This window comes from Enterobacter sp. YSU, assembly GCF_016082135.1.
GTDB lineage: Bacteria > Pseudomonadota > Gammaproteobacteria > Enterobacterales > Enterobacteriaceae > Enterobacter > Enterobacter hormaechei_C.
In genome coordinates, this window is record NZ_CP059487.1 from 2,937,964 (window position 1) to 2,993,760 (window position 55,797).

Here is a 55,797-nt window from a genome sequence, read left to right on the forward strand (position 1 = left end):
AACTTGACGATGCGTTTCGCTTCCAACAGCAAGCGTTAGGTCTGCTCTCGCGTCGGCAGGAAGTCCTGGCATCGAATATTGCGAATGCCGATACGCCAGGCTATCAGGCGCGAGATATTGATTTTTCTCAGCAACTTAAAAATGCGTTAGGGAATAAACCTGCATCAGGGCCTGTCACAATGGCTTTAACGTCCAGCAAGCATATGCAGGGTAAAAAAATGCCTTTTGATGATGCTCAGTTGCTATATCGCGTACCGGATCAACCAAGTGCTGATGGTAACACCGTGGATATGGACCGCGAGCGAGTTAATTTCGCGGATAACGCCATGAAATATCAATCGAGCCTGACATTCCTCGGTGCAGATATTAAGAAAATGATGACGGTAGTCAGTCAGGGGTAAATAAATGACGTTATTTAGCGTATTTGATATTTCAGGCTCGGCGATGGCCGCGCAGTCAAAACGTCTCAACGTGAGTGCCAGCAATATGGCGAACGCAGACAGCGTTGCCGGACCGGACGGACAGCCTTACCGCGCCCGTCAGGTCATGTTTGAAGCGGACACCTCTGCCGGCCAGGGCATCGGCGGCGTCAGAGTCAGCGACGTAGTGGAAAGTACAGCGCCCGATCGCCTGGTCTATGAGCCCGGTAATCCGCTGGCGGACGAACAGGGATATGTACGCATGCCTAACGTCAACGTGGTCAATGAGATGGTCAATACCATTTCCGCCTCACGCAGTTATCAGGCAAATGTGGAGGTGATGAACTCCGCCAGGGCCCTGATGCAGAAAACCTTAACCCTTGGTCAGTAAGGCAGGATATGACAGTTTCAACGGTAAACGACACCAGCGGCAATACCAGCACCTACGGCACGGGCAGCAGTGCAGCCGACCTCTCCGAGCAGTTTATGAAGCTGCTGGTTGCACAGATGCAAAACCAGGACCCGACTAACCCGATGGATAACAACCAGCTGACCTCCCAGCTGGCACAGTTCAATACCGCCGCGGGAGTGGAAAAACTCAACGCATCTGTCGGCAACGTTCAGGCGCTTATGGCGCAGTTGGGCAGTATGAGCGCCGCCTCCTGGGTTGGCCGTGGGGTACTGATCGAGGGCGATCCGAAAGTCGCCTTTGGTGACGCCACGCAGCCACTGGACGGGGAGGAGAAGCCATCAGACAGCTTTAGTTTCCTGTTATCGGGGGATGCAGAAACGGTCACCGTCACGCTGACGGATGATGAAGGCAATGCCTATACGGCGCAGCTGAAGGACGTGAAATCCGGTGTGAAGACTTACACCCTCGACGATCTGGAAAACTTCCAGCCGGAGCCGGGGCCGCCTCAGGACAGGGAATATACGCTCTCCTTTGAGGCGAAAAATCCGGAAGGCGATAACCCGGAAATATCCGGCCTGATTCAGGAGCAGGTGTCTGGCGTCACGATGACGGCCAACGGCGCGGTACTGCACCTGCTCAATCATGACCCCATCACCATGGGCGACGTGGTTGTTATCCAAAAATAGCGAATAATTTACTCTCTGGAACTTCAATATGAGCTTTTCACAAGGTCTTAGCGGCCTCAATGCAGCCGCCAAAGCGCTGGACGTGGTTGGAAACAATATCGCCAACTCCCAGACAGCAGGTTTTAAAGCAGGCTCCGTGGCCTTCGCCGACATCTTCGCCGGAACGACGGGTCTCGGGGTTCAGGTTGCGGGCGTGACCCAGAACTTCGGCGACGGTGGCCTCACGGCGGGCAATAGCTCGCTGGATATGGGCTTACAGGGAAAAGGATTTTTCCGCATGGTAAGCGAAGGTGGCGCCGTCTATTACGGACGTAACGGCCAGTTTAAGCAGGATCAGAACGGCAATATCATCAACAGCACCAATGGATTGTACCTGACCGGCTACCAGGCGACCGGTACGCCGCCGACAATCGCCCCTGGCGCACCGGTAGGACCCATTCGTATACCTACGGAAGACATGCCCCCCGCGGCGTCCACCGCCGGATCCCTTACGGGTAACCTGAAGTCAGATGACACCACCATCATCACCGACTCGTTCGATTATAGCGATCCGAAAACCTACAACTACCAGAGCCAGATTGAGGCGACCGACACGCTGGGCAATAAACACACCGTAAAGGTCTACTTCGTGCAGACCGCGGCAGGCGAGTGGAAAGCTTACGCGCGCGATGAAACCGCGCCTGGCACGCCTGATGTGACCTCCCTGGATTTAAAGTTCGATAGCAACGGCAATATGGACACGGCGGCGATGGCCAGTACCAAAATGACCATTAACGGGGCCGCGTTTAATGGCTCCGCGCCGCTGAGTATCGACATGGATCTTTCCAGCTTGACCCGCCGGGCCACCGATAGCCTCGTGAAAGTTGACACCATCGACGGTCAGGCCCCGGGTAAATATCAGAGCTTTGTTATTGGCGACAGCGGAGAAGTGGTCGCGACCTACAGTAACGGTCAGCGTCAGACCGTGGCACAAATCGTACTGGCTGATTTCGCCAACAGCGGTGGGCTGGCGGCTGAAGGTAATAACGTCTGGAGCGAAACGCCGCAGTCCGGCCAGCCTTTCCTTGGTACTTCCGGCTCCGGCAGCTTCGGTACGATTAACGGGAATATGCTTGAGCAGTCTAACGTCGATCTGGGTCAGGAGATGGTCAATATGATTGTCTACCAGCGTAACTACCAGTCGAATTCGCAAACCATCAAAACCCAGTCTGAGCTACTCCAGACGCTGGTTAACCTGCGATAAGGGCGGCGGATGGATCGCGCAATATATACCGCATTGAGTGCTGCCAACGCGGCGCTCAACCGCCAGGCCGTGACGTCGAACAATATGGCTAACAGCGCCACGGCGGGCTTTCGTGCTCAACTGGCCGCGTTTCGCGCTGTGCCGGTTGAGGGGCAGACCCTGAAAACTCGCGCGCTGGTAGCGGAATCGACGCCGTATAACGACGACACCATGGGACCGATTACCCACACCGGACGCAGTCTCGATGTTGCACTTCCGCAGAACGGCTGGCTGGCGGTAGCCTTGCCAGACGGTAGTGAAGGGTACACCCGTAACGGCGGCATTGAGATCGATCGGGATGGCGCATTGCAGGTTGGCGGGAAGCCGCTGATGGGCGATGGCGCACCGCTGGTGGTTCCTCCCCATTCGCAGATCACCATTGCGGAGGACGGTACCGTCTCTGCACTTGGCGCGGGTAATGAGCCAACGGCCGTCGTGCCGGTCGGAAGACTGAAAATGGTTAATGCTCCCATGAGCACCCTGATCCACGGCGACGATGGGCTGTTTCGCCCGGCGGCGGGCAATGCGTTGCCCCAGGATGACGCCATGCGTCTGAGTCCTGAATCCCTTGAGGGAAGTAACGTGAGCCCGGTGAAGGCCATGACGGAGATGATCGCCACCGCACGCAGCTTCGAGATGAACATGAAGGTGATCCGCACCGCGGATGAAAACGCGCAAAAGGCCAACCAGCTATTAAGCGTGGGCTAACCCGCGCAAGGAGTACAGATGATTCGGTCATTATGGATCGCAAAAACCGGTCTGGAAGCACAGCAGACCAATATGGACGTGATTTCAAACAACCTGGCGAACGTCAATACCAACGGCTTTAAGCGCCAGCGAGCGGTGTTCCAGGATTTGCTTTATCAAACCATGCGCCAGCCCGGTGCACAGGCTTCCGAACAGACAACGCTGCCAAGCGGCCTCCAGCTGGGTACCGGCGTGCGTCCGGTCTCTACCCAGCGCGTGCATACTCAGGGCGGCCTGAACATGACCGGCAACGATACCGATGTCGCTATCGAAGGCAAAGGCTTCTTCCAGGTGCAGTTGCCTGACGGCAGCACCGCGTACACCCGTGACGGACATTTCGATAAAAATGAAAACGGTCAGTTGGTAAACGCAGAAGGCCATCCCATTCTGCCGGGCGTCGTAGTACCGCAGGACGCCAAAGAGATGCAGATAAGCCCTGATGGTATCGTCAGCGTGACGCTCCCGGGTCAGGCTCAGCCGCAGCAGGTGGGGCAGTTGACCCTGGCGACCTTTGTCAACGATGCCGGTCTCGAAAGCATTGGCGGCAACCTCTATCGTGAAACGCAATCCTCCGGCGCACCGAATGAACTGAATCCGGGCCTTGAAGATGCGGGTACGCTCAAGCAGAAGTACATTGAGACGTCTAACGTCAACGTGGCTGAGGAGCTGGTCAATATGATCCAGGTCCAGCGCGCCTACGAGATCAACAGTAAGGCCGTTTCTGCATCCGATCAGATGTTGCAGAGGCTTACCCAGCTTTAATTTCCTCTCTCTTACCGCTCCGGGCGCAGGCTCGGGCGGATAGATGGTTTATCGACACGTAAATGAAAACACTTTTTACATACAGTCCAACAGGGCTATCGCGTCCTGCACTGCTGGCGGGCGTGCTGCTGCTAAGCGGCTGCGCGCATATTTTGCAAAAACCGCTCGTGGACGGACCAACGTCGGCAGAACCATTACCGATGGCACCGGTCACAACCGGCGGCTCGCTGTTCCAGGCAGGACAGGCCATGAACTATGGCTATCAGCCGATGTTTGAAGACCGCAGGCCGCGCAGCGTGGGCGACACGTTGACGATCCTGCTTCAGGAAAACGTTAGCGCCAGCAAGAGCTCCTCCGCCAGTGCCAACCGTAATGGATCGGCCGGAATGGGATTACTGGCCATGCCGGGCAGCTCGAACAGCTGGCTGGGTAACGGCAAAGCTGACTTTAACGCGGAGGGAAAAAGCGACTTCTCCGGCAAGGGCGGGGCGGCAGCGCGCAACACCTTTACCGGCACCATCACGGTGACGGTAAATAAACTCCTGCCGAACGGCAATTTACAGGTGGTCGGTGAGAAGCAGATAGCCATAAACCAGGGGACCGAGTTTATACGCTTCTCGGGTGTGGTGAACCCTCGCACCATCAGCGGGGCCAACACCGTGCCCTCAACTCAGGTGGCGGATGCGCGCATTGAGTATGTCGGCAACGGCTACATCAACGAAGCGCAGACGATGGGCTGGCTGCAACGCCTGTTCCTGAACCTTTCTCCTTTTTGATACGACGATGAATACAAAATCCATTCTGTTATTTCTCGGCCTGCTGCTCAGCATTCCGATGCTGTACACGCCGGCGCAGGCCGAGCGAATTCGCGATCTGGCCACGGTGCAGGGGGTACGCTCCAACTCGCTAATGGGCTACGGGCTGGTGGTGGGGCTTGATGGCACGGGCGACCAGACGATGCAGGCGCCGTTTACGGGCCAGAGCCTCAATAATATGTTGTCCCAGCTTGGGATCACCGTACCGGCGGGCACCAACATGCAGCTGAAAAATATTGCCGCGGTGATGGTGACGGCCGAACTGCCGCCGTTCGCCCGCTCAGGGGATAAGATCGACATCGTGGTCTCTTCTCTGGGGAATGCGAAGAGCCTGCGTGGCGGTACGCTGCTGATGACGCCACTTAAAGGGGCGGACAACCAGATCTACGCGATGGCGCAGGGCAATGTGCTGATCTCCGGGGCTGGCGCGCAGGCTGGCGGCAGTCGCGTGCAGGTTAACCAGCTTAACGGCGGTCGCATTAGCGGTGGGGCGACGGTTGAACGCGAAGTCCCAAATGACTTCGCCACGCAAAACACGCTGCGCCTACAGCTTAACGAGTCAGATTTCTCGCTGGCGCAGCAGATCAGCGACGAGATTAATCGTCGCTATAGCGGTGGGGCGGCAATCCCTGAAGATGCCCGTACTGTACGTTTGTTTGCACCGCCGGATGGTCCTTCCCGGGTGCGTTTCCTCGCCAATATCCAGGATATTCCGCTGCGGGTGGGGATACAGGATGCGAAGGTCATTGTTAACTCTCGTACCGGCGCCGTGGTGATGAACCGCCATGTTTCCCTCGATGCCTGTGCCGTAGCTTATGGATCGCTGACGGTAGAGGTTACACAGAATAATGTTGTGAGCCAGCCGGATACTCCCCTCGGGGGAGGGCAGACCGTCGTGGTGCCACAAACCGATATCTCAGTACGCGACCGCGGCGGCTCGCTGCAAAGCGTGCGCAGCAGCACGGATCTGAACGCGGTGATCAGGGCACTCAATACGCTTGGCGCGACGCCAAATGAGCTGATGTCCATTTTGCAGTCAATGAAAAATGCAGGCTGCCTGCGTGCGAAGCTGGAGGTGGAGTGATGAATGCTTTCGATCGTCTGGATAAGCCAGCCTTTGACGTTCGCTCTCTCGACGCGCTAAAGCGCGATGCACGCCGCGCTGAACCCGGGGCGCTCAGGGCGGCGGCGCAGCAGATGGAGGGGATCTTCGTGCAGATGATGATGAAGAGCATGCGCGATGCCACCATCAAAGATGACCTCATGCACAGCCAGTCCACCGATATGTTTACCGCGATGCACGACCAGCAGGTGGCGCAAAATATTGCCGGGAGCGGACAGCTTAGGTTTGCGGATATGATTGTGCGCCAGTCAGGCGGGGAGATCGATAGCCCATCGGTGTCGACGCCCGGCAGCGGTCCGCTTAATTTGCCGGGACTTTCCTCCTCCGTCAGATCCGCCACCGGTCCGCTGGCGCCGTCTGCGTCGGTCTCCTTCAGCAAAGTAGCGCAGGGGGCTCAATCCTTTATTTCTCGTCTGCTGCGTCCAGCACAGATCGCCGCCAGGCAGAGCGGGGTTCATCCGCAACTGATCCTCGCGCAGGCGGCGCTGGAGTCAGGATGGGGGCAGCGTGAAATCCCCACCGCTGACGGCCGCCCCAGCCATAACCTGTTCGGTATTAAGGCCGGAGGTGACTGGCAAGGCAAGACCACAGAGGTGATGACCACCGAATACATCAACGGCGTGAAGCAAAAGATAAAGGCCTCGTTTCGCGTTTACGATTCCTATGAACATGCGCTCGCCGATTATACGAAGCTACTCACTAAGAACCCGCGCTATGCGGGCGTTGCGCATTCCCGTTCGCCGGAGCAGGCGGCCAAAGCGCTTCAGGCGGGGGGATACGCAACCGATCCTGCCTATGCGAAAAAACTGATCACCATTATTCAGAAAGTAAAAGGTGATATTAAGCAGGGTGTAGAAGCCTATAAAAACGACCTCGCGAAAATATTTTAAAAAAGTTTTTAGATAAATTCGCAATCACCGATGAATAAAGCAGAGCAATAATTTTGACCCTGCCCGAATATCGGGCTGGAAATAACGGAATATCCAGGTGCCTTATGAACAACCTCTTTAGTCTCGCGAAAAGTGGCCTTAGCGTAGCGCAATCCGCTCTTAGTGTGGTAGGCAGCAACCTGACCAATGGCATGAGCGATACCTATAGCCGCCGCAGCCTTGTGATTGGTGAGCTCGGTGGCATGACCACGGGAAACGGATTTTATGGCTACGGTGCGACGGTAACTGGCGTCGATCGCGCTTACGATGCTTTTGCCAACAAGCAGCTACGCGGCTCCGTCTCAAACTGGGCCTCGCTTAACGGCCGCATGGAGCAATTGAGCGACATTGATAATATGTTGGGCGATGAATCCGACAACGTCTCTGTCTCCATCAATAACCTGTTCAAGTCGATGGCGACGCTGAGCGCAACCCCAGATGACGGCCCGGCCCGTTCCGCAGTATTCAGCTCACTCGGCGTATTGACCCAGCGCTTCAATGACAGCGGCAAGCGCCTCACCGCGCTGGAAAAGAGCACCAACACCAATATCGAAACCAGCGTTAAAGAAATTAATAGCATCAGCGACCAGCTGGCAGAAGTGAATAAACAGCTGGAACGCGTACAGGCGCAGAACGGTACGCCGCCTGCGGACCTGCTGGATCAACGTGATGCATTACTGGAAAAACTGAGTGAGCAGATCGGTATAGATGTAACCGAGAATAGCGTATCTGGCCGCGTCGACGTAACGCTTCAGGATGGTCGCCCCCTTGTCTTTGGCGAAAACGCCAGCAAGCTACAGGCCACAGCGTCTGAAAGCGATCCTGACAGAATCGTTGTCTCTTACGTTGATAGCAACGGCACTACCACGCCAGTTAACGAAGCGAGCATTACCAAAGGCCGCCTGGCCGGGTTGTTTAAGTTCCGCAGCGAAGATCTTGAGATCGCTAAAAACGAGCTAAACCAGATCGCCTTTATGATGGCGAGCCGCATGAACGAGCAGCACCGTTTGGGTGAGACGCCAGCGGGTGTGCCGGGGGGCGATCTTTTCTCTCTGCCACCTATGAAGGCGGTGGCAAATGCAGGCAATGCCGGTGGGGGAACGCTCGATGCTATCAGCGTGACGGACTACACCAACGTAAAATCTGAAAATTACAGCATCGACTTTGATGGAACAAACTGGAACGTAATGGGGGAGGACGGACGCCTGGTGAAGCAGGTGCCGGCCGGTTCCGCCACGCTTGAGTTTGACGGCATTGAGATTGATCTCTCCGGTGTGACCGCAAGCGCCGGGGACAGTTTTTCCTTTAATCCTATGGCTGGGGCTGCGGAGGGTATTGGCCGCGCGATCAACAGCGCACAGGATTTTGCCGCAGCGGATGCCTCCGGGGGCGGGGTGGGAAATAATCTTAATCTGGAAGAGATGCTTAAGATCCAGAATGAGAAACTGATTGGCGGCAGCACGCTGACGGAGGCTTATTCAAGCCTGGTGGGGACCATTGGTTCTAACGCGCGGGCGGTAAAATCGGGCATTTCCTCGGCTGAGATCGACCTGCAAACTAAATATGATGCGAAGCAGGCGCTTTCAGGTGTGGATATGAACGAAGAAACCGTCAATATGCAGATGTTTATTCAATATTACCAGGCCAATGCGCAAATTCTACAGACCGCAACCACCATGTTTGATTCGCTGCTTTCGATTAAATAAGGAGCTATCCGATGCGATTAAGTACGCTGTATATGTTTAAACAGAGCGCCGAGAGCATGTCAAAGCGCGTGAGTGATAATAATAATATTTATCTTCAACTCTCTGCTGGAAAATCGTTGCTGCGAGCCTCGGATGATCCAAAGTCCGCTACCGATGCGGTAAATTATCAGGACGCACTGGCGAAGCTTGAGCTTTACAGCAACGTACGTTCAACGGTGCGGAGTTCACTTGAGCATGAAGATAATATCCTGAACGGTGTGGGCAATTTGCTGACCACCACCCTCACCGAAAAAATCGTAGCGGCGAAAACGGAAAGCTACTCTGATGAAGATCGTCGGGCGCTGGGTGCAGAGATTAAAGGTATTCGCGGCAATCTGATGGATCTCGCGAATAATCGCGACGGGAGCGGGCGCTATATTTTTGGCGGATTTAAAAGCGATACGGCGCCGTTTGACGATGCGGGTAACTATGTCGGCGGTGATACCGCTCGTCGACAAACCGTTGCCGATGGTACGGATATGCAGACGGGCCACCTGGGCAGCGATGTTTTCGGGGATATATTCTCTGTTCTTGATAAAGCGGTAGAAGAACTTTCTCGCGATCCCATCGACCGTGATGCGCTGAATGCTGCGTTGAGCGCCGCCAGCGAAGCGGTTTCCGGCGGCATCGATCGTCTGGGTAAGGCGCAGGCGGAACTGGGGACCAACCTTCAGCAACTGGACGCGCTTGATATGAGTGGCGACGTCATGATCAACGACACCATAACCAAGGTTCAGACGGCCATTGGCGCTGACTATAGCACGATGACCTCGCTCATTATGGATTCTAAAATGTCAGAATTTGCGCTGAACGCATCCATGATGGTATTTCAGTCAATGCAAAAAATGAATTTATTTAATAAATAACATTATCTTTCCATCTTATTTATGAAAGTTTTAGCCGTATATTTATGTGCGGCTTATGAGGACCTATGTTAAATAAACTAAAAATCTATACCGTAATCAGCCTGATTATCGGCATGATCTCTTGCATGCTGTTTGGCGTTACGGCTTTTTCCGTTTATAACTCGGTGACGATTAATAAAAATTTTAAACGCGTTGTGGACGTTAATGACAGCAACGCCTATATGACTAACGCCGCATATAACATTAACTCGGTGGTGGCGAATACGAACGGGATGATGCTTCAGACGTCGCTGCATAAACCACTGTCGCCAGAGATGATCAAACACACCCACAACCTGCTGAAAGAGGCGCGCAAGGAGATGGATGCTTTCGCGCAGGTGAAATTCAACAGCCTGGCAGAGACAAGGGCTGCTGAGGAGCTTCGCGCCAAATTTGACCTGGTTTATAACACCGTCCAAACCAAGCTCGGCTATCTTGAGCGACCGGAAGGATACCCGGGCTCGATGAACGGTGATATGGAACTGCGTACCGAGCTGCGTCAAAAAATTGAGAAGTATTCAGAAATCTCATCTGACCGGGGGTACGAATATGTATCAGTAGCTGAAAGCAGCTACAAGATGATGATTTGGGTAAGCGTGGTGATGATGGCCATCGCGATTTGCGTATTGTTAGCCGTTCGCTACTGGTTGCGTATTGCGCTGGTGCGCCGGATGGAAACTACCGTTGAGATGCTTCAGCGCGTAGCGGCAGGCGATCTGAGTCATGCCATAGAGACTGGCGCTGATAACGAAATTGGCAAAATGCTCAGGGAGCTTGAGAAGATGCGTGTCTCCCTGACCAACACCATTACCGGTATCCGTGAAGGGGTAGTGAATATCCATTCTAACGCCCAGGAGATTGCTCAGGGCAACAGCGACCTTTCCTCCCGTACCGAAGAACAGGCTGCGGCCCTTCAGGAGACGGCTGCCAGCATGGAGCAAATTAAAACTACCGTACGCCAGAATGCGGATAACGCACATGCGGCGCGCAGTCTGGCAGAAGGGGCAAGCATGAATGCCCAAAATGGCGGCGAGGTGATGGTAAACCTGGAAGCTATCATGGCGCAGATTACCGAAAGCTCCCGTCAGATTGCTGATATTAACGGCGTCATCGACAGTATCGCCAATCAGACCAACATTCTGGCCTTGAACGCAGCGGTTGAAGCCGCTCGAGCGGGAGAGCAGGGGCGTGGCTTTGCGGTAGTTGCGGAAGAAGTGCGTAACCTCGCCAAGCGCAGCGCCGATGCAGCGAAAGAGATTAATCAGCTGATTAATACCAGCGTTAACAATATTGATACAGGTTCGCGCCAGGTAAGCCAGGCGAGCGGCGTCATGCAGGACATCGTGACTTCGGTTGCTGAGGTGACGCAGATTATGGGCGAAATCAGTTCGGCCTCTGACGAGCAAAGTGCGGGTATCAATCAGATTTCGCAGGCCGTGAACGAGATGGATCTGGTGACTCAGCAGAACGCGGCGATGGTGGAAGAAGCGGCCATGGCGGCAGGCAAACTGGAATCTCAGTCGGACGAGCTTGAGCAACTTGTTGCCCAGTTTACCCTGCGAGATGAAAAAGTTGAAAAACGCCATACGCCCGCGCCGGAAAAAATGACGTTGCGTCACGTTGAAAATGATAATGCGCAGTGGGAAACGTTCTGACATCTGCGGAAAGAGAATAATTGGCGTCAATAGTGCCGCCAATTATTCCTGTCAGGCAGCGCGATGATTAAATTAACAGAATGCGCATTTTTATAAAAGCTTATCGCACTTTTTGATTATGTGGTTTCAACTGATAATTGAGAATGTTAAGATTAGGTGGAAGAAATGCGTGGACGGTATATACACAGCTGAAGGGCTGGAGAATAAAACGGCATTGTGGTCAAAATACCATTTTATCGTCAGGCAAGAAGCGCTGCGTTTGCATAAGAGACTGCCTGCCAATGTCGAATTAGACGATCTCATTCAGGCGGGCTCCATGGGTTTTTTGAGTGCCATTGATAGCTTTGACCCTAAAAAAGGGGTGGCCCTTAATGCCTGGATCTCACAGCGTGTGAAATGGGCATTAATGGATGAGCTTCGGGAAAGTGATTGGGTTCCACGGCGCGTGCGATCGCATTCGCGGGAAATTGTGTCACTTATTCAGCAGATCGAACAGGAAAAGGGGGGGGAAGCGACCGAAGCTGATATTGCTGAACGGATGGGCGTTTCGCTAAAGGAATTTCAGCAAATGCTGGCTGATAATAATAGCAGCCAGATGTACTCTATTGATGAGCTTCAGGAAAACTATTCTGACAGTTGGGAGAGTAATGACGGCGAAAATGCACAGCTTAATCCGTTAAATGAGGCCATTCAGGAAAACTTGATAGCCAACATTGCTGAGCATATCCGAATGATCCCCAAGCGTGAACAGCAGATATTGCAGTTTTATTATCAGCAGGATCTGAACATGAAAGAGATTGGATTAATTTTGGGCGTTACCGAAACGCGCGTTAGCCAGTTGCACAGTTTAGCGATAAAACGCTTACGAAGCAGAATGGATCGGTTAAGGAAAGAATAACATAGCGATAACATTAACAAGATTAACAATATTTCCTAAGTAAAGTTAATTACGTTGCGTGATAATTAAGAATGTTTAACAATGTGTATTTTTATAGGTAAATCATTTAGTTATGATAGTTTTCTGGTGCGCGTTGTTTTCTTAAAGCTTGCTAGGAAAATTCTTAATGAATATGATTTCGTCAGATTTGTGATGTAGCCATCCTTTGGCATTGAAAAGTTTTTCGATAATTTATTGAATCAGCTTGACTGAATTCAGCGATTATCAATGCCAAAAGACTCTCTGCATCGACCGGGTAAACATTTTGCCTTAACTATTTAGCCTTGTTTGTGGTTGAAAAACAGTGGGAGCTTTTTGTGTCCAATTTTGACGAGTATCTGCAAAACATTCACGATATTAATCTTTCTTATTTATTACTGGCGCAGCAGCTGATCAGACAGGACAAGTTTGCTGCCAGTTTTCGTCTCGGCTTATCCGAAGGCACGATTGATAATTTAAAAGAGTTGTCTTTACCACAGTTGATGAAACTGGCTGCGACCAATCAGTTGATTTGTCGTTTACGCGTCGATGACGAAGTGGTCATCGAAAATTTGACGAAAGATTCGCGTATTGAAGCTCTTCAGCAAATTCATACCGGCATCATTTTATCGACAAACTTACTTAATTCATTAAGCGAGTCCGATGCTGCTGTGACGGGAGAAGCATAAAATGTGCGAGAAAAGTTTATTGCAAGAAATTGAAGAGGTAAATATTGCCATGGGGTTAATTAACCTTGGGGCAAGAATGCAGGTTCTGGAATCTGAAACTTCTTTAAGTCGTCGGCGTTTACTGCGCTTGTATAAAGAGTTACGCGGCTGTCCGCCTCCAAAAGGGATGCTCCCTTTTTCTGAAGACTGGTTCATGTCATGGGAGCAGAATATTCACTCTTCCATGTTCTATAACATTTACCTTTATCTTCAGAAAACTGGGGGCGGGCGTCCTATTGAAATATTGATGAAAACCTACCGTCTTTATCTGGAGCAGTGTGGTTCTTGCTGCGACGATAAACCTGTCCTGGGGCTAACGCGTGCCTGGACATTATTACGCTTTATCGACTGCGGTATTATTTCCCGTAAGGCCTGTAGCGTTTGTTCCGGTGGTTTTGTGGTCACGACGGAATTCATCAAAAACCCGTTCACCTGTAGTTTGTGTAGCCCTCCTTCGCGGGCATTTAAGAAATCGCAGGTCAACCTCAGCGGAATCGCAGGCAATTATGCCACGCCGGAAATTATGACAGCCTGACGGATGTTCGATGGCAATGCACAGGATGGCGTTTTATTCGATGCCACGGCACTCGACATCGGTCAGCGAGTAAAAAGGAGAGAGTGTGTTAGTTATCTTTGGCTATCTTGTTGTTATTGCTACCGTATTTGGTGGGTTCGTACTGTCTGGTGGTAATCTGCTCGCGCTGTTCCAGCCTTTGGAATTGTTAATTATCGGCGGTGCCGGGGTCGGCGCTTTTATTGTTGGTAATAACATGAAATCCCTTAAGGCGACGGGTAAAGCTATCGTGAAGCTGTTCGTGGGGAAACGCTACAACAAAACGGTTTATATGGACCTGATGGCGCTTATGTTTTTGCTGCTGTCAAAAAGTCGTGTTCAGGGACTCATGTCACTTGAGAAAGACATTGAAGATCCGGCGGGCAGCGAAATTTTCAGCGCTTATCCTCGTCTGATGAGCGATCCGATGTTAAGCAACTTTATCCTCGATTACTTCCGCCTGATGATTGGCGGAAGTATGAACTCGCATGAAATCGAAGCGTTAATGGATGAGGAAATTGAAACCTGCGAAGAGGAGCTTGAGGTTCCGGCCCACAGTCTGAATACCGTCGGCGATGCCTTTCCGGCCTTTGGTATTGTGGCTGCCGTCATGGGGGTAGTGAACGCGCTCGGTGCCGCGGACCGACCCGCAGCCGAGCTCGGAATGTTGATTGGCCACGCGCTGGTGGGCACGTTCCTCGGAATTTTGATTGCCTACGGGTTTGTATTACCGCTCGCAACCCTGCTGCGTCAGATGAGTTCCGATCAGGTCAAAATCCTTCAGTGTATAAAAGTCACGCTGCTCTCCAGTCTAAACGGCTATGCGCCACAAATTGCCGTGGAGTTTGGCCGAAAAACCATTTTTACCAGCGAACGGCCTTCCTTTGAGGAGCTTGAAGAGCATGTGCGGGAAGTGAAATCCAGCGCCAGCCTTAAGTCTAAGTCTGCGGATGCCACGGCATGAAAAACGATTCCCCGATAATCATTTCGCGCAAGCGAAAGAAGAAAAAGCATGCTCATCACGGTGGTACGTGGAAAATCGCCTACGCCGATTTTATGACCGCGATGATGGCGTTCTTCCTGGTAATGTGGCTGATTTCTCAGTCCAGCACGGTGCAGCGGGAGATGATCGCCGATTACTTCCGCATGCCGCTTAAGCCATCTATGGCCAATGGCGACAAAACCAGCCTGAGCGACAGCATCATCCCCGGCGGCGGTGACGATCTGATGAAGCAGGACGGAGAAGTGGCGAATCATAAGCGGGTACAGAGCGAGCGGCAGCGCTGGATGGAGAGCCTGAAACAGGCCAGAGATAAATTGCAGCAGATGATCGAAACCGATCCCCGGCTCAATAACTTTAAATCCAACATTATGCTGCGTCTTACCAACGACGGTCTGCTCATTCAGATCACCGACAGCCAGGATCGCCCGATGTTTAGAGTAGGCAGCGAGCTGCCGGAATCCTATATGAACGGCATTTTGCAGGCGCTTGTGCCGCTGTTGCAGGAGTTGCCCAATAAAATCAGTCTCACCGGCCATACCGACTCGCTTCCCTATGCGGGCGGCACCTCCGGATACAGTAACTGGGAACTTTCTTCCGGACGCGCCAACGCCGCGCGCCGCGTGCTGGTTAAAGCAGGTCTTGACGATGAGCGTTTTCTTCGCGTGATCGGCACGGGAAGCCGTATGCCTTTAGAAAACAGTGATCCCTCAAGTCCGGCGAATCGCCGTATTAGCATTTTGGTATTAAGTAAAACCAAAGAACAGGATATCCGTCTGGAAGACACGCGCATGCATCGCCCAGAAAACGTCCTGAACAACACTACGCAGCAGGAGGTAAGGGGGTATAGCGATGGACATGAATGATTTCACCGAGATCTTTTTTACCGAAGCGGAAGAGCTGCTGGCCGAGATGGAGAAGCATTTGCTGGAGATTGATGCCGCATCGCCGAATCCTGAACAGGTAAATGCCATTTTTCGCGCAGCGCATTCTTTGAAAGGCGGGGCAGGGACTTTTGGCTTTAATGCCCTGCAAGAGACCACGCATCTACTTGAGAACCTGTTTGACCAGGTGCGAGCCGGAGAACGCTCGCTTAACCGAACGACCGTTAATCTATTTCTGGAATGTAAAGACATTATGCAAGCGCAACTGGAAGCCTATCAGTCTTCGCAGGAACCTGATGAAGCGAGTTATCGCTATATTTGTGAAGCCCTGCGCAAGATTGCTCTGGAAGACAAACATGCCCAGACGGCAGTCGAGTTGCAAGACAAAGCCGTGACGCAGCAGGGGGCAGCTGATGGTGAGCTTTTACTCTGCGTGACGTTGAAGAAAATTCCTGAAAGCGAGCGGGCAATGCTTCAGGAAGAGTTATCCCACATGGGAGAGATTGTCGCTACGGAGAAGGCTGATGATGGCATGGTGGTTCAGCTGCGCACGAGCGCCTCTGCCGACGATATCTCCGCGGTGCTGTGTTTTGTGCTTGAAGAGTCGCAAATCCTTATCGAGCATGTCGTTCAACCAGCGTCGGTTGAAGTGACTTCTCCTGTTACGGACAAGGCTTCTGTAGTCGCGGACCATCCAGAACCGCCTTCACGACCTGCCGCGCCGGTACCAGCCCGCGGTAATAGTCAGGAATCGGGCAGCATCCGCGTGGCGGTCAGTAAAGTCGATCAGATCATTAACCAGGTGGGTGAGCTCATCATCACCCAGGCGATGCTATCTCAGCTTTCCAAAAAACTTGATCCAGCGAGCTACGACATGCTCTCCAGCTGCGTGGCGCAAATGGAGCGTAATACACGCGAGCTTCAGTCATCAGTCATGTCGATTCGAATGATGCCAATGGATTATGTGTTTAGCCGCTTCCCGCGGCTGGTGCACGATCTGGGTTCACGTCTGAACAAAGAGGTAGAGCTAACTCTTCGTGGCGGCTCGGCCGAGCTGGATAAGAGCCTGATCGAACGCATTATCGACCCACTGACTCATCTGGTGCGTAACAGTCTCGATCACGGCATTGAGCAGAAAGAAGAACGTGCCCGTAAGGGGAAGTCGGTAGTGGGCAATCTTATCCTCTCGGCGGAACATCATGGCGGCAATATCATCATTGAGGTGACTGATGATGGTGCCGGACTGAACCGGGAGAAAATCCTCGCGAAAGCCCGCTCCCAGGGAATGAATATCAGCGACACCCTCAGCGATGAGGACGTATGGATGCTGATTTTCGCCGCGGGATTTTCCACCGCAGAAAGCGTGACGGATGTTTCCGGGCGCGGCGTGGGTATGGACGTGGTCCGTCGTAACATTATGGCCATGGGCGGCCATGTCGAAGTCCTTTCAAAGCCGGGAGAAGGCACGACGATACGCATTATTCTGCCGCTGACGCTGGCAATCCTTGATGGCATGCTGGTGAAAGTTGGACTGGAGATCTATGTTCTGCCGCTCGGCGCGGTAATGGAATCGCTGAGGCCCGGCGAGGATATGCTCTGCCGCTTCGTCGGGGAGGAACGTCTGCTGCAAATTCGTGGCGAATATCTTCCGCTGGTGATGCTGCGTCAGCGCCTATCGGTGCCCGGCGAGACCGCACCTGAAGATGGCATTGTGGTGATCGTCCAAAGCGCTGGATGCCGCTACGCCCTGTGGGTCGATCAGCTCATTGGTCAGCAACAGGTTGTGGTAAAAAACCTCGAACAGAACTATCGCAAAGTACCGGGCGTTTCAGCCGCGACCATTCTCGGTGATGGCAGCGTTGCGCTAATCCTCGACGTGGTTGAACTGTCGACGATGAACGGACAAAAGGAAAACCATGTCAGGCCGACGTTCGGCAAGCAAGGAGTAACAGCATGACCCAAACAACGACAAAGCCTGCGGGCGCGGACGCCATTGCGCAGGAGTATCTGGTTTTTCGTCTCGGTAACGAAGAATATGGGATCGACATTCTGAAGGTACAAGAGATACGTGGATGCGATAGCGTTACTCGTATCCCGAACGCGCCAGGTTTTATCACCGGCGTGACCAACCTGCGCGGTGTGATAGTGCCAATAGTTGACCTTCGCGTGCGCTTCAGTCTTCCTGACGTTCAGCAGGATGACAGTACGGTAGTGATCATCCTTAACCTCAATAATCGCGTTGTAGGAATCGTGGTAGACGGTGTGGTTGACGTGCTGTCGATGGACATGGATCAGATTAAACCGACGCCGGACTTCGCGTCCATGCTATCAAGCCGCTATCTTCTTGGGCTTGGCGTGATGGAAAACAGAATGATCATCCTGGTCAATATCGAAATGCTGCTCAGCCGTGAAGAGATGGATATGGTGGATTCAATGCTGGAAACTAGCCTGGCCTAGCCTGATATATACCCACCGCCATTATAAAATCCCCCTGCGATTGCAGGAGGGATTGATTAAGCATTCTATGACCGCAGGCGCTTACCGGTCTGGGCATCAAACAAGAACATTTTTTCCGCGTCTACGGTGAGGAAGACCTTCTGACCCACGTTGATATCCAGCTTTTCATGGGACACCACGATCAGCTCCTGATCGTTGATACGCACCCGGATCTCCTGTCCTTCCCCGGTCATTTCTATCAGCACGATTTCCGCTGGCATCCCTGACTCGCCGAGCCGGATATAGTGCGGTCGGGTGGCGCAGATGATCTCCATCCCTTCAATATGTGAGCGGAGGGGGCAGGGGAAGCGGTAGCCGTTGTTGAGCACAATCTCGCCGTGCTGAATCACGCCTTTAAGGGTGTTAATTTCCGGCGTGCCGATAAAGCCCGCGACAAACAGGTTATCCGGGTTACGGTACAGCTCTTCCGGGGTGCCGACCTGCTCAATATGTCCGGCATTCAGCACCACAATCCTGTCCGCCATGGTCATCGCTTCCGTCTGATCGTGCGTCACGTAGATGGTGGTGCGACCCATCCGCTGGTGGATCTTACGAATTTCTCCGCGCATTTTATGGCGCAGTTTGGCGTCCAGGTTGGAGAGCGGTTCATCAAACAAAAAGGCCTTCGGGTCACGCACCAGCGCGCGTCCCATCGCCACGCGCTGACGCTGGCCGCCGGAAAGATCCCGCGGGAGGCGATCGAGCAGATGCGTCAGGCCGAGGATTTCCGCTGCCTCTTCCACGCGCGCCATCCGTTCCGCTTTTGAGACGCTGGCAAGCTTCAGTGCAAAACTCATGTTGTCCCGCACCTTCATGTGTGGATAGAGCGCATAGCTCTGGAACACCATGGCGATATCGCGTTTTTTGGCGGGCAGAGTGTTGACCACCTCCCCGTGCATCAGCAGTTCACCGGAGGTGATGTCTTCCAGACCCGCAATCATGCGCAGCAGGGTGGATTTCCCACACCCGGACGGGCCGACCAGCACAATAAATTCGCCTTCGTGAATGCTCAGCGAGATCCCTTTAATGATGCTGACGTTGCCGTAGGATTTACCGAGATTATTTAAAACGATTTGGCTCATGTTACTCTCCTCGCCCGGCGGTGTGGCCTGGCTGCAATAATGGCATGACGTGCTGGCGGTAAAGCGCCGCCGCAGCGAGATCCTGCTGGATAATGCTTTGTGCTGATTTGCTGAAGCGCAGCGCGGCCGTACGCAGATCCAGGTGGTTGGCGCTATCAATACCCGCCAGCACCTCAGGTTCGACAATGGCTTCCCCGTGCAGCGCGCCTAAAATCGCGCCGCTCATCACCCCGATAGAGTCGGTATCACGGCCTGAATTGATGGCGTCTTCCACCGCCCCGCGAAACTCGCCTTCGCGCAGCAGGCAGAAGGCCAGCGCCATTGGCAGTTCCTCAATCGACATCAGGCGCGAGGGCTGGTAGGCCATGGTGGGGACGCCCGCTTTTTCCGGGCCGTGCATCAGGTCATCTCCCATCGGTGAGAAGGGCAAAAGCGCATCGTGCAGGGCGTCAACGACCTGTTGATAATCCCATGCGGTTCCACGGTAGCGACGCGCGACGTCAAGCGTTGCCGCGATGGCCTGGCGGGTGCCGTCTTTAGCCAGTTTCAATGCGATGTTGGTGATAGCCTCAATGGTGATGCCAGGAATAAATGCCGCTGCAACGCAGGCGGCGAAGACCCCGGCGGCCTCCAGCCCATAGCTCTGCTGATGCCCCTGGGTGAAATTAATGGCTTCCTGGTAAGCTGCCTCAGGGTTGCAGGCATTAATAGCTCCGATGGGGGCGGCATACATGGCTGCGCCGCAGTTCACCATATTGCCCACGCCGCCCTGGCGCGGATCGCAGGCGGCCAGTTGCAGACGATGGAAGATCCATTTTTCCGGATAAAACAGGCGCTCAATAACCAGCGCTTCCCGATCCAGTTCCGGCACCCAGCGCGGTTCCCAGGCAATCTTCCGCACAAAAGACTCCCCCATATCCCACGCATCAACGTGACGGCCCAGCTCGCTGTAAACCTCCATCAGGCAGAGTGTCATCAGCGTATCGTCGGTGATGATACCGTTGCCGCGTACGCGGTTGTTGCGCCGTGCGGACGGCTCGTCCATCCGGTGCCAGCGCTGGTGGATGGAGGTGACGCGGCCATATTTCTCCGCGATTTGCCGGGCGGAGAGTTTCTCAACCGGTCCGCCTAAGGCATCACCGAACGCCACGCCATACAGCATGCCCAGAATGCGGGACGTGAACGATAAATCAGCGGCTTGAGTAACGGTCATTTTAATTTTTCCTCTGCATATTCGGTCATGGCGTTTCCACCTGCGGCTTTCCAGGCGCTGACATACTGATCCCACTGATCAAATGACGCTTTGCCAGAGACAAACTGGTACGCCCACTGGTTATAAATACTGCTGGTTGAGTCGATGGCGGCGGCAAACGACGCCGGGAAGATAAAGGCGTTATCCGCCGTAAAATAACGTTGTGAATTGTCGATATAGCGCAGCATCGCAGGCGTCCGCCACTCCACCGGCGGCTTCCAGTTGGCGGCCTGGATAAACCGCGGATACCAGGCATTAATTTTTGGCGTCACGTTTATCGTGTTGCCCTTACGAACGTAGTGCGTGTTCTCGAAGCCCATCTGCTCCATCATTTGCCCTTCCGGGCTTGCCAGAAAATCGAGCAGGATCATCACTTCCTTTTTATGTTTCGAGAGCGAGGACATGGCAAAGCCGCGCGTTTCCATGGAAACATCTGTCGCCGCCAGCCCTTTACCTGCCGGGCCTTCGGGTGGGTCGAGCAGGGTGAGGGTGGCGTCAGGATGGATCTGGCGCATCTTTTCCTGGTACACGCCGACGTTGCCCGGCGATGAGACGGATACCACGCCAACCTTGCCGGTATAAAACTCATCCTCTTTTAGCTCCCAGTTGGTGGTGATGTACTGGGAGGAGAGCAATCCTTTCTGATACAGCGAATGGTAGAACTCCAGCTTGCTCCGCTCCTGCGGGCTTATCTGGGCGTTGATCAGCTTGCCCTGATCGTCCTTGAGCCAGGTGGCGTGAATGCCAAACGCCGGGTTCATAAAACCGTCGAGATCGCGCAGGTCTTTCTCGGAGGTGATCCCCCAGCTATCCGTCTTACCGTCGCCGTTGTAGTCACCGGCGTGGATCGCATTGAACAGCGTGACGTACTCCGCCAGCGTTTTGGGTGATGCGCTGAATCCGCTCTTCTGTAACCAGTCCTCACGGATCACCGGCTGGCGCGCGCGCAGGGGAAAGACATACAGCAGGGTCGGATGGTTTTGCAGGCGAAGCCGGTTGTGCGGCCACAGCGCCTCTTTCAGATAGCGGGTTTGCGCAATCCACGGACGCCAGTCTTCAAGAATGCCCTGTTCGACCATCTTCTGGTCGCTGCCGTTGAAATAGATCAGATCAGGGATGGTGCCGGAGAGGAGCATCACGTTCAGCACGTCGGAGTAGCCGGAAGACGACAGGTTGACGATCTCAATGTGGATATCGTGTCCCTGGCGTGCCAGCGCCTGCTCGATTCGCTGAATATGCGCGACATCTTCGCGGTTGGTGGTCAGCAGATCTTTTTCCACAATCCGGATAGTGACCGGCTCGGCCCAGGCGGCCTGGCATAACAGCAGGCCGCAGGCGATTGCTGTGAATAATTTCATCGTCATCGCTCCTGTTAACCCTTCACCGCGCCGGACATGGTCCCTTTGGTGAAGAAGCGCAAAATAATCGGGTAGATGGCAATCAGCGGGGCGATGGTTAAGGTGATCATCCCGGCTTTCAGCGCCTTGATGCTGATCTGGCTGGCATCGGTGTAGTTCGACATGCTTTCGACGCCTACCATCGCCAGCTTATCGCCCTCGACGACAAACTGACGCAGCACCACCTGCAACGGCCATTTGTCCGGGTCGTTGAGGTACACCATGGCGCGGAAAAACTCGTTCCAGTGCAGCACCATGTAAAATAACGTGATCATGGCAATGGACGATTTGGCGACCGGCATAATGACGTACCACAGCGTCTGGAACGGGTTCGCGCCATCGAGTTCGGCGGCTTCCAGCAGCTCCTCCGGGATCTCTTCGAACAGGCGAACCAGAATAATCAGGTACCAGGCGAAGACGGCGCGATACAGGATGACGGACCAGTAGCTGTTCAGTAGCCCCAGCTTTTTCATCACCAGAAAATCGGGGATGATGCCCGGCTCAAAGACGATGGTGAACAGGACAAACATAAACAGCCAGCGGCGTCCCGGCAGGCGTTTTTGCGCCAGCGCCCAGGCCAGCAGCACGGTGAAAACTACGTTGATGATGGTGCCCACCACGGTAATCAGCATCGCATTGCCAAACCCGCGCAGCACGGCTTCGTTGGTCAGCAGCAGCTTCCAGACGTCCAGCGAAAAGCCCTGCGGAATAATTTCCAGGCCGCTCATGCCGGGCACGTTTGCCGGGCTGGAAAAGGATATCGCCACCAGGTTGAGGATCGGTTGTAGCGTCACGACAACCAGCAGCATCAGTACCGAGAGAATGAGCACGTATTCGATGCGCTCAAAAGGGGTGCTTCGTGATGAGTTGCGCATTACCAGACTCCTTTACCCGTCAGGCGTTTTGAAACGTTATGTGCCAGCACGATAAGGATCATGCCGATCACGCCTTTGAATAACCCTGCGGCGGTCGCCAGCGAGAACTCCCCGGTGCGCAGGCCCATGCGGTAGACGTAGGTGTCGATGATGTCTATCTGACCGTTCACCACGTCGTTGGTCATGTTGAAGACCTGATCAAAACCCTGGCTCAGGAACAGCCCGACGTTGAGGATAAACAGCGTGGCGATGGTCGGTGTGATAGCGGGCAGGGTGATGTGCCAGATTTTGCGCCAGCGCCCGGCACCATCCATTTCCGCCGCTTCATACAGCTGTGGATCGATGGCGAGGATCGCCGCGATGTAAAGTAATGAATCCCAGCCCGCGCTGCGCCACATTTCAGTGAATACCAGTACCCAGCGGATAGAGCCGCTGTCGGTCATAAAGGGGATCGGATCGTAGCCCATCGATTTAATGATGTCGTTAACCGCGCCATCAACCGGCGAGAGCGTGGCAATCGCGATACTGGCGATCACCACCCAGGAAAGATAATGCGGCAGATAAATCACCGACTGGACAAATTTACGGTAACCGGATGAGCGCACTTCATTGAGCAAGAGCGCTACGATAATGGGAACCGGAAAAATAAAAATCAGCTTCATTGCGCCGATAATCACGGTGTTCTGTATCACCTGCCAGAAAACAGGGGATGACATCAGCGTGGCAAAATACTGCATCCCGACCCAGATATTCGGCGGGATAATACGGTACTGCTCAAACGCAATTTTGGTTTCCCAAATGGGTAAATAGTGCCAGATAAAAAAATAGATAACTCCAGGCAGGGCCATCACGTAGAACGGCCACCACCGGCGTAACGTCTGGCGGCAACGTGCCATGCGGGATAGTGTTTGCTGGTGAGGCATGTTATTTACCTGCGGTATCGCGCCGCCGGGTTTAGATTCTGTCAGGGCTTTCATCGGACATACTCCCATTACTGAAATGGTTGTCGTGAATATAATCTGTGTTTGCAGAAATATGCGTGCGTTAAATTTTCTCGGTGAGAATTTTTTTATCGTTATATTGCGCGAGGCGGGTCAGGACATCTTTATATTCGGGCATATTTGATGCGCCTTCTTTTTCGACGGCCAAAGACGCGAAAGCACAGGCAAATTTTGCTGCATGAATAATGGATTCCCCTTTCGCCATCGCGGCGGCGAATGCGCCGTTGAAGGCATCGCCAGCACCGGTGGTATCCACACATACGGCTTTCAGCGCCGGGATATGAATAAATTGCTCACCGTCATAAATAAGCGCGCCTTTCGCTCCCATGGTGATGATGACGTGACCTACCCCTTTCACTTTAATGGCTCTGGCGGCTTCCTTCGCGCTGGCAAGGTCCACGATATGAATGCCGGACAGCAATGAGGCCTCAGTCTCGTTTGGGGTCAGAAAGTCCACGTTCTTCAGGCAGCTAACCACATCAGATGACCAGGGGGCAGGGTTCAAAACCACCTTAATCCCGTTACGGCGGGCAATTTCAATGGCCCGAAAGGTAGCGGTTAGATTATTTTCCAGCTGGGTTAAAAAAATATCTGCGTTTTTCACTTCAGGGGTAATAGCTTCAACTTCATCGGCTGTAATGGACCGATTGGCCCCAGGGCTGATGGCAATCATATTTTCACCATCACTTTGACAAACATAAATAAGCGCGGTGCCGGTTTTCTGATCTTTATCCTGATAAAGCGTGAAGCTGTCGATAGCAGAAGATGAAAGATGTTCAAAGGCCATCTGACTAAACTGATCGTTACCCACCTTACCGACAAAATGGGTTTTAACATTGCATTTGCTTACGGCCAGCGCCTGATTGGCGCCTTTGCCGCCGGGTCCAATAATGGTATTTTCGGAGAAAATAGATTCTCCGCTTTGCGGGAAACGATCGACATTAGCAATAATATCAACGTTGAATGAACCCAGAATACAGACTTTACCTTTCATCTTTCGCCCTTTATGTCGGGATTTGATCGTTTTTCTTGACTGCGCGGAGTCAAAAAAATGAATGATATTGCTATCTAAATTATTGACTGATTGGGTATGAAAAATACGGCGTTTGATAATTGCCCCACCGTGGCATCGCTCAATGCCGCCTTCCTGCGCTAATAAGTTCAGGTCGCTGCGAATCGTTTCCCTGGTGACGTTAAATACTTTCGCAAGCTGATTCACCATCGCCCGTTCGTACCTGTTAAGCCAGGTCAAAATTGCATAATGCCGTTCTTTATTGAGCATAAGGTCACCTCTGTAGTTATATTATTGTTTCCTTGTTGTTAATGTTTTGGAGTTGTTCACAGATCGTTCGATAAAACAAAAGGAAACGGAAATATATGAGGTGATAACTATTTAATATCAATTGGTTATGTTGATTGCGTTAAGGGGGGTTGGGCTTTGATTTGCAGTGCGGGGATTTCAGCGATGGCATGGGCCATGACGCAACGTTAGATTTTTCTCGGGCGCTTTAGCACGCAGAACATTGGTGTAGGTCTGGGGGGCTGTGGCTGATCCGGCATGAACTGGAATACCTGAACGTATAGCGATAATCGCCGGACTAAGTCGAATGGCTCGGAGAACGACAGACACAAAAAAGCCCGCAGGGCTTGCGCCGTGCGGGCTTTCAGGACTTCATCGGATGACTCTGGTAATCACCGATGGAGAATTTTGGTGGGCTGGCGGAGTCTGAATAATATTCTCAACTTAATGTTTTTATTGTTTATTTTTCAATTCAACTTTCATTGGTATACCTAAGCGTATACCAATGGCGATTTGTAGCAATGTTTCCTGTGGTTAATCGAACTTGTTTTTGAATAGATCACATCATGAAAAAAACTTTTTTTACAGAAAACTGTTCACACTGTTCACTCGCCACTTTTTACCATTTATTTCAGTGGTATACGCGGTGAATAGTCCGTGAACAGTGAACACTTTACTGTTCACTTTCCGGGATTACAGGCAAAAAAAGACCGGCTGATGCCGGTCCGGGTAGGTTATATCGCTGGGGTTTCGTCGCACCGGGGCAGCCAGTCGGCGTTGCTTTCGTCCCTGAGCGCGAGATTGGTCTGCATCCCCTGATTCGTTCGCCGCTTGCCGTAATTCAGGCCGTACTCTTTCAGCATCGATGACAGCCCTTTGCCGAACATGGTGAGGCTGAGCGTGTTCTTGTAGCCGTGTGCCTCCATATAGACCAGATAGGCGTGATACAGATACAGGCGCGGCTGTCGCGGAACAATATTCGCATTCCCCATATACATCCCGTCAGGCTCGGGCAGCGCCTCCAGATAGCCGCAAAAATCAAACGTCGGATCGGCGTCGCGCTTGATGCTGAGTGCCTCGTCTGAGTTCTGCTGAGACTGGAGCAACGTGCGAGCGGTCATCGGGTCGCTGAACTGCTGCATGAGCTGGCGAACAATCACAGCCAGTTCACGTGCGATTTTGTCCTTAAGCTGCGGGTCGCGCTCCTCCGGGGCGATTTGCTCCGGGAAGTGGATGATGACACGGCGACGGGACACACCGCCGCTGCGGTCAGTGAAGCGCATCGGGTTATTGTTCACGGCAAGAATCACCGCCGGGATATAGGCCGAATAGGCGTCGCGGTATTTCGGGTCAACCGATACGGCATCGCCGCCGGTGATGGCCTTGAGTCCTGCGCCGTCACCGCTCCATTTCTCCTGGTCAGGCAGGCGTATCAGCGAGAAGCCAATCAGCGCCGCGCGCTCACGTGGTGATTCCAGCGTCTCAATGGTCGCTGACGTGGCGTTGTCCTCCCCGGCGAGCATGGTCGCTATTTCGGCCAGAATACTTTTCCCGCTGCCACCGGGACCGGTCACTTCGAGGAAGAGCTGCCAGTCGTAGCGGTTCGCCAGCACCATAAACAGCGCGGCGAGTATCACGTCACGTTTATCGGCACGCGAACCGGCGGCGCGGTCGAGCCAGCGCCAGAAATTCGGCGCGTGCGTCTCCAGCGTTTCCCCCTCCACCGGTGGGGTGAAATCCACGTCGCACAGGGTGCGCAGCCAGTGCGATTTGCTGTGAGGGCTGAATACGCCGGTGAGGGTATCGAGTACACCGTTGCGAAAACCAATCAGACGGCGCGCCGGTGCGGCCTGCTGGGGAATAATCAGTTTCAGGGTATCGATCACGGAGGCAATTCTCCCCGAAGAGAACGGGGCGCGCAGTCGCTGGAACAGCCCGGCCACGTCGCGCGCAAAGTCCGACGGCGGGATAATTTTCCACGTCCCGGCTTCATAGCGGGACAGGAGCTGGCCGTTGGCGTCCACGGCCAGCGCTTCGCCGTAATGCTCATGCACCCGCATTGCCTTTTCACTGGTACTCATGGCGGTAAATTCCGCCTCACTCATTGTATCGAACGGGCTTTGCGCCGCTGGCCGGATGGCACCGTAAATCGCTTTGCGCGTGGCGTCCTCGCCCTGCTGCATAAACGCATCATTCCAGTCACCGAACACCGGCGGGAGAGCAACCGTGCCCTCACAGGCATGTGCGGCTGCTGCGGCTTTGGTCTGGCCGTTCCCGCTGAGGTCACGGTCGGCGGCGAGGACAATCTGACAGGCCGGGAGTTTCTTACGGGCAAGGCTCGCCAGAGAAAGGAGGTTCACGGACGAGAGCGCCACCATGACGGTTTCACCGGTCAGGTGATGCACGGTGAGCGCGGTCGCATAGCCCTCCGCTATCCACAGCCGTTTTTCCGCCTCTTTTTTCCCCTCGATAAGGTGATACGCCCCTTTCACCGCTCCGCCTTTCAGGGTGCGTTTGAGGCCGTCAGAATTAATAAGCTGAACGTTAACCACCGCGCCGGTATCGTCCTGCAGGGGCACGATGACATCACCGGCGCGGTAGGTCACTCCGCCGGTTTTGTGCGTGGTGGTCAGCGTCAGGCATTCGAGCGCAGGAAAGCCCTTGCGGGTCAGGTAGACGTTGCCGGTGGCCGGGCGGGTTTTCTCCAGAAGCTTTGCAGCAAGCGCCGCAGCGGCTTTGCGGCTGGCATCAGTTTCGGCCTCGGTGGCGGCAATAATGTCCTCAGCAACCGGCGGCAGGCTGCCGGTCAGGGCGCTCACCTTTCCGGCGGCCTCGGAGGGCGACACGCCGAACACCTTTTCGACCAGCTTAAGCCCGTCACCCGCGCCGCACTGGTTGCAGAACCACGTCCCGCGCCCCTCTTTATCATCAAAGCGGAAGCGGTCAGAGCCGCCGCACACCGGGCAGGCCTGATGGCGGTTTTTGATGACCGGCACACCCAGCGCCGGAAGAATGCGCGGCCAGTGGCCGCACGCCTGTTTTACGGTTTCCGTTACGTTCATTTTCATCGTTACTTTCTCCCTCAGTGTGCAACCGGCGCGGCGATATGACGGGCGCAGAGTTCATCCATGACGGCCATCCCGAGAAAGGACAGCGACGGCGCGGCTTTTAATGGTCCGGCTTCCATTAAATCTTCGAGCAGCGCACAGGCAATCTGACGGCCTTTTTCCTCGCCGTGCTGGCGCAGATAAAACCCTTCCAGCTCGGCGGCCATGGCTTTTTCCAGCGCATCGAGCGTGAGCTGAGGATAGCGGTGCTGACGGGCGCACAAATTCAGCCAGGCACAGGCGACCGCACGGCGATACAGCGCAGCGCGAAGAACGGGCGTGAGCGGTTGTTTCATGCCTTAGCCTCCCGGGTCAGCCAGCGCTGACCGCAGTGGTCGACCACACCGTCAAGCTGTGCGGTCATGAGGTAAATGACCGAGGCGAGCTGAGTCTGGTGCATCCGGTCACGAGACAGGGTCGTACTCTCCTGTTCCTGCATCATATCGCCGACGAACTGGCCGACATTACGAAGGTGTTCCAGACATTCGAGGTCACTCTGACTGAACGCGGCAAGGCGCTGATTTTGTATTAAAGCCGGGTTATTAACAGGCATGATTCCGTCTCCTGAGCACGTGCGTATCCCTGCGCAGATACGCACATTTTATTTTTGGGTGTCGTTTTTAATTACAGATAATGGCGGTAGCTGTTATCCGGTTTAATTTCCGTTTCCGTTTCCGTTTCCGTTGCGAAATTATTCCGCCATTTTCGCGCCACCGGCGCGGGACGCCTGACCGGGGTAATATCGCCTCGATAAATATCGAGATTTCGCGCCCGGTATTGCTGTAATTCCGGGGCAGCGGCGATTTCACGTAAGACAGCGTAACGGTTTTCAGGGCTGCGCTTAAATACGTCCGGCCGCTCACAGGTAAAGTCCCGCAAAAAACGACTGAGCGGAATTTCTGCCATACCACCAGTAGCGATAATACGGATGAGGATGGTGTAGGTGCGGCGGTAGGGATTCCAGACCAGTCCCGGACAGCGATACGGCATATCCCACGGAATGCCGTCGGCAAGCACGCCCGACACCACCACGTCAGGAAAACCTGAACAGCGGTATGTTTCACCCGGCTGAGGGAAATCAAACATGGTGCTCACCTCCATTCGCTGACGGCGCGACAAAATCCCGACACAGCCCTTTGGCCTTGAGTTCATCAAGCACATAGCTGATGTCCTCATGCAGATAGCTGAAAATATGCGGGACGGAAAGCTGGTGCAGACCGGAGAGTTCACGCTGTTTCAAATCCAGCCCGACAAAATGCGTCATGGCGCTGGCGCGGTTCAGTTTGTGGAAAGCCTCAAGGCTGAGATGTTCCTGAGCGTCACGACACGCTGAGAGGGTCTGAGCAGCAGATTGATTACGCATGGCACACCCCCGCAACCGGCAGACGGGCGGCAAAGGAAAGCACGTAATCACGCACGAGAGAAAGACGTGCGGTCTGTTCGTCACCTGCAACGGTGCGGAGCATACAGATTCGGGGCTTACGGTCTGCGCGGCGAACGGCGGCAAACACAAAGATAAATTTGGGGTGTGAAGGGGTGAGGATCGTAGCCATAAGGGCAATCTCCATTGAGTAGCGGTTATTGCTACCACTGGAAACGCCAATTTCACTGGTGGTAGCCCGAACGGGGTTGGCGTAACCGGCCTCAATGAATACCGGCCAGCCCGAAGGCTGCCCCGCCCGAGCTACCATTATCTGACAGAAACCATAGTGTCCGTATAAACACCACAGTCCAAAAAATGGATGAGCCTGAGCAACGACATAAAAAAAGACGCATAGCGCGTCCGTTGTCGCCATTGAGTTACACGGAACGCCAATTCCGGCTGCCGATTTTGCGACAGCGGGAAAACTGTACCAGGAAACACACAACAGATGCAAGCCAGAAAAAGGGGCTTTTGGAAAACGTGTCTGTTTCATGCGTCACATTTCCGGTTGCGATGAGCAATACGTTCCGCCATCCATGCGGTGACTTCGGACTGGAGCCAGGCGACGTTTTTGCCCCCGAGGGAGACCTGCGCCGGGAAAGCGTTACGGGAGATTAAATCGTAGAGTGTGGAACGGGATAGGCCGCACTGATGGATCACTTCAGGGAGACGCAAAAAACGTTCCTGAGTCGGGGCTGAAACTGGCATTAAATGTTCGCCAGAGCGGGAAGATGGTACTGATAAAGCCGTGTGCATAACGCTACCTCATTAATATCCACAGAGATCCGAACGTATCCGTCCGGAATCGGGTAGCTCTCTATTTTGTGAATATTTTCCCTGAATGCAACAAGGGGCAATTATGTAAGAGTCCAAACTACACGGATGAATTTTATACGAAAAAAGTTCGAAAGGTCTCTAGTGGTCTCTAGTGGTCTTGAGTGGAGATATATATACCCTTTTGTTTCGTAAAAATGAGTATTATCTATTTATTAATAGGTACAAACCATCAAAAAGAGAAATGCGTTATATCCACTCAGTGAACAGTAGTGAACAGTAGTGAACAGTCGGTGAACACTTCACTCTCAACTGTTCACCTCTTAACTTACTGTATTAAATCTATTTTTATTTATAGTGAACAGTAGTGAATAGTTATAGTTAAAAAAACAAACAGATAAGGGTGATTTTCCTGCGATCTTTCTCTGGCCAGCCGGATTTTAAAGTCCTGTTTGTGCCAGAACTGCCACAACTACAATGAATCGAGATGTTGTGTGAAGAAGGGCAGAATCATTTCATGTAGAACATACGGAGAGCCTGAACATGAAACCCGAAACAATCATTTCTGCCCTGCAGAACGTTGCCGCTAAACAGAACGCGGAAAGCGAGAAACACATCACCGCTAAACTGACCGTATTCACTGCGGCCAGAGACGCCCATGCAGCCAGCATGGAAAAGCTGAAAGAGATTGATACATCAATTGAACGCTGTAAGCAGGAGCGACAGACCGCTCTCAATGAGAGCGCAGAGGCGGAACAGGACTGGCGCAGTCGCTTCCGTACCCTGCGCGGTAATCTCACTCCTGAAATGAAAGCGGAACACAGCAAGCGTATCGCCAGTCGGGAGCTGGCCGACGAATTCACCGGCCTGATTGCGGAGCTGGAGACTGACCGGGGTCGTGCCATGCTGAATGCCTGCTCCACCGGCAATAAATATCGCTCTGCACATGGCGAAGCATTTACCGCTTACGCCGGGGCGGAATGGATTAAGGCGATCAATGCTGTTCCCGTCGTGCTCATCCGCGCTTTCCTGCTGCGCATTCGTGCCCTGGAAATGAATGGGGAGAGCGCACCGCAATCTGTGACCATCGGTGAACTGCGTGATGCCCTCAATCGTCAGGGCAGTCTGTATAACTTCGATATGAAACAGGAGCCGGTCTTATCCGTGACGGGTATGCAGCGGCCGCAAATTACCGGCGTGGATATGGAGCTGTTACGCAGTCCACTTAAGCGAAACATGCTCGCCAAAAAGCTGGCTGAACATGACGGAACTAAGGCGGGGGCATAAGTATGTTTCACTGTCCGTTCTGCAAAACCAGCGCGCACGCCCGCACCAGTCGTTATCTGTCTGAGAACGTCAAACAGCGCTATCACCAGTGCGTGAATATCGAATGCTCGGCAACTTTCCGCACGCTTGAATCCGTTGACGGGATTATCTGTTCACCGCCGCGAGAGCTGGTCACCCCCGAATCTGCACAGGCAGCCACCGTTAACCGTGCCGGCGCTTAACAGGAGAAATTAACGTGACCACACTGACGCTACAGAAAGCCTTTGAGACCTGCCAGGCAAACAATTCAACCTGGCGGCAACGCAGGGAAGAACTGACGCAGGTCGAACAGACATACCGCGAACAGCTTGCCGGTGACGGGCAGAGCCTGCAAAGGCTGCGTGAGATTATCGGGGTGAAAAAATGGGAAATTAACCAGGCTGCCGGTCGCTATATTCGGTCGCATGAGGAGGTGCAGCGCATCAGCATCCGTAACCGGCTGAATGATTTTATGCAGGCACACGGCGCGGAGCTGGCCGCCGCCCTTGCACCCGAGCTGATGAATTATTCCGGGCAACACCCCGCCGTTCAGGATTGCGCCATGAAGCACTCGGTCGATTATCTGCGTGAGGCACTCAATGTCTGGCTGGCCACGGGGAAAAAAATTAATTATTCCGCACAGGATAATGACATTTTGACGGCCATCGGATTCAGGCCTGACGCGGCTTCGCGAGATGATAATCGTGAAAAATTCACACCTGCACAAAATCAGAATTATGTCCGAAAACGCGCGGAACTGGCCGCACAGTAGGCCGCTCAAAAATTCCCGAAAATCCCGCCATTTTTCCGTAAAAAAGCCATGCATCATAAGGTGCGTGGTTTTGCATGTGTTTTACCTGCACTGAATCCCCCGCCAGCGCCAGCACTGGCGCGCCCTGAGACGGGTCATGCACCTGCATTAAAAGCGACCCTTTAAGCGGGCAGGCGTGGCGGGGAGAGCATTGCGCGCAGTGTCTATGCCGAATTTTCTAAGATGGCTGGAGGTAATGTTAGGTGGATGAACTTAAATTGTGAGTTTGTTAGAAAGACTAATTTATTTTCATTGATTTATGTGTTGTCGCTTTGGGATTCCATTCAAAGAAGGAGCAGTAAATTAAGTGATTTTTGTGTTCATTAAACGACCAATTGAACCAAGGAAAAATTACCGTTAAAATTAGTAGGAGTTTACAGGGATGTGACTGTATATGATTGAGTTGTAGGTTAAATGACGTTCAATTTACTCATCTAAAGGATAGATGAACTTTTTATATTTTACCTTGGAGATTATATGGCTGCTAACGTTACTCTTGACGATATTGAGAATTTAGAAGATGAATCTTATTATGAAGATGATAGTGAGCAACATCCGCCGAGTGATGTGATCGCTTACAATGAGTTGAGATCATGTTCTGATTTAGTTCGCATGTACAATGAAGGAACTTTGAATATTCAACCAGATTTTCAAAGAGATATTGTATGGAATTCATCTGCTCAGACAAGATTTATTGATTCCTTAATTAAACAACTTCCTATCCCTAGCATGTGTTTTAGTTTTGATTATAACAGTCAGGAATGGCAGGTAATTGATGGATTGCAGCGAATGACATCAATAATTAGATTTTTATCGGACCCAAGCTGGCAACTTTCCAAACTTGAAGATATCGACAGTAAAATATCTGGCGCTCGAGTATCAGAGTTTCACAAGCAAAAGACTGAGTTGAATAATTTTTATAAAAGAGTACAAAACTTAACAATTCCGGTCACGGTGCTTAGATGTGATCATTCTAAACTATCGCATATGGAGTATTTGTTTACTATATTTCATCGTTTGAATTCTGGTGGTACAAGGCTTAATAATCAAGAGATAAGGAATTGTATTTTTAGCGGTGAGTTCAATACTGCTTTGAAAGAAATGAATGACATTAATGAGTGGCAGAAAATAGCCGGGTTAAATACAAAAAACTCAAATAGATTTAAGTACATTGAGCTTATTTTGCGATTCTTCTCATTTTATGATAACAAAGATAAATATAAAGGAACATTATCTAAATTCCTCAATAGCTATATGAAGAAAAATCGTCATTTAGGTAAGGCTGATATACAAATGAAGATGGATTTATTTAGCAGGACTGTAGGGTTGGTATGGGGGAAGATATTACAACCCAATCCGGTAAGACTTGGTAGTTCTTTAATGGAGGCTCTTCTATATGGTGTGGCAAAAAACATTGATGCTTTAGAGCAAGAAACCAGTGCTAGCTTAACTAGGCGTTTTGATGAATTAAGAGCAGATGATTCATTATCAACGACTTTCCTAAGCGGTGGTGTAGCTCGAAAGGAAAAAGTCGATGCCAGATTAGACGCTGCTCTAAGAATATTTGGGTGAAATTATGATAGTTAAGGGGATAATTTATAAAACATTGAAAGATCTAGATCGCCTCTTTTCTAAGGAAACCGATCCTAAAAAACAGTTGTTTTATTCTAAGCTTGCTCTTATGGAGTTGTGCGGATGGATAGAGGTAACTATGGATAATATAGTTGAAGGGGTTTATAAAAAAAATATAACTGATCCTGAGCACATAAAAAAAATTCAAAATGAAATTAGGAGGAATTCTAATTTTCATTATGAGGATAATTTTAAGAAAATGTTAGCTCCTGTTATAGGATTGAGTTCAATCGAGAAAATCGAAAAAAAAGCAACGCAGCAAAAACTTTTTACACTAAAAGCTACTTTGACTTCATTGAAGACTCCTCGAAATGCTGCTGCTCATACCTTTATAAAAGGTACAGGTATGACTATCGATGCTCCATCAGTAACGTTAGCAAATTTCATCAGTTTGTTTGACGGATTTAAAGATTTTAAAGATACGATGAAAACAATAAAAATTCTCTAAGTTAATGGCGCCCTTACTTGATGAGGGCGCCAACTAGATCGAGAGAGATAAACTATTATTTAACGTGCTTCACAAAATCACCCCACCAGTTCATCAGTGTTATTCGTTGCTGTAAATAGGTGGAGCGATTATATGCTTTTCTTACTTCATTTCTATCGGTATGTGCCAATGCTGATTCGATTATATCTGGATTAAAACCTTCCTCGTTCATAGCTGTACTAGCAATTGAACGCAAACCATGTGCGACAAGTCTTCCTCCATAACCAATACGCTTTAAAGCGGCGTTAGCAGTCTGACTATTCATTGCTTGCTTTGGATTATTCCTGCTTGGAAAAATATGTTCACGATGAGCACTGATTGGCTTCATCATCTCCAGAATCTCTAATGCCTGAGGAGATAGAGGTACGATGTGTTCACGCTTTGCTTTCATCCGTTCAGATGGAATCGTCCAGAGCTTTTCATCTAGATCGATCTCTGCCCAACGAGCACCTGAGGCCTCAGAAGGGCGCACAAGGGTCAGGAGTTGCCATTCGATTAAACAGCGAGTCGGAATAGACAGATTTGACATGACTAAAGAACACATCAACTTCGGTAATTCTTCTGGCCGGAGCGTCGGCATGTTTTGCTTTTTAGGTTTCTCAAAAGCCATCCCAATACCGGATGCTGGATTGGTATCAATCAAACCAGTGTTTACGGCATAGATCATGATTTCGTTAATGCGCTGCACCAGTCTACGTACAGTCTCAAGCGCCCCACGAGCTTTAATTGGCTCAAGCGCTTCAACCAATAATCGGGCTTTGATTTGCTGAACGGGGATCTCACCAATGGCAGGGAATACATCTTTCTCCAGTGAGCGCCAAATATCTTTTGCGTAATCAGGGGTAACGCTTTTGCTTTTGAGCTGGAACCAGTTCGCGGCGACCGTTGAAAAAATACTGTCCAGTGCGATTTGCTGCTGTTCTTCCGCAACTTCGGCTTGAATTTGCGGGTCGATTCCGTTGGCTAATAAGGCAAGGTAATCAGCTCTTAACCCTCGGGCATCAGCAAGCGATAGGGCGGGAAAGGCACCGAGCCCCATCATTGTCCGCTGCTTTGTTGCCGGACGTTGATAGCGGAAACGCCAGAGCTTTTTCCCGCTGGTTTTCACTATCAGGAAAAGCCCATCGCCATCATGCAGCGTCAGATCCTTCTCTAACGCTTTAGCGCGCAGAACTTCGGTGTTGGTCAGGGGGCGTGTTGTCCGTGCCACTGTGGCCGCTCCTTCATGAATTGGTATACGCTTTTAGGTATACATCCTACCGTATACCTAAACGTATACCAATAATCACCGGATTTGGCCGGATGTTCTCGGACAATTACAGACACAAAAAAGCCCGCAGGGCTTGTGCCGTGCGGGCTTTCTGTACTTCACCGGACGAATCCGGATCATAATGTGGTGGAGCTGGCGGGAGTTGAACCCGCGTCCGAAATTTCTACATCCTCGGTACTACATGCTTAGTTTGTCTTTACATTCGCACGCCAGCTGCGGACAAACACGCCACTAACGAACTAGCCTGATTAGTTTTAACGCTTCAACCCCAGGCAGGGTTTCCACGCGATCTCTTTTGGGTTTGACCTCTCTTTGATCCCCGTCTTAAGAGCGGAAGCTAGGGAGAGAGGGCTCTTAGCAGGTTATTAAGCTGCTAAAGCGTAGTTTTCGTCGTTTGCGACTATTTTTTTGCGGCTTTTAACGAGGCAAACCGCCCCTCGGCATGCACCTTGGGTTTCGCAAATCCCGTCGAATCCAGAATCAGCCCCAATAGTGTTGAACTCAGTATACCAGATTTTACTTCCTCGACACCAGCCCGAAACGCTAACTTATTGAATAGTACAATAAGTGCGCAGAATCAACGTCCTGCGTTTTTCATGATACGTGCTTTGTCGAGCTGCCACTCGCGTGCTTTCAGGTCAGTACGTTTGTCGTGCTGTTTCTTACCTTTCGCCACGCCGATTTTCACTTTGCACCAGGCGTTTTTCCAGTACAAAGAGAGCGCCACCACGGTGAAGCCTTCGCGGTTGATGCGTCCGTAGAGGGATTCCAGTTCGCGCTTGTTCAGCAGCAGCTTACGGGTGCGGGTAGGATCGCAGACGTAATGTGAAGAGGCGACGGTCAGCGGCGTAAAGTTCGCGCCGAACAGGAAGGCCTCACCGTCTTTCAGTATCACGTAGCTGTCGCCGATATTGGCTTTCCCGGCACGCAGCGATTTTACTTCCCAGCCCTGCAACGCAAGGCCTGCCTCGAATTCTTCTTCGATGAAATACTCGTGGCGAGCACGCTTGTTAAGCGCAATGGTCGCCGAACCAGGTTTATGTGCTTTTTTCTTCGTCATAAGTGTCGTAAAGCCGTCGGTAATCTGATTTTAAAAAGTCACCTCATTGCGTCCTGTGAGGTCTAACGCGCTATCTTAGCACGAGATAAGGCTTAGCGTTTTTTTAACAGGTGATAAATGTTATTATTTGTCTGTTGTGTGACCATGGAAAATGCTATGCCTCAGATTAGCCGTACCGCGCTTGTTCCCTACAGCGCGGAACAAATGTATCAGTTAGTGAACGACGTTCAGTCCTATCCGGAATTTATTCCGGGATGCACCGGTAGCCGGGTGCTGGAATCCGGCCCGACGCAGATGACTGCGGCCGTGGATGTCTCCAAAGCGGGGATCAGCAAAACGTTCACCACGCGCAATACCCTGACGAGCAATCAGAGTATTTTGATGCATCTGGTGGATGGTCCGTTTAAAAAACTGATGGGGGGGTGGAAGTTTACGCCGCTGAGCGCTGACGCCTGCCGCATTGAGTTTCATCTGGATTTTGAATTTACCAATAAGCTGATCGAACTGGCGTTTGGCCGTATCTTTAAAGAGCTGGCCTCGAATATGGTTCAGGCGTTCACCACGCGCGCCAAAGAGGTTTACAGTGTCGCATAAGATTGCTGTTGAGGTAGTGTATGCGCTGCCAGAGAAGCAGTATTTGCAGCGCGTAATGCTTGAAGAGGGTGCCACCGTTGAGGCGGCTATCCGGGCCTCCGGCATCCTTGAACTTCGCCGTGATATTGACCTGGCGAAGAATAAAGTCGGCATTTATAGCCGTCCGGTTAAGCTTGCTGATGCGCTGAAGGATGGCGATCGGGTTGAGATTTATCGCCCGCTGATTGCTGATCCGAAAGAGCTGCGCCGTCAGCGAGCGGAGAAATCGGGTAAGTAGCGCTTTCTCCCCCGGTGGCGCTTCGCTTACCGGGACTACGATTCTGCGTAAGAATTCAGATACAAAAAAGGTGCTCAATGAGCACCTTTTTGCGTTGCTGACGCCTGATTATTTGGTCAGGGCAGGCTTGTTGTCGATGTTGGTCAGCACGCCGGCACTGCTGAAGGTCAGCGTCAGGGTTTGCTGGGTCACATCTTCATGACCAGGCTGCTGGCGGAATACATAGAACCAGGTGTTTGTGCCGAACGGATCGGACATCATCGGGGTTCCCAGGGCATAAGCGACCTGCTGTTGTGTCATACCCACGCGGATTTTGGACACATCGTTGGGGGTAAGGTAGTTCCCCTGGTTGATGTCAGGACGGTAAACCACTTTCTCCAGAGTGGAACAGCCTGCGGTCAACATCAGAAGAACCGCTGCGGCAGCGGTCAGCGTTTTACAGCGCATAGTGATTTGATTCCTTTTCGGGCCCGAGCAGTACGCGGCTCATATGTAATATGCCGATGATAATAGACCTTGCCCCACTTTGAAACCGGTCTGGCGGCGTTTTTGTTGTTCTGTATGACCCTGAGATCCCGAAAAAGTTTATGCCGCCAGCAGTTCTTTCGCATTCGCAAGCGTATTGCGGGTGACTTCACTGCCGCCGAGCAGGCGTGCCAGCTCCTGCAAGCGTGAGCGTTTATCCAGCGGCTTCATGTGCGTTTCCGTCATTTCGCCATCGGTTTCCTTGCTGACGATAAAGTGGTGATGACCACAACCGGCGACCTGCGGCAGGTGAGTCACACACATGACCTGCGTCGATTCACCTAACTGACGCAGCAGTTTGCCGACAACGGCCGCGGTCGGGCCGCTGATACCCACATCCACTTCATCGAAAATCAACGCCGGGGTTTCCATTTTACGGGCGGTAATCACCTGAATGGCCAGGGCGATACGCGACAGTTCACCGCCGGAAGCCACTTTCGAAATCGCCTGCAAAGGCTGGCCCGGGTTGGTGGTGACGCGGAATTCTACGCGGTCTGCGCCTTCCGCCGTCAGGTGATTCTCTTCAAAGCGAACATCTATGGTGAACACCCCATGCGGCATCGCCAGCGTATGCATGCTGTCGGTAATGTGCTGGCTAAGCTCCAGCGCATAGTGTTGCCGCACGTCATGCAGCCGTTTCGCCGTTTCCAGCGCCTGCTGATGATGCAGATTGACCGCCAGAGACAAGGTTTCAAGGGAATCGGCCTGATCGTCCAGCTGCTGCTGTTCCTCCAGCAGAGACTGATAGTAATTCGGCAGCTCTTCCGGGGTTACGTGATGCTTACGCGCCAGTGAAATCTGACGGGAGATGCGTTGCTCAAGTTCGAACAGACGGTTCGGGTCGAGATCCAGACGTTCACAATAGTGGCGCAGCTCATCCCCGGCTTCTGAAATCTGAATCGCGGCCTCTTCCAGCATTTCCAGTACGCCAGAAAGCTTATTGTCCATGCCGGTCAGTTCGGTCACAAGCTGACGCACGTTATACAGCTGGCTCTGCAAATTCACGTCTTCGCCATCCGCCAGCATGTTAAGGGCAGTCTGGCTGGTGGAAAGCAGCTGACCGCTGTTGGCCAGATGCTTGTACTCTTCGTCGATTTGCTCAAATTCACCCGCCTGCGGGTTAAATTCGTTCAGCTCTTTCAGCTGATATTCCAGCAGCTCGGCGCGCGCGGTACGCTCCTGGCTTTGCTGCTGATGCTGCGCAAGTTCGCGGCAGCTTTGATGCCACTGACGATAGTGCTCCGCCATGAGTTGAGTAAGCGCGTACTCACCTGCGTAGCCATCAAGCAGGGCTTTCTGTTGTTCGGATTTGATTAACTGCTGGTGCGCATGCTGACCATGGATCTGGATGAGCAGCTGGCCCAGCTCGCGAAGCTGGGAAAGGGGAACCGCTGTACCATTGATAAAACCGCGGGAGCGGCCATCGCTGCTGATGACGCGGCGAAGTAAACACTCACGTCCGTCTTCGAGCTGGTTCGCTTCCAGCCAGCGCAGGGCGGCAGGTGTGTCTTTCAACGAGAAGCGGGCGCAGAGATCGGCACGGGCGGCGCCTGTGCGCACCATATCCCCCTCAGCACGACCGCCGAGGCACAAGCCGAGGGCATCAATGGCAATGGATTTACCTGCACCGGTTTCACCGGTAATCGCCGTCATTCCGCTATGGAAGTCGATCTCAAGCTCACGAACAATGGCAAAGTTGCTGATGGTCAGTTGTGCCAGCATAATTGTTTTCCTGTATGAAAAACCATAACTGTGTTTGTATACAGTATAAACTGGTTTTATATACAGTAAAGTGCTGGATGCAAAATCAGAACAATTTTTTTGACCAGCCGAGCTTGGAGCTTAATGTGTTGAAATAGCTGTAATCTTTCGGGTGAATCAGGTTCAGATGGTAATCGCAGCGGCGAATGAGGACATCTTCACCTTCCTGAATGGGGAGCGCAATCTGACTGTCGCAGCTGATCTCCAGGTCGTTACGGCGATGGGAAAAACGCAGGCGGATGGTGCTGTCGCCGTTGATCACCAGCGGACGCGCCGAGAGCGTATGCGGGAACATCGGCACAAGGGTAATGGCATCCAGCGATGGCGTCAGGATTGGGCCTCCGGCTGAAAGCGAGTAGGCAGTTGACCCCGTCGGGGTTGAAATAATCAGCCCGTCAGAACGCTGCGAGAAAGCGAAGATTTCGTCGATATAGACTTCGAACTCGATCATGTGCGCCACTTTACCGGGATGGAGAACCACCTCGTTAATGGCGGTGCTGATGCGCTTCTGGCAGTCCTGCTGACACACCTGGGCTTCCAGTAAAAACCGTTTTTCACTGATATAGTGGCCTTCCAGCACGTCCGCCAGCTGCTGCTGCGCATTGTCCGGGTCGAGGTCGGTCAGGAAACCGAGATTGCCACGGTTAATACCAATAACCTTAATATCATAGCGAGCCAGCGTTCGCGCCGCGCCCAGCATATTGCCGTCGCCACCGACCACCACGGCGAGATCCGCCTGCTGGCCAATTTCCGCCAGCGTGCCGGTTCTGACGCTTTTAAGCTGCAACTCCTGGGCGATCTGCTGCTCGACCATCACTTCATAGCCTTTACCACACAGCCAGCGATACAACATTTCATGTGTCGTCAATGCGGTAGGGTGACGCGGATGGCCGACGATCCCAATACACCTGAAATGATTATTCATTTTCTGGAGGTCCTTGTGCCTGATGAATGATGACAATCTGCCTTGTTCCCTTGAATCCAGGAAACTGATCCCCATAATAAGCGAAGTTAGCGAGATGAATGCAGAAAAACGCGGAGAAATTCATGAGTAGTAAAGAACAGAAAACGCCTGAGGGGCAAGCCCCTGAAGAAATTATCACGGAACAGCACGATGAAGTTGAGGCAGTAGAGCCAGACACGTCTGCTGAGCAGGTGGACCCGCGCGATGAAAAAATTGCCAACCTGGAAGCTCAGTTGGTAGAAGCGCAGAATCGCGAACGCGATGGCGTACTGCGTATCAAAGCGGAAATGGAAAACCTGCGCCGTCGTACCGAGCTGGACGTTGAAAAGGCGCACAAATTTGCGCTGGAGAAATTCGTCAACGAACTGCTTCCGGTGATCGACAGCCTGGATCGCGCGCTGGAAGTGGCGGATAAAGCTAACCCGGATAACGCGGCGATGATTGAAGGCATTGAGCTGACGCTGAAATCCATGCTGGATGTGGTGCGTAAGTTCGGTGTTGAAGTGATTGCCGATACGGATGTACCGCTGGATCCAAACGTTCACCAGGCCATTGCGATGGTGGAATCCGAAGACGTTGCCGCGGGTAACGTGCTGGGCGTGATGCAGAAAGGGTATACCCTGAACGGTCGTACTATTCGCGCTGCGATGGTGACCGTGGCGAAAGCGAAAGCATAACGTGCTGCCTGTAGTGCCGGGTGGCGGCGTTCGCCTTACCCGGCCTACATTTTATTCGGCGATACTTTCGCGTAAAGGTTTAACGGGCAGGACCTTAACCTGCTTAATCATGTTGTCCTGAACGTCCAGAATATCAATATCATACTGTTCAATGCGCACGCGCGTGCCTGCCGCCGGGATCTCTTCCAGCGCTTCCAGGATCATTCCGTTCATCGTCCGCGCTTCGTCTTCCGGCAAATGCCAGTTGAACGCTTTATTGATTTCACGAATGTTGGCGCTGCCGTCGATAAGCACTGACCCGTCGTTTTGCGGGGTGACTTCTTCCGCAAGGGAAGGCGACATTGACGTGGTAAAGTCCCCGACAATCTCTTCCAGAATATCTTCGACCGTCACCAGCCCCTGTATATCGCCGTATTCATCCACCACCAGGCCGACTTTCTTCTTGTTTCGCTGGAACTTCACCAGCTGCGTGCTGAGTGGGGTGCCTTCCGGCACGTAGTAAATTTCGTCGGCGGCGCGCAGCATTACCTCTTTGGTGAACTCGTTTTTCTCAGTCATCAGACGATAGGCCTCGCGCACGCGCAGCATGCTGATGGCATCGTCGAGGGAATCGCGATAGAGGACGATACGCCCGTGCGGGGAGTGTGTCAGCTGGCGGACAATGGCCTTCCAGTCGTCGTTGATATCAATCCCGACGATTTCATTGCGCGGCACCATGATGTCGTCAACGCTGACCTTTTCCAGATCCAGCACCGACAGGAGCATGTCCTGATTGCGGCGGGAGATCTGCGAGCGGGATTCATTCACGATGGTACGCAGTTCGTCTTTGCTGAGCGCGCTACTAATGGTGACGTCTGCCTTTATACCCACCATGCGCATCAGCACCCGTGTCACCATATTCAGCAGCCAGACCAGCGGCATCATCAGAATAAGCAGCGGTGCTAACAGAAAGCTGCTCGGGTAGGCGACTTTTTCCGGGTAAAGCGCGGCGATGGTTTTGGGCAGCACTTCCGCAAACACCAGCACCACAAACGTGAGCACACCTGTGGCAATCGCCACGCCTGCGTTGCCGTACAGACGCATCCCGACGATGGTGCCCAACGCAGAAGCGAGAATATTGACCAGGTTGTTACCGATAAGCACCAGGCTAATCAGCCGGTCCGGCTTACGCAGAAGCTTTTCGACACGACGCGCGGCACGGTTACCCTGCTTGGCGCGATGGCGTAACCGGTAGCGGTTCAGCGTCATCATGCCGGTTTCAGAGCCAGAGAAATAAGCGGAGATGACCACCATGATGACCAGAATGACGATCAGCGTGGTGGTAGAGATGTGTTCCAGGGGGAACTCCTTTTGTTACTTAGCCAGCAAATTGCTGTATGAAGCGGCTACCAAAATAGGCAAGCGTGAGAATGCCCGCACCCGCTACGTTGAACCAGACCACGCGACGACCGCGCCAGCCTTCATGATAATGGCCCCATAACAGGACAATATAGACAAACCACGCGATGATGGAGAGGACCGCTTTATCGATATTCTCCACGCTGAACAGGTTCTTCATATAAAACAAGCCCGTGCACAGCGTCAGCGTCAGCAGAACCACACCGACCTGGGTGATGTGGAACATCTTACGCTCAATCACCATCAGCGGCGGCATTTCGTGGTTAAACGCCAGCTTTTTATTTTTCAGCTGGTAGTCAATCCAGGCGAGTTGCATGGCGTAAAGGGCGGCGATGATCAGCGTCGCGTAGGAGAACAGCGACAGGCCAATATGCACCAGCATCCCCGGCGTGGCTTCCAGGTGAGTAATAAACTCATTGGGCATGAACGTGGCTAACGCCAGGTTGATCAGCGCAAAGGCGTAGACTATCGGCAGCAGCAGCCAGCCACGGTTTTTAGACGCGACAATGGTCATGACCGTACAGATCATCAGGCTGACCAGCGAGCCGACGTTCAGTACGCTCAGATTCTGCACGCTGCCGTCGCCGGGAATGATGCGTGATTCCAGCGCAAACGCGTGGCTAATCAGTGCGATCACTGCCGAAAGAATAGCCATGCGCCGCCAGCCGCTGTTTTTTTGCAGCAGGCCAGGAATGATCAGCGCGAGGCTGACAGAGTAGGCAACAAGGGCGATCAGTGCGAAAACAGGCATATAGGCGTCGACAGTTGTCTTAATAAGAAAGAGAAGCAGTATAACGTTACGTGACGCCTGCTCCAACCGTTGCATAACAACAAAGGCGCCTTCATGTTATACTCCGGCAAAATTCTGTGTATGTGTCGCCCAGGCGACCTAACGTTTCTACCCCAGGCGAGAGACAATGTTTGATAATTTAACCGATCGTTTGTCGCGCACGCTGCGCAACATCAGCGGCCGTGGACGCCTCACCGAAGAGAACATCAAGGAAACGCTGCGCGAAGTGCGCATGGCGCTGCTGGAAGCAGACGTCGCGTTGCCGGTCGTGCGTGATTTTATCAACCGCGTGAAAGAGAAAGCGGTTGGCCATGAAGTGAACAAGAGCCTGACTCCGGGTCAGGAGTTCGTCAAAATCGTCCGTAACGAGCTGGTTTCGGCGATGGGCGAAGAGAACCAGGTGCTAAACCTGGCGGCTCAGCCGCCGGCCGTCGTGCTGATGGCGGGTCTGCAAGGTGCGGGTAAAACTACCAGCGTCGGTAAGCTGGGGAAATTCCTGCGCGAAAAGCACAAGAAAAAGGTGCTGGTGGTGTCGGCGGACGTGTATCGCCCGGCGGCGATCAAACAGCTGGAAACGCTGGCCGAGCAGGTTGGCGTAGACTTCTTCCCGTCCGACGTGGCGCAGAAGCCTGTCGACATCGTTAACGCGGCGCTGAAAGAAGCGAAGCTGAAATTCTACGACGTGCTGCTGGTGGATACCGCCGGTCGTCTGCACGTTGACGAAGCGATGATGGACGAAATCAAGCAGGTGCATGCCTCTATCAATCCGGTAGAGACCCTGTTTGTTGTTGACGCCATGACCGGTCAGGATGCGGCAAACACCGCGAAAGCGTTTAACGAAGCCCTGCCGTTAACCGGCGTGGTGCTGACCAAAGTCGACGGTGATGCCCGCGGCGGTGCGGCGCTCTCTATTCGTCATATCACCGGTAAGCCAATCAAGTTCCTCGGCGTTGGCGAGAAAACCGAAGCGCTGGAGCCGTTCCATCCGGATCGTATTGCCTCCCGTATCCTCGGCATGGGCGACGTGCTGTCGCTGATCGAAGATATTGAAAGCAAGGTTGACCGCGCGCAGGCGGAAAAACTCGCCAGCAAGCTGAAAAAAGGCGACGGTTTCGATCTGACCGACTTCCTTGAGCAGCTGCGTCAGATGAAAAACATGGGCGGCATGGCAAGCCTGATGGGCAAACTGCCAGGCATGGGCCAGATCCCGGACAACGTCAAATCCCAGATGGATGACAAAGTGCTGGTGCGTATGGAGGCCATCATCAACTCGATGACGCTGAAAGAGCGCGCGAAGCCAGAAATCATCAAAGGTTCCCGTAAACGCCGTATCGCAGCCGGTTGCGGCATGCAGGTGCAGGACGTTAACCGCCTTCTGAAACAGTTCGACGACATGCAGCGCATGATGAAGAAAATGAAGAAAGGCGGCATGGCGAAGATGATGCGCGGCATGAAAGGCATGATGCCTCCCGGTTTTCCTGGGCGTTAATCGCTTTTGAGATTGCTTTTTGCCCGAAAATGAGTAAAATTTTCGGGCTTTTAATATGACACCCGGGCTCCGTTCCTCGATGGGGCCCGGTTGTTTTATTCACACAAGAGGATGTTATGGTAACTATTCGTTTAGCTCGTCACGGCGCTAAAAAGCGTCCGTTCTACCAGGTTGTTGTGACTGACAGCCGTAATGCACGCAACGGTCGCTTCATCGAGCGCGTTGGTTTCTTCAACCCACTGGCCGCTGGCGCAGAAGAAGAAACCCGTCTGGATCTGGATCGTATCGCTCACTGGGTTGGCCAGGGCGCTACTGTTTCCGATCGCGTTGCTACGCTGATCAAAGCAGCAAACAAAGCAGCTTAATCTGTCACGGTGGTCATGATGAGCAATAAAGCACCTGTTGAACCGATCGTATTGGGAAAAATGGGTTCTTGCTACGGTATCCGTGGTTGGCTCAGAGTGTTTTCCTCCACTGAAGACGCTGATAGCATTTTTAATTACCAGCCCTGGTTTATCCAGAAAGGCGGTAAGTGGGAAGAGGTCGAGCTGGAAAGCTGGCGTCACCACAATCAGGACATCATCATCAAGCTGAAAGGCATTGACGATCGTGATGCCGCGAATGCGCTGACTAATTGTGAAATTGTCGTGGATTCGTCGCAGTTGCCACAGCTGGAAGAGGGTGACTACTACTGGAAAGACCTTATGGGTTGCCAGGTAGTGACCACTGAAGGCTACAGCCTGGGGAAAGTCATCGACATGATGGAAACCGGGTCAAATGACGTTCTCGTCATTAAGGCAAACCTGAAAGATGCATTTGGCATCAAGGAGCGGTTGGTTCCGTTCCTCGATGGACAGGTTATCAAGAAAGTCGATCTCACTACTCAAACCATTGAAGTAGATTGGGATCCTGGTTTTTAAATTCTCCGGATAAACGGTAAAAGACGGCGCTATGTGGATTGGCATAATTAGCCTGTTTCCTGAAATGTTCCGCGCGATTACCGATTACGGGGTAACTGGCCGGGCAGTAAAGAATGGCCTGCTGAGCATCCAGAGCTGGAGTCCTCGTGACTTCACGCACGACCGGCACCGTACCGTGGACGATCGTCCTTACGGCGGCGGACCGGGGATGTTGATGATGGTGCAACCCTTACGGGACGCCATTCACACAGCAAAAGCCGCGGCAGGTGAAGGCGCGAAGGTGATTTATCTGTCACCTCAGGGACGCAAGCTTGATCAAGCGGGCGTGAGCGAACTGGCGACGAATCAAAAGCTGATTCTGGTCTGTGGTCGCTACGAAGGGATAGATGAGCGCGTAATTCAAACCGAGATTGACGAAGAATGGTCTATCGGCGATTACGTTCTCAGCGGTGGTGAGTTACCAGCAATGACGCTGATTGACTCCGTTGCCCGGTTCATTCCGGGTGTACTGGGCCATGAAGCTTCGGCGACAGAAGATTCGTTTGCCGATGGATTGCTGGACTGTCCACACTATACTCGTCCTGAAGTGTTAGAAGGGATGGAAGTCCCGGCAGTATTACTGTCTGGAAACCATGCCGAGATACGTCGCTGGCGTTTGAAGCAGTCGCTGGGCCGAACCTGGCTTAGAAGACCTGAACTTCTGGAAAACCTGGCTCTGACTGAAGAGCAAGCAAAGTTGCTGGCCGAGTTCAAAACTGAACACGCGCACCAGCAGCATGAACATGATGGGAATGCGTAATACGCTCCCGAATATCAGTTTACCCAGGATAAGAGATTAAATTATGAGCAACATTATTAAGCAACTTGAACAAGAGCAGATGAAGCAGGACGTACCTTCCTTCCGTCCAGGTGACACCGTGGAAGTGAAAGTATGGGTTGTTGAAGGTTCCAAAAAACGTCTGCAGGCATTCGAGGGCGTGGTTATCGCTATTCGTAACCGCGGTCTGCACTCTGCATTCACTGTTCGTAAAATTTCCAACGGCGAAGGCGTTGAGCGTGTCTTCCAGACTCACTCTCCGGTAGTTGACAGCATTGCTGTTAAACGTCGTGGTGCTGTACGTAAAGCTAAACTGTACTACCTGCGTGAGCGTACTGGTAAGTCTGCTCGTATTAAAGAGCGTCTGAACTAAGATTCGCTTAAGCGACATCCTGTTAGAAAGGGCTGGCCGAAAGGCTGGCTCTTTTTTTATCCCATCGCACCTCTCGCGTTAACCCTTCCGTCATAAATCATTTACAATGTTCGCCTCTTGGGTGGAGGGTAAGTGGATAACGTACTGCATCAGCGTAACTGGAAACGCGCAGCGGCATTGACCGCGCTGTTTGCGATCCTGCTGATCGTCGTGGCGCCGCTGATCTCCGTCTCGCTGCAAAAAGATCCCATGAGCGCCATGCCGGGCATGCACCACGACATGAGCATGATGTCGATGGACGAGCATCATGGTGATATGCCGCATTCTATGCCAGTTGACCATGCTGAAGCATGCGGCTACTGCGTGCTGTTAGCGCATGTGCCGGGCGTGATGCTGGCGCTTATCGTTCTGCTCAGCGTGGTGTTGCAGCGGCTGCGCGTGAAACCGCCTCGTCAGGCGGTCAGCCACTGGCACTTTTTCCCCTGGCTTTACCCCGATACCCGCGCGCCGCCGCGTCGGTCTGCTTTCTCCCTTTAAAACAAAATCACTCACTTTTTGCCTTAAAAAGGAAAAGTATGACTACCTGCACTCCGCGCGCGGCATGGGGAAACCTGCTGCGTCGCCTCCATTTCTATATCGGGCTGTTTGTCGGTCCGTTTATCTTCTTCGCAGCGCTGACCGGAACGCTGTATGTCGCCACGCCGCAGCTTGAAAAGGCGCTGTACCATCATGCACTCCACACGGATGCCGTGGGTGAGGCGCAGCCTCTTGCTGAACAAATTGCCGTGGCGGAAAAGGCCGTGGGTTCAGCGCTGCGTTTACATGCTGTACGTCCGGGGCTGGAAGAGGGCGAAACGACCCGCGTGATGTTTGCCGACCCGGCGCTGGGTCCCTCCGAGCATCGGGCTATTTTTATTGATCCCACCAGCCTTGAGATTCGAGGGGATATGACCGTGTACGGCACCAGCGGGATTTTACCGCTGCGTCAGACTATCGATTATCTGCATACCTCGCTGATGCTGGGCAACATCGGGCGCCTCTATAGCGAGTTAGCCGCCTCGTGGATGTGGGTTGCTGCCCTGGGCGGGATCGCGCTGTGGTTCTACACCCGACCGAAGCGCCGTATAAACAATCGTTTCCAGAATCGTCGTCGCCTGCATGTGATCTTAGGCTGGACGTTACTGGTGGGAATGCTGCTGTTCTCAGTCACCGGGTTAACCTGGTCACAATGGGCCGGTGGCAACGTCGATAAGCTGCGTGCAGAGATGAACTGGCTGACGCCGCAGGTAAATACCACCCTTTCCGGTGCGCCGGAAATGAGGGATGAACACGCCGAACATCGTGGTCATCACGGGGGAATGACGATGCCTGAAATGCCAGTCAAACTGTCGCTTTTTGACAACGTATTGCAGGTCGCCCGCCAGTCAGGGATTGATGCGAACAACGTTGAGATCCGTCCGGCAAGCAGGGTCGACCAGGCCTGGACGGTGACGGAAATCGATCGCCGCTGGCCTACGCAGGTTGATGCCGTTGCCGTGGATCCCCACTCACTGAAGGTGCTGGACAGCACTCGCTTCGGGGATTTCCCGCTGATGGCTAAACTCACCCGCTGGGGCGTGGATTTCCACATGGGGATCCTGTTTGGTCTGGCAAATCAGCTGCTGCTCATCGCGTTTGGCGTTGCGCTGTGTGTGTTAATTATCTGGGGATACCGGATGTGGTGGATGCGTCGCCCTGCAACGTCAGCCGCGAACCCGGTACAGACGCTCTGTCAAAGCTGGCTGGCATTGCCGCTGTGGGGAAGGGGAGTGACGTTCCTGATAAGCCTCCTGCTGGGGCTGGCGTTGCCGGTAATGGGCGTCAGTCTGGCGGTCTTTATTGTGATTGACTGGCTGCGCTGGCGAGCGGTTTCAGGCGTGTCGCTCGCCGGAACATCCGTTAAATAGCCTTAAGGCGTGCTGATGACTACCGCAACCCGGCGGTTTTCAGCGCGCCCCTGCGCAGTGCGGTTGCTGCTGACAGGGTATTTTTTGCCTAAGCCCCGCGTAGTGAGATTGCTGCGCGGGATATTCGCGCCCTTCGCCCAGGCATCCGCCACAACATTGGCACGTTTTAACGAAAGCGCTTCGTTGTAGCTCTCTTCGCCATAGTTATCCGTATGGCCATCCATCCTGGCGTGGTTCAGACCGGTTGCCGCCAGGCGTGAGGCCATAGTCTGGATCTGCGTTTCACTTTCCGGGCGCAGCCTGGCGTCATTTTTATCAAACAGGATCTTATCCGACAGGCCCAGAGACCAGTCGCCATTCAGTTCGTTAAAGCCGTAGGATTTCATGGCCGCAATTTGCTCTGGCGTGAATTTCCCTTCAGGGGATGACTGGCATCCGGACATTACCAGTGATGCCAGTATTAACGGCGCAAAGTATCGCTTTAACATATCGTCTTCCTTTCAGGATATTGTTTTCGAACGCTGGTTTTTGACCAGATACATATTGCGATCGGCTTGCTCCAGTAATGCTTCAACGGAGGCATTTTCCCACGCCAGAGCAAAGCCAATGCTGAGGGACATTGATGCTGTGTGCCCGTTATGCAGATCAAACGGACGGATAAATTGCTGCGACAGCGCAGCGCAAATAAATTCGACCTCACGTGCGGTGTGGACGCCGTAAAGGATCATGGCAAATTCATCGCCGCCAAGACGGTAAGACTGATGACGTTTTTCGCCAAACTCGACCATCCTTTTGGCGGCTTCGATCAGTACGCAGTCACCCGCGGCATGACCCCAGGTGTCATTGATAACCTTGAAGTTATCACCGTCCAGGAAGAGCAGGGCAGAATTGGTTTTTGCTGAAGCGTCGTTCATTAATGCCGCAATGTTGTTGCGAAACGCGGCGCGGTTTGCAAGCCCCGTGAGCGGATCGTGCATGGCGGTACGCAACAGTTGAGCGTTTTTCGCCTGTAGCTTGAGCTGCCACTCTTCCATTTCATCCAGCAGGCTGTTGAAGTCTTCACCAAACTGGTGGAACTCTTCAATGCGGCCTTCCGTTACCCGGCGAGAGAAGTTGCGGTTAGTGCGAACGTCATGCACAACGTCAGTGATGTTTTGCATTTCAGCAACCATGCCATGATGTAGCGAGCGGGTGATGGTCAATGCGACGGCAGAGGCAAAAAGAATGCAGCCGGTGAGGACCGCAAATGAGAGCCAGATAAAGTGGCTAATCAGGCTGTCTCGCGCGGTCAGACGAATTTCGCCAATCACATTGCCATTATGTATGATGGGCTGTGCGACAGGAACAGGGAACAACCACCGGTTGACCAGCGCGCCCAGCGTGTCGGTATTATCCGCCGGGTTCCATGACCACCAGGCAAACCGTTTATGATGTGCGTTAAGCACTTCCGCCACGGCGAACTGCCCCTGCTTGCCGAGGGTCGCCAGCGTTTCATTTGCCGCCACGGCATCGTTGAACACCAGAGAGGCTTCAAGGCTGTGGCTCATGGTGGCGCCGGTAAGTTCGAGGTTTTTTTGCGCGTATTGCTTTAATGTCACCACGGAAGCGAAACACAGCAGCAACCATATAAACGTCATCGTTATAATGACGCTTATCATGCTGATTCGTCGCAACGTTCTTTTAAACGTCGGACGCGGTGTTGGTGCGACTTCCTTATTCATGCTTCTTATTCCGTGCGAGCATTAATACATCCGGATTGACTCTTACGCCACTGCGCGCCAGCGCATCCAGATTTACGGAAAACCTGACGAGGTTGTGCTCTATTATCAGACAAAATGCGCTGCCAATAACGCATTCAGGATTTTGTTCTGACATTAATAGCAACGCCTGGCCCTGATATTGATTTATTATTTCCTGTTGTTTTGCCGGCGACTCGCTCCCGAAATAGAGGGCATCACACCTTGCTGCGAGTGCTTCCCGATCGCTATGCACAATGACAGGACTATAGGGCAACGGGTTGTGTTCATCTTCACTGCTGAGCGCCTGTCTGTAATGGGAAGAGGCATAAATACAGAGCTTAGGCTGGCCGGACAGTGCTGGCCATCGGGTGTAGCTCACAATGCCAGAAACAATCGAACGTACTGATTTATCCGTTTCCGTGAACGAGCCTGCCGTTGCAGGGGCTACTAAAATGAACAGTATTAGCACCAGGGGGAGTCGGAGCAAAGCGATCAAGATTGCATTTCTCATCAGAATCCGCCAAACCGCCCCGGAAATAGATGTCCTTAAGAATTGTCGGCAGAATACCATTGTTTATCAAAGCCGTCATTATGTCAGAAATATCCCTGTTTTGACCTAAGCTAAATCTTACAGTGAGCTATATTCAGAGGAATTAAGGCAGGCTCAATTAAGCCTGCTGGAACGCATACTTTCATCCAATCCTTGTTGCCAGGATTCATGCAGTTTTACTGCATTTTCAGTTGCATCGCAGCTGGCAGGAAATGATTTGCCCGCTAATCCCCAGGCGTGAATAAAGCCCTCTTCGCATATTTTTTTCTGTCCGTCAGCGTAGCCACGAAGATATTCCGCTCGATCAACCTGAGGGTCATTAAAACTATCGGCCAGAGCCTGGTTATCTTTAACCGGAACACCATTCATAGCGTCTTCTTTACCGGCCGTGAACCAGTCCGGGCTGGTCCAGTCAGGCTGAAAAGTATAAGGATTGATCTGGCAACCCGACAAAATCAGCGACAACAACATAAAAATAATTGAACGCATGGCTATTCTCCTTTTTGTGAGCATAGCCTGACTTACAGGCGTGCGTGTGTAATTTTAACTTTACGAATTTAGGTCATGACTTTTGCAATTAAAGGGTTGATGTAAAGTAATGTGTACGTATTTTGGATTGAAATCTTTACTTAATGTGATATCGTTGTGTCACCTCTTCGAGGAAAACCACTATCGCAAACGAGTTTGACAGGATCGCAATCATGCAAAAAGACGCGCTGAACAACGTACATATCACTGACGAACAGGTGTTAATCACCCCGGATCAACTGAAGGCGGAATTCCCGCTGAGCGTCGCGCAGGAAGCTCAGATTGAGCACTCGCGCCAGACCATTTCTGACATTATCGCTGGCCGCGATCCGCGCCTGCTGGTGGTATGTGGTCCTTGCTCTATTCACGATCCTGAAACCGCCATTGAGTACGCTCGTCGATTTAAAGCATTAGCGGAGGAGGTCAGCGATAGCCTCTATCTGGTGATGCGCGTCTATTTTGAGAAGCCACGTACGACCGTTGGCTGGAAAGGGTTGATCAACGATCCGCACATGGATGGCTCGTTTGATGTGGAAGCAGGACTGAAAATTGCGCGTCGCCTGCTGGTGGAACTGGTGAGCATGGGGCTGCCGCTGGCTACCGAAGCGCTGGATCCGAACAGCCCGCAGTACCTGGGCGATCTCTTCAGCTGGTCTGCGATTGGGGCGCGCACCACCGAGTCACAAACCCACCGCGAGATGGCGTCTGGCCTGTCTATGCCGGTTGGTTTTAAAAACGGTACCGACGGCAGCCTGGCGACGGCGATTAACGCCATGCGCGCCGCCGCCATGCCCCATCGTTTTGTCGGGATCAACCAGGCGGGCCAGGTATGCCTGCTGCAAACGCAGGGCAACCCGGACGGGCATGTGATCCTTCGCGGTGGTAAAGCGCCAAACTACAGCCCGGCGGATGTCGCGCAGTGTGAAAAAGAGATGGAACAGGCGGGACTGCGTCCGGCGCTGATGGTAGATTGCAGTCATGGTAATTCGAATAAAGATTACCGTCGCCAGCCTGCGGTTGCAGAATCTGTGATTGCTCAGATTAAAGATGGCAACCGTTCAATTATCGGCCTGATGATTGAAAGTAATATTCATGAAGGCAATCAGTCATCGGAACAGCCGCGTAGCGCGATGAAGCCCGGCGTCTCGGTCACCGATGCCTGCATTAGCTGGGAAACCACCGATGCGCTGCTGCGTGAGATCCACAAAGATTTGAACGGCCAGCTGGCGACGCGTCTGGCATAAGAGGGTAGTTATGGTTGCTGAATTGACCGCATTACGCGATCAAATTGATGAAGTGGATAAGGCGTTGCTGGATCTTCTGGCGCGCCGCATGGCACTGGTTGCTGAGGTCGGCGAGGTTAAAAGTAAATACGGACTGCCGATTTACGTTCCGGAGCGTGAGGCCTCTATGCTCGCCTCCCGCCGTAAAGAGGCGCAGGCCCTGGGCGTATCACCTGATTTGATTGAGGACGTCCTGCGTCGCGTGATGCGCGAGTCTTATTCCAGCGAAAACGACAAGGGCTTCAAAACCCTCTGTCCGTCGCTGCGCCCGGTGGTTATCGTCGGTGGTGGCGGGCAGATGGGGCGTCTGTTTGAGAAAATGCTGACGCTTTCTGGCTATCAGGTGCGTATTCTGGAGAAAGAGGACTGGTCGCACGCGCCGGAGCTGATGAAAGACGCCGGAATGGTTATCGTCAGCGTGCCGATCCATGTGACGGAGCAAATAATCGCGAAACTTCCTCCGCTGCCGGAAGATTGCATACTGGTGGACCTGGCCTCCGTTAAAAATGGTCCGCTACAGGCAATGCTGGCGGCGCACACTGGCCCCGTGCTTGGGTTACACCCGATGTTTGGCCCGGACAGCGGAAGCCTGGCGAAGCAGGTAGTGGTTTACTGTGACGGACGGCAGCCGGAAGCCTACCAGTGGTTCCTGGAACAGATCCAGGTCTGGGGAGCACGTTTGCACCGCATTAGCGCGGTAGAGCATGACCAGAACATGGCGTTTATTCAGGCGCTGCGCCACTTTGCAACCTTCGCCTATGGGCTGCACCTGGCGGAAGAGAACGTTCAGCTTGAACAATTGCTGGCGCTTTCCTCGCCAATCTATCGTCTGGAGCTGGCGATGGTCGGGCGACTGTTTGCCCAGGATCCGCAGCTTTACGCCGACATCATCATGTCGTCTGAAAATAATCTGGCGCTGATCAAGCGCTATTATCAGCGTTTTGGCGAAGCGATCACCTTGCTGGAACACGGCGATAAACAAGCCTTTATCGACAGTTTCCGTAAAGTGGAGCACTGGTTCGGTGATTACGCCACGCGATTCCAGAGTGAAAGCCGCACGCTGTTGCGCCAGGCAAATGACAGTCGCCAGTAATGCGATGATGTATATACTGAAAGCCAGCATTGCTGGCTTTTTTCATTTTGGGGAACTCTCATGGCTGAACCGCAGCTGCTGTTGAACTATACCGGGCATCTGCCCGAATGCCCGACGTGGAGTGCAGAAGAGAAGGCGCTCTACTGGGCGGATATCCTGGAAGGGGAGATCCATCGGTACCATCTGCCCACCGCAGAGCACTCGGTGCTCTCATTCCATGAAGAAGTTGGGTGTTTTGCCCTGCGTGAACGCGGCGGATTTATCGTCGCGATGCGAAACGCCATCTGGCTGACCGATAAGCACGGCCTGCTACAGCGTAAAGTTTGCGATAACCCATCCAACCCGCAGCTTGCACGCTTTAACGATGGCGGTACCGATCATCAGGGACGGTTTTATGCGGGCACCTTCTGGGGGCCGGGAGATTATAACGGCGCCATGCTGATGCGTATTGACAACGACCTGACGCCGAAAGTGATCCAGTGCGATATTCACGGGCATAACGGTTTAGCGTTTAGTCCTGACAAACGATGGATGTTTACTTCTGATACGCCGAACGGTGTGATCTACCGTACGCCGCTTGATGAGCAGGGGGAACCCGGTAAGCGCGAAGAGTTTCGCCGGTTTAGCGAGGGAGAAGGTATACCCGACGGTGCGGCAATGGATGAGGAAGGCTGCTACTGGAGCGCACTGTTTGACGGCTGGCGTATCGCACGGTTTTCACCGCAAGGCGAACAGCTGGAAGAGTATCGGCTGCCGGTACGCTGCCCGACAATGGTCTGCTTTGGCGGCGACGATATGAAAACGCTGTTTATCACCACCACGCGGGAAAATATGGAGGCGGAGGAGCTGGCGAAATATCCGCTTTCCGGTGCCATCTTCACCCTGCCTGTAAATGTGGCAGGGATGAAGAAAAGCCGCTTTATCGAACGTTAAGCCGGATCGACCGGGACCACGTTTTCGCTCGGATAGCAGCCCAGCACTTTCATGGAGCGTGTGATCTCGCCCAGTTCGCGCAGGGCTTTCTGCATGGACGCAGACTCCAGGTTGGCCTGAACGTCGAGATAAAACATTTCTTCCCACGGGTTGCCATGTATTGGGCGGGATTCCAGCTTCGTCATGATCAGGTTGTGATTACGCAGCACCAGCAGCGCTTCAACCAGCGCACCCGCCTGCTGGCCGGTCGCCATCAGCAGGGTGGTTTTCGCCGGGACCTGGTCCGACACGTTGATGGCCTTGCGGG

At 52.8% G+C, this 55,797-nt stretch carries 62 protein-coding genes and 1 other RNA gene (2 of these 63 cut by a window edge); 37 read left to right on the forward strand and 26 right to left on the reverse strand.

Features of this window, described 5'->3' with window-relative positions; all coding sequences use genetic code 11:
* The 19 genes from flgB to H2Z33_RS14355 form a co-directional block, all read left to right on the forward strand.
* A protein-coding gene (gene flgB, locus H2Z33_RS14265; RefSeq protein WP_015571600.1) for a flagellar basal body rod protein FlgB crosses the window boundary here: on the forward strand, positions 1–401 show its 3' portion. It extends 10 nt beyond the left edge of the window; the window shows 401 of its 411 coding nt (coding positions 11–411); the start codon falls outside the window, past its left edge; its stop codon occupies positions 399–401.
* Positions 402–405: 4 nt separating this feature from the next.
* On the forward strand, positions 406–810 hold the full coding sequence (gene flgC / locus H2Z33_RS14270) for a flagellar basal body rod protein FlgC (protein WP_063134913.1): 405 nt from the start codon (positions 406–408) through the stop codon (positions 808–810).
* A gap of 8 nt (positions 811–818) precedes the next feature.
* Entirely contained in the window at positions 819–1,517 is a 699-nt protein-coding gene (locus H2Z33_RS14275; protein ID WP_015571598.1) for a flagellar hook assembly protein FlgD, read from the forward strand.
* A gap of 28 nt (positions 1,518–1,545) precedes the next feature.
* On the forward strand, positions 1,546–2,760 hold the full coding sequence (gene flgE, locus H2Z33_RS14280; protein ID WP_015571597.1) for a flagellar hook protein FlgE: 1,215 nt from the start codon (positions 1,546–1,548) through the stop codon (positions 2,758–2,760).
* Between the two features lie 9 nt (positions 2,761–2,769).
* Positions 2,770–3,507, forward strand: coding sequence for a flagellar basal body rod protein FlgF (locus H2Z33_RS14285; protein WP_198091801.1), 738 nt, complete (start codon positions 2,770–2,772; stop codon positions 3,505–3,507).
* An 18-nt stretch (positions 3,508–3,525) separates the two neighbouring features.
* A complete protein-coding gene (flgG, locus tag H2Z33_RS14290) occupies positions 3,526–4,308 on the forward strand; it encodes a flagellar basal-body rod protein FlgG (RefSeq protein WP_015571595.1) in 783 nt (260 codons plus the stop codon).
* A gap of 62 nt (positions 4,309–4,370) precedes the next feature.
* On the forward strand, positions 4,371–5,084 hold the full coding sequence (locus H2Z33_RS14295) for a flagellar basal body L-ring protein FlgH (RefSeq protein WP_015571594.1): 714 nt from the start codon (positions 4,371–4,373) through the stop codon (positions 5,082–5,084).
* Positions 5,085–5,142: 58 nt separating this feature from the next.
* Positions 5,143–6,207, forward strand: a complete 1,065-nt coding sequence (locus tag H2Z33_RS14300; RefSeq protein ID WP_045324746.1) for a flagellar basal body P-ring protein FlgI — start codon at positions 5,143–5,145, stop codon at positions 6,205–6,207.
* Positions 6,207–7,136 (forward strand): flagellar assembly peptidoglycan hydrolase FlgJ, encoded by a 930-nt coding sequence (flgJ, locus tag H2Z33_RS14305; protein WP_062937983.1) that lies wholly within the window; start codon positions 6,207–6,209, stop codon positions 7,134–7,136. Before H2Z33_RS14300 ends, flgJ begins: the two co-directional genes overlap by 1 nt.
* Positions 7,137–7,240: 104 nt before the next feature.
* Positions 7,241–8,881 (forward strand): flagellar hook-associated protein FlgK, encoded by a 1,641-nt coding sequence (gene flgK / locus H2Z33_RS14310; protein WP_017692832.1) that lies wholly within the window; start codon positions 7,241–7,243, stop codon positions 8,879–8,881.
* Positions 8,882–8,892: 11 nt separating this feature from the next.
* Positions 8,893–9,786: a flagellar hook-associated protein FlgL gene (gene flgL / locus H2Z33_RS14315; RefSeq protein WP_017692833.1), complete on the forward strand. Its 894-nt coding sequence runs from the start codon at positions 8,893–8,895 to the stop codon at positions 9,784–9,786.
* A gap of 65 nt (positions 9,787–9,851) precedes the next feature.
* Positions 9,852–11,480: a methyl-accepting chemotaxis protein gene (locus tag H2Z33_RS14320; protein WP_032649212.1), complete on the forward strand. Its 1,629-nt coding sequence runs from the start codon at positions 9,852–9,854 to the stop codon at positions 11,478–11,480.
* A gap of 169 nt (positions 11,481–11,649) precedes the next feature.
* On the forward strand, positions 11,650–12,378 hold the full coding sequence (gene fliA / locus H2Z33_RS14325) for an RNA polymerase sigma factor FliA (protein WP_026094273.1): 729 nt from the start codon (positions 11,650–11,652) through the stop codon (positions 12,376–12,378).
* Between the two features lie 356 nt (positions 12,379–12,734).
* A complete protein-coding gene (flhD, locus tag H2Z33_RS14330) occupies positions 12,735–13,085 on the forward strand; it encodes a flagellar transcriptional regulator FlhD (RefSeq protein ID WP_023295279.1) in 351 nt (116 codons plus the stop codon).
* A 1-nt stretch (position 13,086) separates the two neighbouring features.
* Positions 13,087–13,659 (forward strand): flagellar transcriptional regulator FlhC, encoded by a 573-nt coding sequence (flhC, locus tag H2Z33_RS14335; RefSeq protein WP_015571589.1) that lies wholly within the window; start codon positions 13,087–13,089, stop codon positions 13,657–13,659.
* 85 nt (positions 13,660–13,744) lie between these two features.
* Positions 13,745–14,641, forward strand: coding sequence for a flagellar motor stator protein MotA (motA, locus tag H2Z33_RS14340; protein WP_017692837.1), 897 nt, complete (start codon positions 13,745–13,747; stop codon positions 14,639–14,641).
* Positions 14,638–15,543 (forward strand): flagellar motor protein MotB, encoded by a 906-nt coding sequence (gene motB, locus H2Z33_RS14345; protein ID WP_017692838.1) that lies wholly within the window; start codon positions 14,638–14,640, stop codon positions 15,541–15,543. Before motA ends, motB begins: the two co-directional genes overlap by 4 nt.
* A complete protein-coding gene (gene cheA / locus H2Z33_RS14350) occupies positions 15,530–17,518 on the forward strand; it encodes a chemotaxis protein CheA (protein WP_063134915.1) in 1,989 nt (662 codons plus the stop codon). Before motB ends, cheA begins: the two co-directional genes overlap by 14 nt.
* A complete protein-coding gene (locus tag H2Z33_RS14355) occupies positions 17,515–18,018 on the forward strand; it encodes a chemotaxis protein CheW (protein ID WP_015571587.1) in 504 nt (167 codons plus the stop codon). Before cheA ends, H2Z33_RS14355 begins: the two co-directional genes overlap by 4 nt.
* A gap of 65 nt (positions 18,019–18,083) precedes the next feature.
* Here the strand turns inward: H2Z33_RS14355 and H2Z33_RS14360 are convergent, their stop codons facing one another.
* The 13 genes from H2Z33_RS14360 to H2Z33_RS14420 all read right to left on the reverse strand — a co-directional run bounded on the left by H2Z33_RS14360 (position 18,084) and on the right by H2Z33_RS14420 (position 30,250).
* Positions 18,084–19,139 (reverse strand): ABC transporter ATP-binding protein, encoded by a 1,056-nt coding sequence (locus H2Z33_RS14360; protein ID WP_015571586.1) that lies wholly within the window; start codon positions 19,137–19,139, stop codon positions 18,084–18,086.
* A gap of 1 nt (position 19,140) precedes the next feature.
* Positions 19,141–20,352, reverse strand: a complete 1,212-nt coding sequence (locus tag H2Z33_RS14365) for an ADP-ribosylglycohydrolase family protein (protein WP_063134917.1) — start codon at positions 20,350–20,352, stop codon at positions 19,141–19,143.
* Positions 20,349–21,749, reverse strand: a complete 1,401-nt coding sequence (locus H2Z33_RS14370; protein WP_039270003.1) for an extracellular solute-binding protein — start codon at positions 21,747–21,749, stop codon at positions 20,349–20,351. Before H2Z33_RS14370 ends, H2Z33_RS14365 begins: the two co-directional genes overlap by 4 nt.
* 14 nt (positions 21,750–21,763) lie before the next feature.
* Positions 21,764–22,663 carry a carbohydrate ABC transporter permease gene (locus tag H2Z33_RS14375; protein WP_047741187.1) on the reverse strand — a complete coding sequence of 300 codons (900 nt, stop codon included), beginning with the start codon at positions 22,661–22,663 and terminating at the stop codon, positions 21,764–21,766.
* On the reverse strand, positions 22,663–23,586 hold the full coding sequence (locus tag H2Z33_RS14380; RefSeq protein WP_223825259.1) for an ABC transporter permease: 924 nt from the start codon (positions 23,584–23,586) through the stop codon (positions 22,663–22,665). Before H2Z33_RS14380 ends, H2Z33_RS14375 begins: the two co-directional genes overlap by 1 nt.
* 121 nt (positions 23,587–23,707) lie before the next feature.
* Positions 23,708–24,946, reverse strand: coding sequence for a ribokinase (rbsK, locus tag H2Z33_RS14385; protein WP_063134918.1), 1,239 nt, complete (start codon positions 24,944–24,946; stop codon positions 23,708–23,710).
* 752 nt (positions 24,947–25,698) lie between these two features.
* The gene (locus H2Z33_RS14390; RefSeq protein ID WP_063134919.1) at positions 25,699–28,032 is read right to left on the reverse strand and encodes a primase-helicase zinc-binding domain-containing protein; all 2,334 of its coding nucleotides are present in this window, start codon (positions 28,030–28,032) and stop codon (positions 25,699–25,701) included.
* A gap of 14 nt (positions 28,033–28,046) precedes the next feature.
* Positions 28,047–28,367, reverse strand: coding sequence for a DUF5375 domain-containing protein (locus H2Z33_RS14395; RefSeq protein WP_063134920.1), 321 nt, complete (start codon positions 28,365–28,367; stop codon positions 28,047–28,049).
* Entirely contained in the window at positions 28,364–28,624 is a 261-nt protein-coding gene (locus H2Z33_RS14400; protein WP_063134921.1) for a hypothetical protein, read from the reverse strand. The genes H2Z33_RS14395 and H2Z33_RS14400 overlap by 4 nt, the downstream gene beginning before the upstream one ends.
* A 71-nt stretch (positions 28,625–28,695) precedes the next feature.
* Positions 28,696–29,157, reverse strand: a complete 462-nt coding sequence (locus H2Z33_RS14405; RefSeq protein ID WP_063136081.1) for a hypothetical protein — start codon at positions 29,155–29,157, stop codon at positions 28,696–28,698.
* A complete protein-coding gene (locus tag H2Z33_RS14410; protein ID WP_063134923.1) occupies positions 29,150–29,434 on the reverse strand; it encodes a hypothetical protein in 285 nt (94 codons plus the stop codon). The genes H2Z33_RS14405 and H2Z33_RS14410 overlap by 8 nt, the downstream gene beginning before the upstream one ends.
* Positions 29,427–29,987, reverse strand: a complete 561-nt coding sequence (locus H2Z33_RS14415; protein ID WP_063134924.1) for a host cell division inhibitor Icd-like protein — start codon at positions 29,985–29,987, stop codon at positions 29,427–29,429. Before H2Z33_RS14415 ends, H2Z33_RS14410 begins: the two co-directional genes overlap by 8 nt.
* Positions 29,984–30,250 (reverse strand): helix-turn-helix transcriptional regulator, encoded by a 267-nt coding sequence (locus H2Z33_RS14420; RefSeq protein ID WP_063134925.1) that lies wholly within the window; start codon positions 30,248–30,250, stop codon positions 29,984–29,986. Before H2Z33_RS14420 ends, H2Z33_RS14415 begins: the two co-directional genes overlap by 4 nt.
* A gap of 561 nt (positions 30,251–30,811) precedes the next feature.
* On the opposite strand from H2Z33_RS14420, the gene H2Z33_RS14425 reads away from it, so the two are divergent.
* From H2Z33_RS14425 to H2Z33_RS14445, 5 genes are all read left to right on the forward strand, one after another.
* Positions 30,812–31,555 (forward strand): hypothetical protein, encoded by a 744-nt coding sequence (locus tag H2Z33_RS14425; RefSeq protein WP_063134926.1) that lies wholly within the window; start codon positions 30,812–30,814, stop codon positions 31,553–31,555.
* A gap of 2 nt (positions 31,556–31,557) precedes the next feature.
* Positions 31,558–31,776 (forward strand): ogr/Delta-like zinc finger family protein, encoded by a 219-nt coding sequence (locus H2Z33_RS14430; protein ID WP_063134927.1) that lies wholly within the window; start codon positions 31,558–31,560, stop codon positions 31,774–31,776.
* 14 nt (positions 31,777–31,790) lie between these two features.
* A complete protein-coding gene (locus H2Z33_RS14435; RefSeq protein WP_063134928.1) occupies positions 31,791–32,345 on the forward strand; it encodes a phage polarity suppression protein in 555 nt (184 codons plus the stop codon).
* Positions 32,346–32,861: 516 nt separating this feature from the next.
* Complete coding sequence (locus tag H2Z33_RS14440) at positions 32,862–33,956, forward strand: DUF262 domain-containing protein (RefSeq protein WP_063134929.1); 1,095 nt, start codon at positions 32,862–32,864, stop codon at positions 33,954–33,956.
* A gap of 4 nt (positions 33,957–33,960) precedes the next feature.
* Positions 33,961–34,464 carry a HEPN domain-containing protein gene (locus H2Z33_RS14445; RefSeq protein WP_063134930.1) on the forward strand — a complete coding sequence of 168 codons (504 nt, stop codon included), beginning with the start codon at positions 33,961–33,963 and terminating at the stop codon, positions 34,462–34,464.
* A gap of 55 nt (positions 34,465–34,519) precedes the next feature.
* Here the strand turns inward: H2Z33_RS14445 and H2Z33_RS14450 are convergent, their stop codons facing one another.
* The 3 genes from H2Z33_RS14450 to smpB form a co-directional block, all read right to left on the reverse strand.
* Positions 34,520–35,713 (reverse strand): integrase domain-containing protein, encoded by a 1,194-nt coding sequence (locus tag H2Z33_RS14450; RefSeq protein WP_063134931.1) that lies wholly within the window; start codon positions 35,711–35,713, stop codon positions 34,520–34,522.
* Positions 35,714–35,897: 184 nt separating this feature from the next.
* Positions 35,898–36,261: a transfer-messenger RNA gene (ssrA, locus tag H2Z33_RS14455) on the reverse strand.
* A gap of 89 nt (positions 36,262–36,350) precedes the next feature.
* Complete coding sequence (gene smpB, locus H2Z33_RS14460) at positions 36,351–36,833, reverse strand: SsrA-binding protein SmpB (protein WP_003863115.1); 483 nt, start codon at positions 36,831–36,833, stop codon at positions 36,351–36,353.
* A gap of 156 nt (positions 36,834–36,989) precedes the next feature.
* Between smpB and H2Z33_RS14465 the strand changes: the two genes are divergently transcribed.
* Positions 36,990–37,427, forward strand: coding sequence for a type II toxin-antitoxin system RatA family toxin (locus H2Z33_RS14465; RefSeq protein ID WP_003863117.1), 438 nt, complete (start codon positions 36,990–36,992; stop codon positions 37,425–37,427).
* Positions 37,417–37,704 carry an RnfH family protein gene (locus H2Z33_RS14470; RefSeq protein ID WP_017383006.1) on the forward strand — a complete coding sequence of 96 codons (288 nt, stop codon included), beginning with the start codon at positions 37,417–37,419 and terminating at the stop codon, positions 37,702–37,704. Before H2Z33_RS14465 ends, H2Z33_RS14470 begins: the two co-directional genes overlap by 11 nt.
* Positions 37,705–37,812: 108 nt before the next feature.
* Here H2Z33_RS14470 and bamE read toward each other — a convergent pair whose 3' ends face one another.
* The 3 genes from bamE to nadK all read right to left on the reverse strand — a co-directional run bounded on the left by bamE (position 37,813) and on the right by nadK (position 40,915).
* Positions 37,813–38,151 (reverse strand): outer membrane protein assembly factor BamE, encoded by a 339-nt coding sequence (gene bamE / locus H2Z33_RS14475; RefSeq protein ID WP_003863121.1) that lies wholly within the window; start codon positions 38,149–38,151, stop codon positions 37,813–37,815.
* A gap of 138 nt (positions 38,152–38,289) precedes the next feature.
* On the reverse strand, positions 38,290–39,951 hold the full coding sequence (gene recN, locus H2Z33_RS14480) for a DNA repair protein RecN (protein WP_063134942.1): 1,662 nt from the start codon (positions 39,949–39,951) through the stop codon (positions 38,290–38,292).
* Positions 39,952–40,036: 85 nt separating this feature from the next.
* Positions 40,037–40,915, reverse strand: a complete 879-nt coding sequence (nadK, locus tag H2Z33_RS14485) for an NAD(+) kinase (RefSeq protein ID WP_017383004.1) — start codon at positions 40,913–40,915, stop codon at positions 40,037–40,039.
* Positions 40,916–41,037: 122 nt separating this feature from the next.
* Between nadK and grpE the strand changes: the two genes are divergently transcribed.
* Positions 41,038–41,631, forward strand: coding sequence for a nucleotide exchange factor GrpE (grpE, locus tag H2Z33_RS14490; RefSeq protein WP_003863126.1), 594 nt, complete (start codon positions 41,038–41,040; stop codon positions 41,629–41,631).
* 51 nt (positions 41,632–41,682) lie between these two features.
* Here the strand turns inward: grpE and H2Z33_RS14495 are convergent, their stop codons facing one another.
* Positions 41,683–42,969, reverse strand: a complete 1,287-nt coding sequence (locus tag H2Z33_RS14495) for an HlyC/CorC family transporter (protein WP_026094274.1) — start codon at positions 42,967–42,969, stop codon at positions 41,683–41,685.
* A gap of 19 nt (positions 42,970–42,988) precedes the next feature.
* Positions 42,989–43,780: an inner membrane protein YpjD gene (locus H2Z33_RS14500; RefSeq protein WP_014832951.1), complete on the reverse strand. Its 792-nt coding sequence runs from the start codon at positions 43,778–43,780 to the stop codon at positions 42,989–42,991.
* Positions 43,781–43,946: 166 nt separating this feature from the next.
* Between H2Z33_RS14500 and ffh the strand changes: the two genes are divergently transcribed.
* The 7 genes from ffh (at position 43,947) to H2Z33_RS14535 (ending at position 49,364) form a co-directional block, all read left to right on the forward strand.
* Positions 43,947–45,308: a signal recognition particle protein gene (gene ffh, locus H2Z33_RS14505; RefSeq protein WP_003863132.1), complete on the forward strand. Its 1,362-nt coding sequence runs from the start codon at positions 43,947–43,949 to the stop codon at positions 45,306–45,308.
* 116 nt (positions 45,309–45,424) lie between these two features.
* Entirely contained in the window at positions 45,425–45,673 is a 249-nt protein-coding gene (rpsP, locus tag H2Z33_RS14510; RefSeq protein ID WP_003863133.1) for a 30S ribosomal protein S16, read from the forward strand.
* A gap of 15 nt (positions 45,674–45,688) precedes the next feature.
* Positions 45,689–46,228 carry a ribosome maturation factor RimM gene (rimM, locus tag H2Z33_RS14515; protein WP_032609925.1) on the forward strand — a complete coding sequence of 180 codons (540 nt, stop codon included), beginning with the start codon at positions 45,689–45,691 and terminating at the stop codon, positions 46,226–46,228.
* A 31-nt stretch (positions 46,229–46,259) separates the two neighbouring features.
* Positions 46,260–47,027 (forward strand): tRNA (guanosine(37)-N1)-methyltransferase TrmD, encoded by a 768-nt coding sequence (gene trmD, locus H2Z33_RS14520; protein ID WP_014832949.1) that lies wholly within the window; start codon positions 46,260–46,262, stop codon positions 47,025–47,027.
* A 43-nt stretch (positions 47,028–47,070) separates the two neighbouring features.
* Positions 47,071–47,418 (forward strand): 50S ribosomal protein L19, encoded by a 348-nt coding sequence (rplS, locus tag H2Z33_RS14525; protein WP_002914145.1) that lies wholly within the window; start codon positions 47,071–47,073, stop codon positions 47,416–47,418.
* Between the two features lie 132 nt (positions 47,419–47,550).
* Entirely contained in the window at positions 47,551–47,955 is a 405-nt protein-coding gene (locus H2Z33_RS14530; RefSeq protein ID WP_023304265.1) for a DUF2946 domain-containing protein, read from the forward strand.
* A 38-nt stretch (positions 47,956–47,993) separates the two neighbouring features.
* Positions 47,994–49,364: a PepSY-associated TM helix domain-containing protein gene (locus H2Z33_RS14535; RefSeq protein WP_063134943.1), complete on the forward strand. Its 1,371-nt coding sequence runs from the start codon at positions 47,994–47,996 to the stop codon at positions 49,362–49,364.
* Between the two features lie 2 nt (positions 49,365–49,366).
* Here H2Z33_RS14535 and H2Z33_RS14540 read toward each other — a convergent pair whose 3' ends face one another.
* From H2Z33_RS14540 to H2Z33_RS14555, 4 genes are all read right to left on the reverse strand, one after another.
* A complete protein-coding gene (locus H2Z33_RS14540; RefSeq protein ID WP_017382956.1) occupies positions 49,367–49,852 on the reverse strand; it encodes an OmpA family protein in 486 nt (161 codons plus the stop codon).
* Between the two features lie 12 nt (positions 49,853–49,864).
* The gene (dgcN, locus tag H2Z33_RS14545) at positions 49,865–51,085 is read right to left on the reverse strand and encodes a diguanylate cyclase DgcN (protein ID WP_047734687.1); all 1,221 of its coding nucleotides are present in this window, start codon (positions 51,083–51,085) and stop codon (positions 49,865–49,867) included.
* Positions 51,078–51,614 (reverse strand): YfiR family protein, encoded by a 537-nt coding sequence (locus H2Z33_RS14550; protein ID WP_015571570.1) that lies wholly within the window; start codon positions 51,612–51,614, stop codon positions 51,078–51,080. Before H2Z33_RS14550 ends, dgcN begins: the two co-directional genes overlap by 8 nt.
* A gap of 153 nt (positions 51,615–51,767) precedes the next feature.
* Positions 51,768–52,142, reverse strand: coding sequence for a DUF2799 domain-containing protein (locus tag H2Z33_RS14555; RefSeq protein ID WP_032669369.1), 375 nt, complete (start codon positions 52,140–52,142; stop codon positions 51,768–51,770).
* Between the two features lie 212 nt (positions 52,143–52,354).
* Here H2Z33_RS14555 and aroF point away from each other — a divergent pair, with 212 nt between their 5' ends.
* From aroF to H2Z33_RS14570, 3 genes are read left to right on the forward strand one after another with little or no spacing between them, the layout of a single operon-like run.
* Complete coding sequence (gene aroF / locus H2Z33_RS14560) at positions 52,355–53,425, forward strand: 3-deoxy-7-phosphoheptulonate synthase AroF (RefSeq protein WP_006811632.1); 1,071 nt, start codon at positions 52,355–52,357, stop codon at positions 53,423–53,425.
* A gap of 10 nt (positions 53,426–53,435) precedes the next feature.
* A complete protein-coding gene (gene tyrA / locus H2Z33_RS14565) occupies positions 53,436–54,557 on the forward strand; it encodes a bifunctional chorismate mutase/prephenate dehydrogenase (RefSeq protein WP_006811631.1) in 1,122 nt (373 codons plus the stop codon).
* Positions 54,558–54,617: 60 nt separating this feature from the next.
* Positions 54,618–55,490 carry an SMP-30/gluconolactonase/LRE family protein gene (locus tag H2Z33_RS14570; protein ID WP_045911903.1) on the forward strand — a complete coding sequence of 291 codons (873 nt, stop codon included), beginning with the start codon at positions 54,618–54,620 and terminating at the stop codon, positions 55,488–55,490.
* Here H2Z33_RS14570 and pheA read toward each other — a convergent pair.
* A protein-coding gene (gene pheA / locus H2Z33_RS14575; protein WP_045906907.1) for a bifunctional chorismate mutase/prephenate dehydratase crosses the window boundary here: on the reverse strand, positions 55,487–55,797 show its 3' portion. The gene runs 850 nt beyond the window's last position; 311 of the gene's 1,161 nt are visible here — the last part of the coding sequence; the start codon falls outside the window, past its right edge; its stop codon occupies positions 55,487–55,489. The genes H2Z33_RS14570 and pheA overlap by 4 nt on opposite strands.

What these genes read in the sequence shown, in the direction of transcription:
- flgC (WP_063134913.1), top strand. Translation starts at nt 406, where the DNA reads ATGACGTTATTTAGCGTATTTGATATTTCAGGCTCGGCGATGGCCGCG.
- H2Z33_RS14275 (WP_015571598.1), top strand. Translation starts at nt 819, where the DNA reads ATGACAGTTTCAACGGTAAACGACACCAGCGGCAATACCAGCACCTAC.
- flgE (WP_015571597.1), top strand. Translation starts at nt 1,546, where the DNA reads ATGAGCTTTTCACAAGGTCTTAGCGGCCTCAATGCAGCCGCCAAAGCG.
- H2Z33_RS14285 (WP_198091801.1), top strand. Translation starts at nt 2,770, where the DNA reads ATGGATCGCGCAATATATACCGCATTGAGTGCTGCCAACGCGGCGCTC.
- flgG (WP_015571595.1), top strand. Translation starts at nt 3,526, where the DNA reads ATGATTCGGTCATTATGGATCGCAAAAACCGGTCTGGAAGCACAGCAG.
- H2Z33_RS14295 (WP_015571594.1), top strand. Translation starts at nt 4,371, where the DNA reads ATGAAAACACTTTTTACATACAGTCCAACAGGGCTATCGCGTCCTGCA.
- H2Z33_RS14300 (WP_045324746.1), top strand. Translation starts at nt 5,143, where the DNA reads ATGCTGTACACGCCGGCGCAGGCCGAGCGAATTCGCGATCTGGCCACG.
- flgJ (WP_062937983.1), top strand. Translation starts at nt 6,207, where the DNA reads ATGAATGCTTTCGATCGTCTGGATAAGCCAGCCTTTGACGTTCGCTCT.
- flgK (WP_017692832.1), top strand. Translation starts at nt 7,241, where the DNA reads ATGAACAACCTCTTTAGTCTCGCGAAAAGTGGCCTTAGCGTAGCGCAA.
- flgL (WP_017692833.1), top strand. Translation starts at nt 8,893, where the DNA reads ATGCGATTAAGTACGCTGTATATGTTTAAACAGAGCGCCGAGAGCATG.
- H2Z33_RS14320 (WP_032649212.1), top strand. Translation starts at nt 9,852, where the DNA reads ATGTTAAATAAACTAAAAATCTATACCGTAATCAGCCTGATTATCGGC.
- flhC (WP_015571589.1), top strand. Translation starts at nt 13,087, where the DNA reads ATGTGCGAGAAAAGTTTATTGCAAGAAATTGAAGAGGTAAATATTGCC.
- motB (WP_017692838.1), top strand. Translation starts at nt 14,638, where the DNA reads ATGAAAAACGATTCCCCGATAATCATTTCGCGCAAGCGAAAGAAGAAA.
- cheA (WP_063134915.1), top strand. Translation starts at nt 15,530, where the DNA reads ATGGACATGAATGATTTCACCGAGATCTTTTTTACCGAAGCGGAAGAG.
- H2Z33_RS14355 (WP_015571587.1), top strand. Translation starts at nt 17,515, where the DNA reads ATGACCCAAACAACGACAAAGCCTGCGGGCGCGGACGCCATTGCGCAG.
- H2Z33_RS14360 (WP_015571586.1), bottom strand. Translation starts at nt 19,139, where the DNA reads ATGAGCCAAATCGTTTTAAATAATCTCGGTAAATCCTACGGCAACGTC.
- H2Z33_RS14365 (WP_063134917.1), bottom strand. Translation starts at nt 20,352, where the DNA reads ATGACCGTTACTCAAGCCGCTGATTTATCGTTCACGTCCCGCATTCTG.
- H2Z33_RS14370 (WP_039270003.1), bottom strand. Translation starts at nt 21,749, where the DNA reads ATGAAATTATTCACAGCAATCGCCTGCGGCCTGCTGTTATGCCAGGCC.
- H2Z33_RS14375 (WP_047741187.1), bottom strand. Translation starts at nt 22,663, where the DNA reads ATGCGCAACTCATCACGAAGCACCCCTTTTGAGCGCATCGAATACGTG.
- H2Z33_RS14380 (WP_223825259.1), bottom strand. Translation starts at nt 23,586, where the DNA reads ATGCCTCACCAGCAAACACTATCCCGCATGGCACGTTGCCGCCAGACG.
- rbsK (WP_063134918.1), bottom strand. Translation starts at nt 24,946, where the DNA reads ATGCTCAATAAAGAACGGCATTATGCAATTTTGACCTGGCTTAACAGG.
- H2Z33_RS14390 (WP_063134919.1), bottom strand. Translation starts at nt 28,032, where the DNA reads ATGAAAATGAACGTAACGGAAACCGTAAAACAGGCGTGCGGCCACTGG.
- H2Z33_RS14395 (WP_063134920.1), bottom strand. Translation starts at nt 28,367, where the DNA reads ATGAAACAACCGCTCACGCCCGTTCTTCGCGCTGCGCTGTATCGCCGT.
- H2Z33_RS14400 (WP_063134921.1), bottom strand. Translation starts at nt 28,624, where the DNA reads ATGCCTGTTAATAACCCGGCTTTAATACAAAATCAGCGCCTTGCCGCG.
- H2Z33_RS14405 (WP_063136081.1), bottom strand. Translation starts at nt 29,157, where the DNA reads ATGTTTGATTTCCCTCAGCCGGGTGAAACATACCGCTGTTCAGGTTTT.
- H2Z33_RS14410 (WP_063134923.1), bottom strand. Translation starts at nt 29,434, where the DNA reads ATGCGTAATCAATCTGCTGCTCAGACCCTCTCAGCGTGTCGTGACGCT.
- H2Z33_RS14415 (WP_063134924.1), bottom strand. Translation starts at nt 29,987, where the DNA reads ATGAAACAGACACGTTTTCCAAAAGCCCCTTTTTCTGGCTTGCATCTG.
- H2Z33_RS14420 (WP_063134925.1), bottom strand. Translation starts at nt 30,250, where the DNA reads ATGCACACGGCTTTATCAGTACCATCTTCCCGCTCTGGCGAACATTTA.
- H2Z33_RS14425 (WP_063134926.1), top strand. Translation starts at nt 30,812, where the DNA reads ATGAAACCCGAAACAATCATTTCTGCCCTGCAGAACGTTGCCGCTAAA.
- H2Z33_RS14430 (WP_063134927.1), top strand. Translation starts at nt 31,558, where the DNA reads ATGTTTCACTGTCCGTTCTGCAAAACCAGCGCGCACGCCCGCACCAGT.
- H2Z33_RS14440 (WP_063134929.1), top strand. Translation starts at nt 32,862, where the DNA reads ATGGCTGCTAACGTTACTCTTGACGATATTGAGAATTTAGAAGATGAA.
- H2Z33_RS14445 (WP_063134930.1), top strand. Translation starts at nt 33,961, where the DNA reads ATGATAGTTAAGGGGATAATTTATAAAACATTGAAAGATCTAGATCGC.
- smpB (WP_003863115.1), bottom strand. Translation starts at nt 36,833, where the DNA reads ATGACGAAGAAAAAAGCACATAAACCTGGTTCGGCGACCATTGCGCTT.
- H2Z33_RS14465 (WP_003863117.1), top strand. Translation starts at nt 36,990, where the DNA reads ATGCCTCAGATTAGCCGTACCGCGCTTGTTCCCTACAGCGCGGAACAA.
- bamE (WP_003863121.1), bottom strand. Translation starts at nt 38,151, where the DNA reads ATGCGCTGTAAAACGCTGACCGCTGCCGCAGCGGTTCTTCTGATGTTG.
- recN (WP_063134942.1), bottom strand. Translation starts at nt 39,951, where the DNA reads ATGCTGGCACAACTGACCATCAGCAACTTTGCCATTGTTCGTGAGCTT.
- nadK (WP_017383004.1), bottom strand. Translation starts at nt 40,915, where the DNA reads ATGAATAATCATTTCAGGTGTATTGGGATCGTCGGCCATCCGCGTCAC.
- grpE (WP_003863126.1), top strand. Translation starts at nt 41,038, where the DNA reads ATGAGTAGTAAAGAACAGAAAACGCCTGAGGGGCAAGCCCCTGAAGAA.
- H2Z33_RS14500 (WP_014832951.1), bottom strand. Translation starts at nt 43,780, where the DNA reads ATGCCTGTTTTCGCACTGATCGCCCTTGTTGCCTACTCTGTCAGCCTC.
- ffh (WP_003863132.1), top strand. Translation starts at nt 43,947, where the DNA reads ATGTTTGATAATTTAACCGATCGTTTGTCGCGCACGCTGCGCAACATC.
- rpsP (WP_003863133.1), top strand. Translation starts at nt 45,425, where the DNA reads ATGGTAACTATTCGTTTAGCTCGTCACGGCGCTAAAAAGCGTCCGTTC.
- rimM (WP_032609925.1), top strand. Translation starts at nt 45,689, where the DNA reads ATGATGAGCAATAAAGCACCTGTTGAACCGATCGTATTGGGAAAAATG.
- trmD (WP_014832949.1), top strand. Translation starts at nt 46,260, where the DNA reads ATGTGGATTGGCATAATTAGCCTGTTTCCTGAAATGTTCCGCGCGATT.
- rplS (WP_002914145.1), top strand. Translation starts at nt 47,071, where the DNA reads ATGAGCAACATTATTAAGCAACTTGAACAAGAGCAGATGAAGCAGGAC.
- H2Z33_RS14535 (WP_063134943.1), top strand. Translation starts at nt 47,994, where the DNA reads ATGACTACCTGCACTCCGCGCGCGGCATGGGGAAACCTGCTGCGTCGC.
- H2Z33_RS14540 (WP_017382956.1), bottom strand. Translation starts at nt 49,852, where the DNA reads ATGTTAAAGCGATACTTTGCGCCGTTAATACTGGCATCACTGGTAATG.
- dgcN (WP_047734687.1), bottom strand. Translation starts at nt 51,085, where the DNA reads ATGAATAAGGAAGTCGCACCAACACCGCGTCCGACGTTTAAAAGAACG.
- H2Z33_RS14550 (WP_015571570.1), bottom strand. Translation starts at nt 51,614, where the DNA reads ATGAGAAATGCAATCTTGATCGCTTTGCTCCGACTCCCCCTGGTGCTA.
- H2Z33_RS14555 (WP_032669369.1), bottom strand. Translation starts at nt 52,142, where the DNA reads ATGCGTTCAATTATTTTTATGTTGTTGTCGCTGATTTTGTCGGGTTGC.
- aroF (WP_006811632.1), top strand. Translation starts at nt 52,355, where the DNA reads ATGCAAAAAGACGCGCTGAACAACGTACATATCACTGACGAACAGGTG.
- tyrA (WP_006811631.1), top strand. Translation starts at nt 53,436, where the DNA reads ATGGTTGCTGAATTGACCGCATTACGCGATCAAATTGATGAAGTGGAT.
- H2Z33_RS14570 (WP_045911903.1), top strand. Translation starts at nt 54,618, where the DNA reads ATGGCTGAACCGCAGCTGCTGTTGAACTATACCGGGCATCTGCCCGAA.